The following is a 57,671-nucleotide window of genomic DNA, read 5'->3' on the forward strand; positions in this document are numbered from 1 at the left end:
CCGCACGTGCCACAGCCCCATTTTTCAGGACGCCGGCGAGAAAAGCCGCAGGTCGCGAAAACCCGCCCGTGCCGTACCCCCGATTTTCAGAACACCTGGCGAGAAGGGTACCAAAATGAGATTCCCTAAGAACGACTTGCAAACCTAATTCGTTCTTAGGGAATCCGTGGTCTCTCTAAGAACACGAACGTGCTCTTACTGACACGGTTACTATTCTAAGAACGTATTATTTCATTAATTCGCTCTTAGGAGGATTCCGTGCTTGAAGCCATCCACCCCGGAAGACAAGGGAGCCTGCGGCGCAACCTCTCCGGAGAGCTTGCCTGCCTATCCTTTCTTCCCTCGAGCCTGCAGAGTTGCCGTCCCTATCTCTGAGCAACAGGACGCAGCGCGCAATCTCCGACTGCCGCGCACTTCTCGGCGAGATGCAAGGCATGGCGCGCTTTATCCCAAACGTGGGCATGTATCTCACCATGTACGTGCGAAAAGAGGCGCTCCTCTCTTCTCAGATTGAAGGAACCCAATGCACCTTTGACGACGTTCTTGACCCGGAGAACGAGAAGAACGCGAGCCGAGACCTCGAAGACGTAATCAACTATGTCTCGGCGACGGAGCGCGCCGTTGAGCTCATGGGTTCCATGCCACTCTGCACCCGACTTCTGCGGACAGTGCACAAGACCCTGCTTGAGAGTGTTCGCGAATCTGAAAAGCACCCCGGTGAGCTCCGTACCTCGCAGAACTGGATTGGCCCAAACGGATGCACCCTCAAAGAGGCCGCCTACGTGCCCCCCAACGTTGATGACATGAGGGATGCCCTTTCCGACCTCGAGGTTTTTCTCAACGAGGAGCACGCCCTCGATCCCATCGTCAAGGCGGGGCTCGCCCATTATCAATTTGAGACCATCCACCCGTTCCTTGACGGCAACGGCAGAATCGGAAGGCTCCTCATCACGCTTTCCCTCATGAACGACGGCATTCTCGAGCTACCCGTGCTCTATCCCTCCTACGAGCTCAAGCTGCGCCGCGCGGAATACTACGATCGCCTGACCAGCGTGCGCGAGACGGGCGATTACGAGGGATGGATTGCGTTCTTCTGCGATTGCCTACTCGAGAGCGCCCTTGACGCGCGTGACTCCATGCGAGCGCTGGCAGAGCTTCGCTCCTCAACGGAGCGCCTCGTGCTCTCATCGATGGGTCGCGGTTCGGCAAACGCGCTGCGCCTCCTGGAGCTTCTGGAAGGCAGCCCCATCCTGGACGCGTCGTATATCGCAGAGCGTCTAGGGCTCAGCACCTCGGGGGCCAACTCCCTCATTCGGGCGATGACTAAGCTGGGAATACTCGTGCAGCGCGACAGCTCAAAGAAACGGTATCGAATCTTTACCTACGAGCCATATCTCAGAATCCTCAGATCGGGCAGCGACCCCCTTTAGGAGCGCGCCGCAGCGCCGGCGAGAAGTGCGTCACGCGCGGCGCCTCCGCGCCCGGAAGAAGCTCCGCAGCTGCTCGGCGGCCTCGTCCGCGAGCACGCCGGGCGTCACCTCAAACGCGTGGTTGAGCCGCGGGTCGTGGCTCACGTCAAAGAGCGTGCCGAGCGCGCCGCCCTTGGGGTCGGCCGCCCCGTACACGCAGCGGTCGATGCGCCCGTTCACCATGAGGCCCGCGCACATGAGGCACGGCTCCAGCGTCACGTACACCGTGCACCCTGTGAGCCGCCAGCGGCCCAGCGCCCTCGACGCGGCGACCATGGCCGTGAACTCGGCGTGCGCCGACGGGTCGAGGTCGTTCTCGCGGCGGTTGTGCGCGCTGGCCACCACCTCGCCGTCGCACACCACCACGGCGCCGATGGGAACCTCGCCCTCGGCGGCGGCCAGCTCGGCCTCCTCGAGCGCCAGGCGCATGTACTTCTCGTCGTTCTTCTCGCTGGCGTCCATTGCGCCTCCTCGCGCTCGCGTCCCACATGGGGTAGGATACTAGTGCTGCGCACTCGGAGGAGTGGCAGAGTGGTTGATTGCAGCGGTCTTGAAAACCGTCGAGCGGGTAACCCCCGTTCCGAGGGTTCGAATCCCTCCTCCTCCGCCATGCGCGCCCTGCCGCCGCGCCCCGGCGCTACTGCCGCCGCACGCGCCTTCGCCCGAGCGCCACGCGCGCCCAGCAAACAATCCCCAGCACAGCGGCCGTATCCGCCAAGGCCAGCGCCGCAACCAGATACTTTGACGCCTCCAGCTTCATGGGCCGCTCCGGGCACGCCACCCGCGCGTTAAGCCACGTGTAGAGCACGTTTTTCGAGGCCCGGCGCAGATTGGAGAGGTAGCTCGTGGCGCGCGCCGCCTCGTCCGTCCCCCGTGCGCGAGAGAGCTCGTCCTGCGTATAGCCAAACGAGAAGGACCCGTTGCGGAAGACGCCGTCCATGAAGAGGTCCCCGCCGGAACGCAAGGCCTGGTCGGCGCTCATGTACTGCTGGTGGTCGGCGTAGTCCGTGATGACGGAGCCCTCGAAGCCCCACTCGCCGCGCAGCACGTCCGTGAGCAGCGCGTAGCTCCCGCCCGCCCACACCGCGCCAATGCGGTTGTACGAGGTCATGAGGCCCGTGGCCCCGCCCTCCACGGCGAGCTGGAACGGCCGGAGGTAGAGCTCGCGCAGGGTCTGCTCGGTGAGCCAGGTGTAGAGCGAGTCCCGGTAGGAGTCCTGGTTGTTCACGGCAAAGTGCTTGAGGTAGCAGTACGTGCCCGTCTCGTGCGCGCCAGACACCACCTCGGCCGCCATGGTCCCGCACACCAGCGGGTCCTCGGAGAAGTACTCGTAGTTGCGCCCGCCCAGCGGCGTACGGTGGACGTTGGCGCACGGCGCGTAGAGCCCGTCCACGCCCAGAACGGCCGCCTCGCGCCCGAGCTGCGCCCCGTACTCGCGCGCGAGCCCGGCGTTCCACGTCTGGGCCAGCGCGGAGGGCGCCGGATAGCCCACGCCGTACGTGAGCTGGTTGAACGACCCAACCTGCGCCGGGCCGTCCACCTCCTTGGTGAGCGGCTTTCCCACGCCGTCGATGCGCGCCGTTGCCAGGTAGCCGTGAAGGACCAGGCGCTCCATGTCCTCGAGGGAGAGGTAGTCGAGCACGATCTCCCAACGCGGGTCGTCGTAGTCCTCGCCCAGCTCCGCGCCCAGCTTCGTGAGCGAGCCGCCCGATGAGAGCCGCCAGTGGCGTCCCGCGCCGGCGCTCCCGGGCTGCTCAAAGGAGTCGAGAAGATCGTCCTCGTAGCGGCGGGCATCGGCCTCGACCTGCTGCTCGTCATAGAGGTTGAGTGCGGAGACATTGGCCGTCATCTCGCGGTCCGCGCTGCACGTTCGCGGGAAGGTGCCCGCAAAGTCCGCGCGCGTGAGGTAGCGGATGTCCGCCCCGGAGTCCGAGCCGTCCACGGAGACGCCGTCGACGGCCGTCTCGCCGGTAAAGCGGTTCTCCACGGTGGCGCCCGTCTGGAGGTCCTTCTCGCAGCGCACGTCCGCGGGCAGGCGCACCTCCGCGCGAGCCCCGTCGCAGGCTGCCAACGTGTGCGCGTCACGCTTGAGCTCCACCACGTAGCCGCCGCGCTCCAGCTCGTAGCCGGTGAAACCGTTTTTGTTGGCGTCGTAGCAGTCATAGGACGCAACGTCGTCCAGCGTGAAGGAGAGCGTCACGTCCTGGCTCTCCCCGGGCTCGAGCAGCCCGGTCTTGGCAAACGCCACAAGCACCGTGGAGGCCTTCTCGATGCCACCAGGCGTGTACGGCGGCGAGCAATAGAGCTGCACCACGTCACGCCCCGCCACCTCGCCGGTATTGGTCACGCGCACGGTGAGCGAGACCTCGGAGTCGCGCGCCGCCGCGGCGCCGTCCGCATGACTGCGGTCCACGACCTCCCACGAGAAGTCCGTGTAGCTGAGGCCGTAGCCAAACGGGTACTGCACCACGGCCTCGTAGCCGCTGCCGTGCTCGTTCTTCTCGCCGTCCCAAAAGCCCTCGGCATCCGCGGTCTCGTACCAGCGATACCCCACGTAGATGCCCTCGGCGTAGTCCACAAAGCGCACCGCGTCGTAGGTCTCGGAAACGCCCACGTTGACGTTGATCGTGCCGTCCGCCGGGTAGAGGCCCGCGCCGTTGGTGTAGATGCCCTCGCCCATGGCGCCCGAGTTTGCCCAGCTTGCAGCCGTTGTGAAGTCGTAGGCAAAGGTGTCCGCCGTGCGGCCGGAGGGGTTCACGTCTCCCCAGAGCACGTCCGCCACGGCGCGCGCCCCCACCTCACCGGTGGTGCCCACGAGCAGCGCGGCGTCAATGCCGGGGATTGTCTCCAGCTCGCCGAGCTCCATCGTGTTGGTGGAGTTGACCACCACGACCACGCGGTCGTACGTGGCGCCCACGTAGCGCAGCAGCGCCTCCTCCTCGCGGCTGAGCTCCAGGTAGCCGCGGGTCACGTCCACGTCCACCTTGCCGCCGCGCTCGCACACCTTGTACTGGGCCGCCGGCGCGTCTATTGACTCGCCCATCACGCGCCCAATGACCACGATCGCCGCGCCCGAGAACTTCTCCGCGTTGGCGAGAAGTTCATCGGAATAGCAGCTCTTGTCGGTGATCTTTGGCTCGTAGAGGCGGCAGTACTCCGACGCCTTGCTGTTGAGCGCGCCCGCGCCCTTGTACGCGCGCTCGCCGTAGAAGCTGCGGTACATGTCCGTGAGCTCGTGGTTGTACGTCACGCCCCGCTCGGCGAGCGCGTCGAGAAGTCCCATCACGGAGCCCGTGACCTGGCCGGACCCGGAGCCCGAGCCCACCCACTGCGTGGACGCCCAGCCAAAGACGTTGACCTTCGTGAGCGCGGAGGGCATCGGCAGGGCGTCGTCCTCGTTGCGCAGCAGGACAATGCCCTCGGCCTCCACGCGCTCCGCCAGGGCGCGGCCGGCGGCCATGGTGGCCTCGCGCTCCTCGTCCGTCACGTTGACCCTGTCGAGGCCGAGGTAGGAGTTCACCGTGTCGCCAAAGAACGCCATCGCAACCGTGGCGGCGGCAAGCGCGCCCACCACGCCAACGGCGGCAACGCCCGCCGCAACGCGCGCGATCTTTCTGGCAACGGACACCCGGTCTCCTCTCGACCACTCAATGATAGCGACCCCACCGGACACAGTCCGGTCTGTCAAAGGGGGACGTGTTTTTTCTCTCAGAGCTTTCGGGACGGCCCCTTGCCCCCCGCGGGCCCGTCCCGAAAGCTCTGAGAGAAAAAACACGTCCCCCTTTGACAGACCGCCTCACCAGTCCCGCATCGGCTACAATGGCAACCGGAAAATCCGTCCAAGAGAAAGGTCCGCATGAAACCTCGACCTCACCGTCGATGACCCTGCGGCGCGCTCCCGTGCGCGTCGCCGACGCAAACGCACGTAAGGAGCGCACATGATCTACCTGTCCCAGCTCTTGGGCAACCCCGTTCTTGACGCCGACGGCGAGAAGGTCGGCACGGTCTCCGACCTCGGCATCGCCACCGGCGAGGTCTTTCCCCGCATCACGAGTCTGGCCTTCATGGGGCCCGGCCGCACGCCGATCATGATCTCTTGGCGCAAGTTCGTGGACACCTACGACGAGAATGAGGTCCACCTCAAGGTCATAGCCACCGACCTGCGCTTCTCGTACCTGCAGCCGGACGAGGTCCTTCTCGCCCGCGACATCTTGAACAAGCAGATCGTGGACACCCACGGCATGCGCGTCGTGCGCGTGAACGACCTCAAGCTCTCGGACACCAGCTCAACCCAGCTGCGCCTGCTGGGCGCCGAGGTGGGCGCGCGCGGACTTCTCCGCAGCCTCCACCCCGCCCTCGAGCGCGTGGCGCTGCGCGTGTGCCGCACCTTTGGCCACCCGCTGCCCGAGAAGATTATCGCGTGGAGCTACATGGACCTCGTGGAGCGCGACCTCTCAAACGTCAAGCTCTCCGTGTCCCACAAGACGCTCGACGACATGCACCCTGCCGACATCGCGGACATCATCGAGCGGCTGGACCCGCGCCTGCGCGGCCAGGTCTTTGCGCAGCTGGACGACGAGCAGCGCGCCGGCGCGATGGCCGAGTTTGACGACGACGCCATGGCCGCCGAGCTCATGGGCAACCTCACCGAGACGGACGCCTCGCGCATGCTCTCCGAGATGGACCCGGACGACGCCGCCGAGCTGGTGAGCGAGCTCGACTACGACAAGGCCGAGAAGCTCCTGCGCCTGATGGGCGTCCAGGAGCAGCGCGCCATCCGCCAGCTCCTGGGCTACCGAGAGAACACCGCGGGCCGCATCATGACCTCGGAGGTGGCGAGCATCACCGAGACCGCCACCGTGGCCGACGCCGTCGAGCTGCTGCGCGGCCTGGACGAGGACTTTGAGTCCGTGCGCTACGTCTACCTCACGGACGAGGACGGCAAGCTCTCCGGCGTGGTGACGCTCAACGCCCTCATCGTGGCGCCCGCCGAGACGCGCCTCTCCGAGCTTGCCACCGAGGACCTGGTCACGGCCAGCCCCGAGGACGACCAGGAGGACGTGGCCGAGGACATTGCGAAGTACAACCTGCTGGCCATGCCCGTCGTCAACGACGAGGGGCGCCTGCTGGGCATCGTCACCGTTGACGACGCGCTCGACGTCCTGGAGGAGGAGCACGCCGAGGACCTGCGCGTGGCCGGCGGCACCGAGGGCGACGACTCCGGACACGCGAGCGCGCTCATCTGGCTCGTGCGTCGCAACGCGTGGGTGGCGCTCTGGGCCCTGGGCGTGATTGCGGTCGCGCTGGCCGTGGGCGGCAGGCTGGGCCTGCAGGAGACGCTCGCCGTGTCCATCCCGCTCGCCGCGGCACTCGTTCTGGCGGATGACTCCGTAAGCTACGTCACCAACTTCTTCCTGGAGAACGACCCGGACGACGAGGACTCGCCCTCGATGATCGGCTTCACGTTCCGCGGCATCGGCATCGGCGCGGTGCTCGGGGCGCTCGTCGCGCTCATCGTGCTCGCGCTCGAGAGCATCATGGCGTCCCCGGCCGTGCCCACCGTGGACCCCTCGCTTGAGGGGCTGGGCGCGGCGCTCACCACGGGTGGCGTCGCGGCGGCGGTCTCCACGTTCCTCTCGTTTGCTTTTACGCCCATCTACCTGGCCGTCCTTCGCCACCGAGACGCACATAACAAGGAGACCTCGGGCTTCACCCTCTCCGCCGTGGCCATGCTCGTAGCCGTGGTAGTGTTCACCCTCGTCGTTCTGGTGGCGTGATGATGAAAAGTGACGGTCACTTTTCATCGCTCAAGCTGAGGCTCATCCTCGCGGCCATGGGCCCGGGCATGGTGGCGGCGCTCGCCGGCGCGGACGCGGGCGGCGTGGCAACCTACTCCAACGCCGGCGCGCTCTTTGGGTTCATGCAGCTCTGGACCGTGCCGGTGATGTGCTTCCTGCTCATCGTTGCGCAGGAGACCGCGGCACGCATGGGCTGCGTCACGGGCAAGGGCCTGGCGTCGCTCATCCGCGAGAAGTTTGGCGTGCGCCTCTCCGCCGTGGCCATGCTCGCGCTCCTCGTCTCAAACACCACGGTCACGCTGTCCGAGTTCGCGGGCATCGCCTCGGCGCTCGCGCTCTTTGACGTGCCCGTCTATGTGAGCGTGCCGGTGGCGGCGCTCGCCATTTGGCTGCTCACGATGAGCGGCTCGTATCGCCGCATAGAGAAGGTGCTCCTGGCCATTGCGTGCGTGTTTGTGACCTATATTGTGGCCGGCGTTATGGTGGGCCCCAACTGGAGAGACGCGCTCCTGCACACCGTGATCCCGCACGTCGAGGCCACGCCACAGTACCTCTCGCTGCTCGTGGCAAGCGTGGGCACGGCCATCGCACCCTGGATGCTCTTCCTGGCGCAGTCCAACGTGGTCGAGAAGAACGCGCATGCAGAGGACCTCCCCTACCAGCGCATCGACACCGTGACCGGTGCCGTTGCTGCAAGCGTCATCTCGTGGTTCATCATCCTCACCACCGGCGCCGTGCTGCACCCCGCCGGCATTTCCGTGAGCGGAGCCGAGGATGCCGCGGCCGCGCTCGCGCCGCTCGTGGGAGATTACGCCGAGGTGCTCTTTGGCGCGGGCCTCACGGGCGCGTCCTTCTTGGCGGCGTGCGTGCTGCCCGGCATCACCTCGAGCGCCATCTGCGAGGCGTTTGGCTGGGAGCGCGGCGCGGACCGCAGCTGGGGCGAGGCGCCCGCCTACCGCGGCATCATCACGGGCGTTATCGCGATCTCCGCCGTGGTGGTCATGATGCCCAACGTCAACCTCTTTGGCATCATGATGATCGCGCAGGTCATCAACGGCGTGTTGCTGCCCGTGCTTCTCGTCTTCATGGTGCTCATCGCGAGCGACAAGCACGTGATGGGGCGCTTTGCCAACGGTCGCGTGTGGAACGCGCTCACGTGGTTCACCATCGTGGCCGTGACCGTGCTCACGGTGATCATGTTTGTGATGCAGGCGATGGGACTGTAGGCACCTGGCCGGCTTTTGGTGCGCCGCCGTTGTATTTTCACCTCTCGTGTAGCGCCCGATCTCTCCGGCGAGGAATCTGCCGCTTCGTGTAGCGTGATTTCAGGGGGTGGCAAAGTAGCGAACTGGGCTTTCTCTATTTGATACTCGGGCGAACGGCCAAATCACCCCATTTTGACGCTACACGAAGCGGCAGATTCCTCGCTGGCGGCGCCGGGCGCTACACGAAGGGCCTTTTTCAACTTCAATCACCGGCGCCGCGCCCATTTGCCCTGTCCAACCTTCGCTATCATCAAATGAGGCGGCGAGGGGCGTGCGATGGACAGAGAGCAGATCACAGCGTGGGCTGACGACAAGCGGACAAAGCTCGTCCGCACCCTGCCCACGATTCTGTTCTTCATCGCCCTCTTCTGGGTGGTCAGCCTCGCCTTTGGCGACACCTACCTCCTGGTGGTCTCCCCCTACACCACCCTCTTTGAGGTGCGCTTTGGCAAGTACAACCCACCCGGCCAGTACGCGCGCTTCTTCCTCGTGAGCGCCCTTGCGCTGGTGGCGGCGCGGCTCGCCGTGGCAAACCCCGTGCTCTGCGCGCTCGTCAACCTGTGCATGCCCTTCATCCTGGTGTACATGCGCTCCTCGCAGCTCAACCCGCGCCGATACTTCCCCTACACCATGCTCTTTGCCTTCCTCGAGCTGCGACCGGAGAATCTTATCGAGACGTTTGCCACCCAGGCGGCGGTCCTCGCCGTGAGCTGCGCCCTGCTCTCGGCCGTGCTGCTTGTTGCGGGCCTGGTCGCGCACCCCGCGCGAGCGGCTCGAGAGTCCCTCCACGCCAACGTCCGCCGCCTCGCGGACGACCTCGATCGCATTGCCAGCGGCGGCGTGGGCCCCATCCTCAGCCAGGAGTTGCTCGACGTTCGTCGTGAGCTGGCCGAGCTTGCCTACACCGCCCGCGAGGACTCCTCCGCACCCGCGCGCACCACGAACCTGCTCGACATGCTTGCCACGCTCGCGCAGCGCACGGCCTACCTCACGGGAAACCTGGACTGGTCTGCCCACGGCTCGGAGTTGCACGCCACCTGTCTGCGCGAGCTCGCCTCCCTCACGCGCGAGCTCGACGTCGCCCTCAAGGACGGGGGCGATCAAAATGCCTGCCAGCGCCTTCTCCCCCGCGCCCGCGCGCTTCTCTCCAATGCCCACATCCCGGAGGACCGCTTCCGCATCTTCTACCAGAGCTACCTCAACATGGTCGTTCTCATCCTGCGCACCGCGGCCGATCCGTACCAGCGCGTCTGGCATCTCACGCCCTCGGGCCGCGCCCGCGTGGCGCTCTTTCGCAAGCGGCCGAGCCTGGACTCCTTTGAGATGCGCTTCTCGCTGCGCTGCGGCGCCGTGCTGGCCGTGAGCTGCCTCTCCAACCTGCTCCTGCCCCTGGACCACCTCTACTGGTACGTGCTCCACGCGTTCCTGCTGCTGCAACCCTTCCCGGACGAGAGCTCGCGCCGCATGCGCACCCGCATGATCGGCACCGCCATCGGCTGCGTCTTTGTGCACGCGCTCGCGCTGCTCAACCTAGGGCCCGCCGCCGTCACCGTGCTGGGCATGGTGCTCATCGCGCCTCTCTACGCCTCCACCCCGGGCAGCGTGACCTCGGCGTTCTTTGCCACCGCCTACGCCGTGAGCATGGCCTCCGTCTCCATTGACGACGCCTATGCCACCTCAATGCGCCTCGGCAGCCTGGTCCTGGCCATCCTCACCGTGGCGCTGGTCAACCGACTGGTGTGCCCCACCTCGGACCGCCGGCTCTTTGTGGCCAACATGCGTCAGATGGTCGACATGGTCGCGCGCTCGTGGGAGCTCGTGCGCACCACGCTGGACGAGCGCGTAGACACAGTGGTCTCATCCGAGGCGCTGCTTCACTTTCAGATGGTGCACTCGCGAGCCGCGGGATTTGTGGAGGAGCTCGGCGCAGACAGCGAGAAGAACCCGGAGATCGCGGAGCTCGCCCAGTATCGGGAGGCAGCCGAGCGCATGCTCTTCTGCCTGTGGGCGCTCATGTGCGAGCTGGAGCAGCTGGAGCTGCTGGTGCGCCTGCGCGAGGTGAGGGACGACGAGCGTCGCACTTTTGAGCGAATCGTCGACCTCGCCGAGGCGAGCTGCAAGCCGGAGCGCTTTGGGACCAACGTGGACGCCGCCGAGGAGCTGCTCTTCAAGCTGGCCGAGCCCGACCTGCGCTACGTGCTGCAGCAGTACGTGGACCGCGCGGGCGAGCTGCGCCTGGCCATCGACGACGCTCAGGGCGCCCTCGTTGAGCGGCCGTCCTACGTGGACGAGGTGCGGGGCTAGGGGCGGCACCCTCGGGGCATCGGCCGCCCGCGCTCAGACGTTGCCGAGAAACACGTGGCAAAGATGCCTCCGCGAGACGTCTGCCAGGGCGCGCAGCGTCTCGACCGGCGTGGGAGCGGAGTCCGCCATTCGCCAGCGCGGGAAGAAGCGGGTCACGTGATGCACGATCTCCCCGGCTCCGCGCCCGCCGTTGAGCCCGGCCAGCCACGCGGCGATGGCGCCCACATCGTCCTCAGAGTCGTTCATGCCCGGCACCACCAGCGTGGTCACCTCAAGGTGGCAGCCGGGCTCCTCCGCCAGCCGCTCGATCGCCGCGCGCACCGCGCCCAGCGCCGCGGTCCCATCAGGCATGCCGCACGCCTGGTAAAACGCCGGCGAGAAGCCCTTGAGGTCAATGTTGGCGGCATCGATCAGCGGCGCCAGCTCGTCAATGACGCCCAGCTCAGCGCACCCGTTTGAAACCAAGACGCTCACGAGGCCCCGCTCGCGGGCCGCGCGCGCCGCATCCCGCACGTACTCCCAGCCCACGAGTGGCTCGTTGTACGTAAACGCCACGCCCGCCACGCGCGGGTCGCGCGCCGCCGCGTCCGCCGTGAGCGCGGCAAGCTCCTCGGGCGAGACCTCGCGCCAGCCCACGCCGCACTCCCCCACCTGCGAGATCTCATAGTTCTGGCAGAACGGGCACGAGAGGTTGCAGCCGTAGCTGCCCACAGACACCACCAGCGACCCCGGCATAAAGCGCGCGAGGGGCTTCTTCTCCACGGGGTCCAGCGCAAGCGAGGTCACGCGACCGTAATTCTCGGCCACCACCGCGCTCCCCACGTTGCGCCGCGCGCGGCACGCGCCAAGCGCCCCCAACGCCAGCCTGCAGCGGCGCGGGCAGACCTCGCACGTAGCCGCGCACCCAGCGCTCATAGGTGGCGCACCACCTCAAAGCGCTCCAGGCGCACGTTCTTCTCGCCCAGCGAGATGCCGCCTTTGCGCGCCGCAATCTCCAGCTGCTCGTCAACGGTGTCCACGCCGTCAAGCGACGGCAGCAGCAGGCCGCGACGGCCGTCCGGCGTGCTCACGATAACGCCATAACGCGCCGGGTCGAGCTCCGAGCGGCTTACCACCGGCTCCGACTCCCCCAGAACGTCCACGTCGTAGACCAGCTCGGAAAGCTCCTCCTCGCGCACGGGAGAGAAGCGCGGGTCATGGCAGCCGGCAGAGACCGCGTTCTCCACGATCTCCTCCGCGAGGCTCGCGCGCACGGGCGCGATGGTGCCAATGCAGCCGCGCAGGCGGCCGTCCTTCTTGATGGAGACGAACGCCCCCGCACGACGCCCGGCAAGCTCCGCCGGCAAATCGTCCGGAACGGGCAGATGGGTGCGCGTTCTCACGTAATGCTCAAGCGAGGCCCGAGCCAGCCGCACGTACGAATCTTCCGCGGCGCGCACCTGCGCGAGCGAGCTCTCGTGCCACTCAAGGTAGGCCTCCTCAAAGCGGCGCGACGGTTCCGACCCCGCCACTCCCGTGGGCGTGAAGGCCGCCACGCCGTATCCCACGCCAAACGGGCCCTCGTGCGAGAGCAGCTCCGCGCGCACTGGCGTTCCGTCGAGCGCGCCCGCCATGATCTGGAACGAGCGCAGCCCGCACTCCGCCGCGCGCTCGCAGAGGCCGGGGCCCATCGTGAGCAGCGAGAGAAAGTCCCCGCTTGCCAGCGCCTCGCACACGGCCTCGTCAAAGACGGGCCCGTCGGGCGAGAAGCCATACGGGCCGTCCGCCGCCAGCTTGTGCGAGAGGTCGCCGGACGCAACGTAGACCACGCGCCGACCCAGCCGTTCCGCCGTCTGCTGAACCAGGCGCCCCAACCGATAGTGCTCAATCGGCGAGAAGCCCGCGAGCCCCATGCGGACCACCTGGTACCCGCTGGCGCGCGCCTGGATGAAGTGGAGCGGAACGAGCACGCCCCAGTCGAGCGCGCGGTCCCTCTCGCCGCGCGTTCCTGCCGGGATGCCCGCAGTCTCCGCAGCGCGCGTCAGCTCGCGAACAAACTCCTGGTCATAGGCCACATCAGAGCCGTCCGCAGCGTCACCGAAGTCCCCAAAGTCCCCATGCGCGCCCGCCCCCGGCGAGATGTGCAGGTAGTCCAGGTAGGACGTGATATGCGGGCTCGAGATGACGATGGTCTGCGGCGCGAGCTCGGCCACGCGACGCGCGACCTCCTCATACGCCGCCAGCGTGGCGGCTATGCCCGCCTCCCGGCCATGGCCCACCCCCGGCACGGCAAGCGGCGGGTGCGGAACGGCAAACGCGGCAAGAACGGGCATGGCAGCCTCCTAACCGCAGCTACGAGCTGCTGTAACCGTACCAGGCCACGCCCTCGTCACGCCAGCCGAGCTTCACAAGCGCGTCGCGCTCCTCAGAGCTTGCCGTGTAGTTGTGGGTGCCCGTGGTGGCATAGGGGTTGAACTGCCGATAGATGGGCATCTCGCCACCGGAGTACCAACCAACGCCCTCCCGATGCCAGCCGAGGCTCCCCAGCGTGTTGTACTCATCGAGGCTCATCGTGTAGTGGTGGTCCCCGCCCGCAACGTAGGGGTTATAGAGGCGGTACACCGGCTCGCCGTACTCGGAGTCGGGGCCGACCCAGCCCACGCCCTCGTCGGTCCAGCCAATCTTGGCCAGACTTAGGCGCTCGGAGGGGTCGGACGTGTAGAAGTGCTCGCCGCTCCACTGGTTGTAGAGGCGATACATCGTCACCGTATCTGCGGAGGTGCGCATCGTGATGCGGTAGTCCTCAAACTGCACAAACTCCGTCGGCACAACCTTGACGTAATACGTTCCCTTGGTGAGGTGCTTGGTCTCCAGCAGGGTGGTGCCGTCCGCGCTGTCGTGATCAAAGGTCGCCACAACGTCACCCGCCTGCGCCGACGGCGAGTCATAGAGCGTTACGCGCCACTTTCCCGTGCCGGGATCCCAGGCGCCCGGTTCTCCCCCCACAATGATGGTTGAGGTGTTCATGAGCATCTGGACGTTCTCGTCGGCCTCGAGGGTGATCTTGTACCAGTCCACGTCCGAGGCGGAGAGGGTGCTCCCCGAGAGGTCGTTGCCCAGCAGCATCACGTCCGCCGTTGCGGCGGTGTTGTTCCGCTCGGTCTCCCCATAGGGATTCTCGCTGTAGTGCGCCTGGAAGGTGTAGGCAAAGCTCTCGGCCTGCTCGCCGTAGGTCACCCTGATGCGCAGGTAGTACGTGCCCGCCTCATAGCCCAGATACGGAACGTCGTAGTACGCGGACACGTCCTGCGCGCCGGGACTGTAGATGAGCTCTCCGGAGGCGTCGTAGAGGCCGATCTCCCAGCTCGCGCCCTCCCTCGGGGCACTTGAGAACGAGAAGAGCACGCTTCCGGTCTTGGGCACGGAGAAGGTGTACCAGACGTCCCCGCTGGCATCCGGAGCGTAAGCGCTGTGGGACGCGCTGATGGTTATGTCGATCTTCTCGGCCGTTGCCATGGTGGAGTGGTCCTCCGGCGCGGCAAGCGCGGGCGCGGGTGCAACGCAGAGAAGGCAGGTCAGGACGACACAAACAAGCGAGAGGAACAGGGCTCTTCTTCTCATCACGCACCTCCGGGGACACATGGGCTACCCACCCGGGCCTGTCGTGCCTTTCAGTTTGGCACGTTGCGTGATGACCGCGCGGCTGATTGCGCGGCAACGCATTGTACGGAGGTTTTTTCTGGGTAAATGGCGGCTCTAGGGCAACCGACCTCGCGCGTCGCCCATTTTTGACGCCAAATCACACGCCAAAATGGCCGTCGCGCGAGGTCGAAAAAGCGAGAGGACCCTTACAGGTACGCGTCGGGGGTCTCGGTCTTGAGCTCGCGGCCCATGAGCAGCGCCGTGGCGTCCTGGGGCTTGATCTTGCCGGAGACGACGAGGCCCACCATCTCGCAGATGGGCATCTCAACGCCGAGCTTCTCGGAGAGCTCGAGCACCGCGGGCAGGGCGTTTAGGCCCTCGACCACGGCGCCGACCCTGGCCACCGCCTCGTCAACGGGCACGCCCTCGCCGAGCATCTTGCCGCAGCGCAGGTTGCGGCTGTGCAGGCTGCCGGCCGTGACCACCAGGTCGCCGGTGCAGGCAAGGCCGAAGAAGGTCTCCGGGTCGCAGCCGAGGGCGGTGCCCAGGCGGCGCATCTCGGCCAGGCCGCGCGTGACGAGCGCCGCGGAGGAGTTGTCGCCAAAGCCTAGGCCGCGCGCGATGCCGCACGCGAGGGCGATCACGTTCTTAAGGGCGCCGCAGAGCTCAACGCCGCGCACGTCGGAGCTGGTGTAGACGCGCAGGACCTCGTTGGAGAAGAGGCGCTGGACAAGCAGGGCCGCCTCCTCGTTCTCGCTCGCCGCCACGATGGCGGTGGGCATGTCAAAGGCGACCTCCTCGGCATGGCTGGGGCCGGAGAGCGCCACCACGGCGGGGCGGACGTCCGGGCGCGCCTTGGCGAGCTCGTCGGCAATGACCTCGGTCATCGTGTCCATCGAGTTCTCCTCGAGGCCCTTCGTGGCGCAGACGAGAACCGCGTCCGGCCGCACGTAGGGCGCAACCTGGGCGGCCATCGGGCGCACAAAGCGCGACGAGGTCACAAACACGATGACGTCCTTCTCGGCCGCCGCGTCCTTGACCTCGGTGGTGAGAGCAATCTCCGTGGGCAGGTCCGGGTCTCCGGGCAGGGGGATGGTGCGCGTGGAGCTCAGGCGCTCGACGGTCTGCGCGGACTCCGACCACACCGTCACGTGATGACCCTGGAGCGAGAAGAGCCGCGCGAGCGCAAGGCCCCATGCACCGCTGCCAAAGACGCCCACCTCGGCACGCCGGTCCGCGCCGTTGCTGCAAGAGTTGATCACGCCGTCCTCCCCGTTCTTCTCGTAAGCTGCCTGTAAGTTTATGCCATCCTCCGCAAAAAGGGGACGTGCCGAAGCCGTCTTCGACACGTCCCCATCACTTGACGACCGCGCGGGCGGCCGGAGGCGCTACTCGTTGGCGTACCAGCCGACCCCCTCGGCGACCCAGCCAAGGGCAACGAGCGAGTCGTTCTCGGCCTTGCTCGTGGTGTAGTGGTGCGTGCAGGCCCGCACAAATGGGTTGTACAGGCGATACACGGGCGTGGAGCCGCCGGAGCGCCAGCCCTCGCCCTCCTGCTTCCACCCAATGCGCCCGAGCTCAACGTACTCCTCGTAGTTCGTCGTGTAGTGGTGGTCGCTCGTATAGGGGTTGAACAGGCGGTAGACCGGCTTGCCGTCGGCGGGCGCCACCCAACCGGTTCCCTCGTCGGTCCAGCCGATGCTCACGAGCGCCTTCTGCTCAACGTTGCTCGAGGTGTAGAAGTGCTCGCCGGTCCACTGGTTGTAGAGGCGATACATCCGCTCGCCGTTGACGGGCTCGGGACTCTGACCCTGGTTCTGCCCCTGGTTCTGGCCCGAGGAGGCGCCGGTGCGCAGCTCGAGCGAGTACGACGCGCCGCTCGTCCCCACGTTGGGGTCAACCTTCACGTAGTAGGTGCCGGCGCCCAGGGTCAGCTGCTTGCTCTCAAAGCCGGTCTCGCTGGCGTGGTGGCGCTCGGCAAGAAGGGCGCGGGAGCTGCGGAAGTCACGCTCGCTGAAGAGTTGGACGTTCCAGCCGCCACGGCTGCGCTGGGAGTTGGAGAAGGCCAGGCGGACGTCGGTGGAGCCGGAGAGCGTGAACTTGAACCAGTCCTCGTCGTCATCGTCGTCGTCCCAGTCATCATCATCGTCAAAGTCGTCGCGATCGTCGTCATCGTCGTCCACGTGGGTGGTCGTGGCCTTGATCGCGGAGTTCAGGCGCAGCTCGTCGGCAAGGCGCGGCCCGTCGTTTGTCTCGGTCTCCCATGAGCCGCTTGCGGTATGCGAGACCAGCAGGCCGTACGTGGCGCCGCGGCGGTCGTCGTCATCGTCGCCCTCGATCTCGAGGTAGTACGTTCCCGCGGCAAGGCCGATCTCCGCCGTCTCGAAGCTGCCGTTTCTCGCGCGCGCCTCGTACTCGAGGATGTCATCGTCGTCGCGGCGCGAGGCGTCGTAGAGGCTGACCTCCCACTCGCCCCACGAGGCAACTGAGCTCGTGAGCTTGATCTTCACCGGGCCGGCCTGCGTCAGGTCAAAGCGATACCACGCGTCATCGCTCGCCTCATGCGCGCTCGCCGTGTAGGTTTGGTTGACCGCGATGGTCCTCGCTCTGCGGTAATCGTCATCGTCGGCCGCGGCGGTCGCGGGCGCCAGGCAGAGCGCCCCCATCACAAACGCAGCGAGAAGCGCTGCGATGCGCGGGAGGCGCCTGTGGTCGGACTCGTGCCGTCTCATGGTCCTGCCTTTCTCTCGTTGGCTGAAACTAACCTTGAGAGAAAGGTTACCCAGAGGGTGTCAGTTCTATCAATGAGGAAACCAGAACCTACTGTCATGGTTCTGTAAGCTTTACAGGTATACCCCCGCCCCTCTTTTTTTGTGCGAGCGCCCCGGCAAGCACGCCTGCCGGGGCGCACGTGCCGTGCTTATGCGCGGTCGAACACCGGGCTGCTCAGGTTGCCAAAGTCTATGGGCCTTACGCTTGCGAGGTCAACTTGGCCCGTGTCCGCCGTCGGGCATGCCTGGAAGCTGTATTCCACGCCCTGATAGACGCACTTGCAGAGGTAGTGCGTGTACTGCCACTCAAGCGAGCCGCGCGGGTAGTCGCCGTAGCAATTGTGGATGCTCGAGAAGCCTCCCACGCACTCCGCAATCTGACACAAGACTGCCGGCGAGGTTGCAGAATCCCAGCGCTTGGTCACAAAGAACGGGTTGTTGGGCTCAGACGCCAGAAAGACAAGATTCTCGCCGTCAACGTGCAGGTAGGAAAACTCCTGGAGCAGGCCGGCGCAGATCTTGCGCATCTTCTCGGGCGGGGTCATGTCCGCGGTGGTATAGCGCGCGATCTGCTCGTCAATCCACGCGTCCACGGTGGCGTCATAGCTCTTGAAGTCTGCCGTGAAGGTTGCCGCCACCGCCCCCTGGTAGTACGGGTCGTTCGGGTCGGTCTCCCTTATCTCGATCGTGTGCGCCCCCGTGGCCTCCGTGTCAAAGCGATACTGCACCACGTAGCCCCCGGGAACCTTGAGGAAGTTGGCGTTCTGTGCGAGACCGCTGTCCTTTACGTCGAGAAACTCGCCCGGCTGCAGGACCATGACCCAGGTCTCGGTTGCCTGGGCGTCAGCGAGCCGGAAGCTACCGGTCGGATTGTCCGTCTTGATGTAGAGCGTGCGACTCGAGCCGTCATACCACGTTGAGCCGAGGCCATCTATGTAGTACGCCTCGTAACGGTACGCAACGTTCTTCTCCCACAGGGCATAGAGGTTCATGGCCTCCGTCACGGGCGCGGAGAAGTCATACGGGACCTTCTTTTCAAAGTCGCTGTACCAGCCCTTGAAGGTGTAGCCCGCACGCGTTGGGCCTGCCGGCCTGGTCACGCGCTCGCCCATGAGGATGCTCTGGGAGGGGACCTCACTGCCGCCCTCGCTGTTAAAGGAAACCGTCTTATAGCTGTGCACGAGCGTTGCGTTGGGGTCCCCAAGCCCCTCGGCGTACCATGCCACGCCTTCGCCGCGCCACCCAAGACGAACCAGCGCGTCGTTCTCCTCCTTGCTCGTGGTGTAGTTGTGCGTGCCCGTGGTGACGTACGGGTTAAACTGCCGATAGAGCGGCACCCCGCCGCCCGAGTACCAGCCCACGCCCTCGTAGCGCCAGCCGATCTTCTTGAGCGCGTCGCGCTCGCTCGCGTCCATCGTGTAGTGGTGGTCGTCGGTGTAGGGGTTGAAGAGGCGGTAGACCGGCTTGCCCTCGGAGGGAGCCTCCCATCCGGTGCCCTCAAAGGACCAGCCGATCCACCACAGGTTGCTGCACTCCTCGGAGTTGGAGGTATAGAGGTGCTCGCCGGTGTAGGGGTTGTACAGGCGGTACATGGGCAGCGTTGCCGCGCGCGCCGACATCGGCACCAACAAAACCGCAAACGCCACGGCGAGAAGCGCGACTGCTGCCAACCTGCCAGGTCTCTGACGCATGGCTGACCACACCCTCCCTTTCTACGAAAAGGGGACGCGCCGGCAGGTCCCAGCGCGTCCCCGCAATGACTATGCGCGTGACGCTACTTCGCGCTCACGGCGTACCAGCCGGTGCCCTCGGCCTTCCAGCCGATGGAGACGAGCTTGTCGTTCTCCTCCCTGCTGACGGTGTAGTTGTGGGTGGCCGTCTGGACGTAGGGGTTGAACTGGCGGAGCACCGGGACCGACCCGCCCGAGTACCAGCCCACGCCCTCGTAGCGCCAGCCGATCTTCTTGAGCGTGTCGCGCTCGCTCGCGCTCGTCGTGTAGTGGTGGTCGTCGGTGTAGGGGTTGAAGAGGCGGTAGACCGGGTCGCCCGAGGTCGGCGCCACCCAGCCAACGCCCTCGTAGGTCCAGCCGATGGATTTCAGCGTGTCGCGCTCGCCCGCGTTGGCGGTGTAGAAGTGCTCGCCGGTGTAGGGGTTGTACAGGCGATACATCGTCTGGGTCTGGGGCGGCTCGGAAACGGTGAGGGCGTACTCATGGCCCGACATACTCGTATTCGGAGACACTTCAATGGTGTAGGTGCCTGCGTTGAGGCGAATCGAGGAGCTCGAATGGCTGGTCTGGTCGGCATCCCAGCTAAAGTCCGCAATCTTGTTGTTGTTAATGTCCCGCAGGTAAACATGCCAGCGACCGCTTGAGTACTGAGCGTTGGTAAGACTCAGAACAACGGTCGAACTCTTGGAAAGGACAAGACGGTAGAAGTCATCGTCATCATAATCGATGGACGAGCCATTGATGGTCTTGCCCAGCGTGATGGTGTCGGTCGTTGAGAGACTGTCGTTGAGCTCAGTCTCCCAGTTGGAGGCAGCGGTAAAGCCAGTCGTAAAGGTATATTCCTGGCCCTGGGTACTTGAGCGCGGAGACACCTCAACGGTATAGGTGCCCTTGGGCAGGCCGATGCGCATACCCGAGTGGCTCGTGGCGTCAGACTCCCACGTAAAGTTGGCTATTGTCTCGTTGGACTGATTCCTCAGGTAGACGTTCCAGCCGCCCCTCGAGTTCTGCGCGTTGGTAAGCTTGAGCTGAACTACTCCGTCGGACGGCGTGGTAAAGCGATAGAAGTCATCGTCGTCATAGTCGATGGTTGAGCCCTTGACCGCCTTGTTCACTGAAATTGCGTCGGCAGTCTCTAGTCCGTCGTTGAACTCAGTCTCCCAGTCCGAAGCAGCTGAAAACCCAATCGTAAGGTTGTAGCGCTGACCGCTTGTGCTTGAGCGCGGGGATACTTCAATCGCGTACGTGCCCTTAGGAAGACCGATGCGCGTCCCGGTATGACTCGTGGCATTGGACTCCCAGCTAAAGTTGGCGATGGTATTGTTGTCCAGATCGCGCAGGTAGACGTTCCAGCCACCTCTTGAGTTCTGAGCATTGCTGAGGCTGAGCTGAACAACTCCGTTTGATGGAGTGGTAAAGCGATAGAAGTCGTCGTCATCGTACTCGAGCGTTGTGCTGGAGACCGTCTGGTTGACGTTCACGTACGTTGCCGTCTCAAGGCTTTCGTTACCCGGATCGGCCCATGCGGGCGTTGCGCATACCAGGCTGAGCGCCGCCGCGGCGGCCAGCGAGAAGAACAGGGCAACTCCCCTCTTGGCCATTCTCCGTCTTATCATTTGTTAATCCTTTCATCGCGGCCAACATAACTCGTTAGCAGTGATGATATTGGCTGATAGCAACCTTAAATGTAAAAACTTCCGAACGGCGGAATGTTTCGGTGGGCGCGGGGCGGCTTTCCCTGCGCGGTGCGGCCCCCAATGAGGGTATGTACACTGTTGCGGGTTTGATGTTCTTCTCGCCGCGCGCTGAACTGGGGTTTTATCGACGTTGAGAGTGCATCAAACCTGAAACAGTGTACATACCTTCCAGCCGTCGCCCGCCCAACCCGGGCGCCGCCGCAGTCACACGATGCGGCCGAGCACCGGCACGCGCCTGAGCAGCCAGGTGAGGGCGGAGCCAACGGCAAGGCTCACCGGACACCACAGCGCAGAAACCACCAGCATGGGCAGCACGGGGTCGAGAAGATCGCGCAATGGGGGCCAGAGGCAGCACTTGAGGATGGGGTCAAAGAGGTACACGCCAAACGTGAGCGGACCCAGCGTCGTGACCACGCGGCAGAGCCCCGGCAGGCGCTCGCTCAGCGCGGGCCGCCCGTCGAGGGTCCTTCTCGCCAGCAGAAACACCGCGACTGCGCTCACCCAGTCAAAGAGTGAGACGAAGTCCTCCGTATAACCCGTGGTCACACCCTGGTGGTACGTAAGCGCGCTCGACGCCGCGATGCCAAGGAGCGCTGCCAGCCCCAACTTTGCCAGAAGACTGCCCGTTATCTGCCGCACGTCAACCACCCGTCCCAGGTAGTAGCCTACGAGCGGGTAGAACAGCTGCCGCTCGACGGCGATCGGCAACGTAAGGTTGATCGTGATGCCGCTGCCCGTGAGCGCGCTGACGGCGTAGCTCACCATGGGCACAACGGCTGTCATGATGGCGTGCAGCACCAGTAGGTAGACAAACTCGGCCCGGCCCATCCGGGCGGCCACGGCGCGCAGGAACGGAAGAAGCAAAATCATGCCCGCGTAGGCGTAGAGGAACCAATACGAGCCCTCGGTGTCTCCGGAGAGGATGCCGCGCACGATTCCGGCCGTTCCGCCAAACCTGATGACGTAGCAGATGCCGCCAAAGACCACGATGGCGCCGAGAATTCTGGGGAGACGATGGCCGACCGTGTGACTGATGGGTTCTTCTCGCCCCAGGAGCAGCGCGCCGGAGACCATGAGAAACAGCGGCACGTTGACGCGCGTGAGCATGGTCACGAAGAGATATGCCCAGGCTGTGGGGCCGGAGCTGGTCTGGTACAGCGCATAGCCGGGCGTGTGGTTGAAGACAACGAGAAGCACCGCGAGCACGCGCAGCGCGTCAATCCAGGCGCTTCTGGGTCTGCGCCTAAAGTGCTTTCCGCCCGCTCGTCCCACTGCTGCTCCCGGTGCTTCCTGCGCGTGCCTTGCTGAAACGAGTATAGCGTGGAGGAGGTGGCCCCCGTTGTCCGCGATTATTTGCGGACAACGGGGGCGGCGGGGGTGCTCAAGGCACGAGGGAGGCCGTTGTCCGCACTTTTTTGCGGACAACGGGACCAAACGCGCAGCTTGTAACAGGCACAAAATGGGCGCCCGCCCCTCAGCAAAGACGGGACGGGCGCCGGGAAGGGCGCGGAGGGCCGCGGCGTCCCTACTGCCCCTGGGCGGCGTAGCGGGCCTCCGTGGCCTCCTTGGCGGGGCGCCACCAGGCCTCGTTGTCGCGGTACCACTCGATGGTGGCGGCCAGGCCCTCCGCGAAGTCGGTGTGGCGGGGCTCCCAGCCCAGCTCGCGCCTGAGCTTGGAGCTGTCGATCGCGTAGCGGCGGTCGTGGCCGGGGCGGTCGCGCACCCAGTCGAAGTCGTCCTCGGGCCGCCCCATCGCGCGCAGGATCTCGCGCAGGACGGTGATGTTGTCGCGCTCGCCGTCGGCGCCGACGAGGTAGGTCTCGCCGTAGCGGCCCCTGGTGAGGATCTCCCACACCGCGGAGCTGTGGTCCTCGGTGTGGATCCAGTCGCGGACGTTGCGCCCGTCTCCGTAGAGCTTGGGGCGGGTGCCGCAGATGATGTTGGTGACCTGCCTGGGGATGAACTTCTCGACGTGCTGGTAGGGGCCGTAGTTGTTGGAGCAGTTGGAGATGGTGGCGCGGACGCCGTAGGTGCGGTGCCAGGCGCGCACGAGCATGTCCGAGCTCGCCTTGGTCGAGCTGTAGGGGCTGCTCGGGCGGTAGGGGGTCTCCTCGGTGAAGCGCGCCGGGTCGTCGAGGGCCAGGTCGCCGTAGACCTCGTCGGTGGAGACGTGGTGGTAGCGCACGCCGTGCCTGCGGCAGGCCTCCAGCAGGCGGTAGGTGCCCACGACGTTGGTCCGCACGAAGGGCCCCGGGTCGGCGATGGAGTTGTCGTTGTGGGACTCGGCGGCGAAGTGGACGATCGCGTCGTGGCCCGGCACCAGGCGCTCGAGCAGCGCCTCGTCGCAGACGTCGCCCACCACGAGCTCCACGCGGTCGGCGGGCAGCCCCGCGATGTTCTCCGGGTTGCCCGCGTAGGTGAGCTTGTCGAGCACGGTCACGTGGACCCCGGGGTGCTCCCGCACGACGAAGTGCACGAAGTTGGATCCGATGAAGCCGCACCCGCCGGTGACGATGATGTTGGTGGGCTCGAAGGTGTCGGACATGCTATGCCTCCCTATATACCGGTATACAAGCAGAAATCAAACAACAGAGGGGCCATAGACGAGCGCGAGCACGTCAACCACCCGACCATCGTAGCGATATACGATAAGAAACGTTGAAATGGGAATCTGACGAAGTTCTTCTCCATATTGATCGGTCAGACAGCGCCTCACCCGGGCCGAGCCCATCTCGGGAAACGACTGGAGATTGTTCAGAGCGTCCCAGATTCTCCCAAGAACCCTCTCGGAGTAGATGTCGGCCAGGCCCGCAGAGAATTCCTCAGAGATGCGCAGCTCGACGTTAGGCACGCTTCCTCCTCAGCTCCTCCGCGCGCGCAAACGCCCCCTCAACCGAGGTCGTATAACGCCCCGCCCCAATATCCGCCATGCCGCGACCAACCGCCTCCATGAGACGAGCCTCAAACGCGGCGTCCTCGCGCTCTGCGGCGATTCGCCTCTCAAAGGCCTCTTCGCTGCAGAACACATAGGCGCCAGCCCCCTGCTCGGTAATCCGAACAACCGAGTCGCGCGCAGCCTCCTTTACCTGCGAGGGATTACGCTGAAGCGTTGTCATCGAGTAAATTGGCTCCATCTCCACCACATCCCTGTTCATCGTACAGCAGATAATACTCTGCTATTTTATCAGATAGTCATCTGCTATTCGATTGAGTTAATCCTGCAGGCCCGCCACGTACTCGCGCAGCTCGTCCTCCCAGTCGCGGGGCGAGAAGCCCGTCGCGCGGACCTTGGAGAGGTCGAGGTCGGAGTGTGCCGGCCGCGGCGCCACGGGGCCCTCGGCGCCGGCGTAGTACTCGGCGGTGGTCACCGGGCGAACCGCGTCGCCGTTGCCGGCGGTCAGGTCGAAGACCTCGCGGGCGACCTCGGCCCAGGAGGCCACGCGGCCGGAGCCGGTGAGGTTGTAGGTGCCGTACGGCGCGCGGGCGTCGAGAAGCGCGAAGATCCCCTCGGCCATCTGGTCGGTGAAGGTGAGCCGTCCCAGCTGGTCGTCCACAACCGTCACGCGCTCGAGCGCGTCCGCGGGGTCGGCGCAGCGGCGCGCAAGGCCGGCCATCGTGCGCACGAAGTTCCTCCCGTCGCCGATGACCCAGCTCGAGCGGACCACGTAGTGCGCGGGACAACCGGCCGCGGCCAGGTCGCCGGCGGCCTTGGACTGGCCGTAGACGGAGAGCGGGGAGAGCGCCTCGCCCTCGCCGTGGTTCTCGGCGCTACCGTCAAAGACGTAGTCCGAGCTCACGTGCACGAGCGTGATGCCGCGCTCCGCGCAGGTGCGGGCGAGAAGCGCGGGACCCGTGGCATTGGCGCGCCAGCAGGCGGCGCGGCCCTCGGGGGTCTCCGCGCGGTCGACGGCGGTGTACGCACCGCAGTTGATCACGGTGCCGTAGAGGGACCAGTCGTAGCGGTCGTACTGGGCGGGGTCCGAGAAGTCGAACTCGTCGATGTCGCAGAAGTCGAAGCTGCCGAGGAGCCCGCGCTCCCCCGCCAGGGCGCGCACGGCGCGGCCGAGCTGGCCGTCGCAGCCCGTGACGAGCGTGCGGCGCGGCGCCATGGGGACGGCGTCGGCGAGCAGGGGGTGGTTCTTGTCGGCCTCAGAGAGCGTGCACTCGGAGAGCGGGATGGGCCACTCGATGGCGAGCTCGGGGTCGGCCAGGTTCACGAAGGTGTAGGTCTTCTTGAGCTCCGCGGACCAGTGCGCGTCCACGAGGTAGGTGTAGGCGGTGCCGTCCTCGAGCGCCTGGAAGGAGTTGCCCACGCCGCGGGGCACGTAGATCGCTCGGGAGGGGTCTAGCGCGCAGGTGAAGACACGGCCAAAAGTTTCGCCGGGACGCAGGTCCACCCACGCGCCGAAGACCGAGCCGGCGGCCACCGAGATGAACTTGTTCCAGGGCTCTGCGTGGATGCCGCGCGTGACGCCGCGCTCGGCGTTGAAGGAGACGTTGTTCTGCACCGGGCGGAACTCCGCCGGCAGCCCCGCGGCCACCATCTTGGCACGCTGCCAGTTCTCCTTGAACCAGCCACGCGCGTCTCCGTGCACGGGGAGGTCAAAGACGAGAAGTCCGGGAATCCCGGTCTCCTCCGCGCGCAGGTCCTTCTCGAACTCCATTGGCTACTCCTCTGGGTACTTGCGGTCAGGTGCTATCTTGCCCTCCGCCACGGTGCGCAGGTGGGCGCCGTAGTTGGACTTGCCGTAGCGCTCCGCGCACTCCAGCAGGCGCTCGCGGGAGACCCAGCCGTTCTCGAAGGCGATCTCCTCGGGGACGGAGACGGGCAGGTCCTGGGCCGTCTCGACGGTGCGGACAAACTGGGACGCCTCGAAGAGGCTCTCCATGGTGCCGGTGTCCAGCCACGCGTAGCCGCGGCCGAGCGTGACCACGTCAAGCGCCGCGTCCTCGAGATACATGCGGTTGAGGTCCGTGATCTCGTACTCGCCGCGGGCCGAGGGGCGCACGGCGGCGGCGCGCTCGCAGACGTCGCCGGGATAGAAGTACAGGCCGGTCACGGCGTAGTTGCTCTTGGGGTGCTCGGGCTTCTCCTCGATGGAGACGGCGTTGTAGCTCTCGTCAAACTCAACGACGCCGAAGCGCTCCGGGTCGTCCACGCGGTAGCCAAAGACGGTGGCGCGGCCCGCCTCGGCGTTGCGCACCGAGCGGCGCAGGTGGCGAGAAAGACCGTTGCCATAGAAGATGTTGTCCCCCAGCACGAGCGCGCAGGGCTCGCCGGCGCAGAACTCCCGGCCGATGACGAAGGCCTGGGCCAGCCCGTCGGGGCTGGGCTGCTCCGCGTAGGAGAGGCTGATGCCGAAGTCCGAGCCGTCGCCGAGCAGGCGCTCGAAGTTGGGCAGGTCCGTGGGCGTGGAGATGATCAGGATGTCGCGAATGCCCGCCAGCATGAGGGTGGAGAGCGGGTAGTAGACCATCGGCTTGTCGTAGACGGGCAGCAGCTGCTTGCTCGTCACGGTGGTGAGCGGGTAAAGACGGGTGCCGGAGCCCCCGGCGAGGATGATGCCCTTCATGTGGGGTCCTTTCGCGCGACAGAACTGGATAGATTGTAGCCGAGCAGCTGCGCGCAGCCCCCAGCCACCGCGGCGACGAGCGGCGGTAGCGAGAAAATCCCGAACGTTCGGGGTCATTCGCGAACGTTCGCGAATATTCGTGGTTCGTTACGCAAGGTAGTAACGGAGCTTCCTGCCTTCCCTCACTCCACGAACAATCTCCTCCAGGCTGTAATCGCCATCGCGAAAGGACATGGGCACCTCCGGCACCAAACTGCCATTACTGAACCTAAACTCTACCAGTCATGGAAAAAAGCGGAGTTGTCAAAGAAGGCATGTTCTACGATGTCGCCCAGCATTAGCAATCCCATTCGAATGGCGAGGGCGTTCGGACAATATACGGAGTAATCCAGCGCTGAATTCAGTATGCTTTTATTCACCCGCCCAACGATAGGAGCCCGCATGGCACAGCGGCGCAACGGCGAGTTTCCCGCCACGCCCGAGGAAGCCCGCGCCCAGCTGGTCCAAATGCTCACGCTGGCGCTCATCCGGCTCACGAGCCGTCGGGAGGGCAAGGGCAAGACGGAGCGCTGGCACTCTCAACGTGGCTACGACCCATCCGCGCTCGACAGCCTTTCCAAAATGGGACTCATCGAGCTGACCGGCAAAAATGACTCGATCACGCTTACCGAGCGCGGACTTGTTGTCGCCGAGGGCGCCGCGCTCATCATCGCCGAGGCGTTTGACCACATGTACGAGGACACCAGGCCCCGCGCGGCGTCGCCCGCCTCCCTTGACGACGCTCCGCTCTTTGACCCGCTCCCCTACCGGACCGAAGACGACCGTCGCGCCTTTCTCCTGCGCATCGAGCTGGACCTTGACGGGCTCTTCCCCTGCTGGCGAGAAGTGCTCGTGCCTGCAACCTGCAGCTTCCTTGACCTGCACCTTGTCATCCAGCGCATCTTCAACTGGTACGACGCGCACCTGTTCAACTTTGAGATGGTCGCACACAGCACGCACCTCCACATGGAGGAGCACGCCTTCCAGGCGCCGGAGGACGTCTTCATCCCGAGGGGCTACGCGCTCGCCGAGGCTCGCGAGGTGCTTCTGGGCGACGTCTTTCCCCGCTCGCGCACGGCGCGTTACAGCTACGACTACGGCGACGGCTGGGAGCACAAGATCAAGCTCGTGAAGACCATGCGCAACGCGGACGTCACGGCGCCGCAGCTCATGGACGGCGAGGGCGACGCCCCACCCGAGGACGTGGGCGGCCCGGACGGCTTTGAGCATTTTCTCGTTACCATCTCAGACCCCTTCAACGAGGAGTGCCTTGATGCGCTCAAGTGGGGAGAAGCCCAAGGCTACGCACCGTTTGACCTCGCGAAGAAGCAGCAGGAGCTGGCAGACAGCTTTGAAGACGACCGCCGCGAGTGGCTTGAGATGCTGGCACAGGCGGGCGTGGCGGCCAGCCAGCCCGGCGGCTCGCTCCGGTTTGTGTGAAAGGACAATCGAGCCTGCCTAACCTTTACGCCAGCAGATCGGCAAGCATAAGCTCATCGTTTTCACGCCGGGCCTTTGACGCATACCTTTTGATGCACTCCGCAAGTTCGGCGCCATTGGACCAGTATTCCTTAAGAAACTTGGTCTCCTTGATTTTGGAGAGACCGAGCTCCTGCTTGCAGAACTCACTTGGCTTCAGAGAGCGGTTCCTCCGGCTCTGCCTCTGCCATAAATCGAATGCCCCCTGCTTATGAACAGCGAGCATCTCGATTTCCGGGCGGGTAAAGAAGCTCTGCACCACGGCATCAGCCCCCGCTCTTTTTGGCAGCTCAAACCGCGCAGAGCGACTGTCCACAATTCTCGCGACCAGAAGCCCCTCTGCACCATTAACTGAATAGTCCATCCCAAGATACTGGCTGGCTATATCCGCAGCCTTTCTTGTGCGCGTATACGGACGATCGGAATACACGGCGTCAAACACCACCCTGTCTTTATCGACCACAAGCAGTCCGTCTTCGTAGAGGCGCTGGATGATGACTCCCTCAGCAGCCCCCTCGCAACTAAATAGAACATACCTATGTGTGAGGTTGTATCTGGCATCACTCACCTTGCACATACCTCCTCACATAGTCTCTCATCGCCTGAACGTCAGGGTAGCTTGGCATTGAGCCCGGAATGACATTGTGGAGAATGACCTCGCTCTTTTTGTTTTCAACGCGGTCGACCACGCTCGAATACTTGATGACTCTCGTCCTGTATTCGCTGGTCCTCGTTAGCACGTACACGTTGTCTTTGCGCCTCAGCAAATCCAAAAGCTCCGGATAATGTGTCGAGAAAATCATCTGCGCCCCATGAGGGTTAGTCACGGGAGACGCAAAAAGGTTCAGAATGACGCCTACGAGCGATCTGTTGAGGCTATTCTCAATCTCGTCAACAATGAAGTATCCGCCCTCGCGCAGAACGTCGATGGCATGCCCCACCATTTCGGCGCCAGCGATTGTTCCGCTCGATAGTATCCGAGTAGCAACACCCATGCTGACGAGCCGCTCTTCTTCACCCTTAAACTTGAGGCGGAAGATCTGAGCGCCCGCATCCCATGTCAGGCTTTCAACGCTTGCGTCAAAAGCCTGAATAACGGGAGTCGGCATAGAGATCTCCGGGAGACGCCTCGTGGAACGCTCCACTCTTGCCGCGGTCTTTCCGGTTATTTTTGAAACAATGCTGGTCTGATCATCGAGAAAAGCCTTAGACTCTCCAGATATTACCGTAGGGTCGCCCTCGTCTCCGTTTCTCTTGAGGACAATCGAGGCCTTGGACTCAAACTCGGAGGATGACGTGAGCATCCTCTTGCTCGGCCTTTTTACTTCTAGGCGCCACAGCGTCTCATCCGTAAACGAAAAGGCATCACGCGTTATTCTTCCGCCAGGAATAGACTCACCTACGGGCTCGTAAGAATGCGCCAGCTCAGAACGGAGCTGATAGAAGGCCCCCCGCTCCCAAAACACAACCGTTATCACAAGCGAAGGACCAAGCTTGCCAATCCATCCCGAATCAAAATAAAGCTGACGCATGACAAAGGAACCTGTCATATATCCCAGGACAAACCGCAATAGGTTGAGCGTCGTCGTTTTGCCCGACGCGTTAACGCCGGTGATGCCCACAACGTTCTCCGTGTAAATTGAGCCAGAAGTCCCAACCTTTGTCACATCGGCGGTCGCCTCTCCATCACCTCGAATAACACGGTCGGTAGCAACAAAATCAATGTTGATGCCAGCGTCTTCATATAGGGGAACGTTCTTAATCTGAACTCTGAGCAGACGCATTGCATTCCTCTCCCGAGCACACTGTTAAACAGAAATCATGTTTAAGTCTTCCAGCTAAGGGAATCATAGACGATAGGCGGCAATCCCGACGATCCAACTTCTGCGAAAGGACAAGAAATGAACGGGAGCGACGGCAACAGCAATGACGAGATGGTAGAGGTACCGTCGTGGAGCTTTGCCTCAGCAGCAAAATGGACCATCAAGGTCCTTAGTGCCGCTGGCTTCGGAGCATGGTTGACCGATAAGCTCCCCGCCGAAACACTTCTCAAGCTCATTGCTGGGATTCTGGTTTTGTTGGGCAGCGGAATATACTGCCTTCACGTTTCTGGCGCAAGAACAAAGGGCAGGATGAGACGGAGGCTTGCCCCACCAGAACCCCTTTCACGGATTAAAGGCCTGGTGAATACACTCATACCGATTTTCGCGTTCCCCGCCATCTCGACTGGCCTGCTCTCACTCTTGTATCCAGTTATAAACATTATTTCCAGAGCCGCCAAGGCACTTTATAGCATGTCGCTTAACGTACCCGAGTTCGCCGAAACGAACCAGGAGATGTTTGCAGTCATTTCATCGGCGGTTATTCTCGTCACTCTCGTTCTGGGAATCGCCGTATTCACAGTAGGGTTTAGACTTCTAAACAGGACGGATGTTAATTATCTAAGTCCTGTACTCAAAGATATCTTTAGAAAGCGCGAGCTTACTAAGCTCCCCGCATATATGCTTGTTTTCGCGGGGCTCATGGTAATAACGCTTGCGATCTCTCCGTCTCTTTTGCATGCCTTGCTGGGCATTATTCGCACGAGCGACGCCGCCGCCCTTGTTCCTGAGGGTATTATTGCGTCGATGATATTCTTTGGTGGAGGATGGCTGCTGCTTCATTTTGCCGGCTTCGCCGGCCTCAATTCCGCGCGGCATGCCGCGCACTTCAAATCTTAGGACCGCTCCACCTCTCAACATTCTCTGGAATCAATAACAGATTCCGAGTGAGGAGGTAATGTACAGATTCTCCCTGGAGCTAGGGGCAGTGTCGCGAAAAGTTGTGCAGGCCCCTCGGAATCCCACTGAGCAGAACTTAATGCTAAATACTACTTTGCAAGGTTTGTGGTTTAATTAGAGTAGATATATTCATATGGTATTATTGAATGGCACATCCGGCCAGCGTTTCCTTTGAGGCGAGCCCTTACCTCGGCCTCAAGAACTGCTCACGTCTTCTGGCTTCCCGCCTGAATTACGTCAATCCAATTCAACAAACTTTCCTTGCGCACGAGAATCCTCGCAGTAACAGCGCCTTCGTCAGCCTTGTCCTCCAACAGGATGGCTCCATTTGGGAAGATGTAGGTCTGCCCATGGGCAATCCCATTTCGAATATTCTTGAGCAGGCATTGCATCCTGTTATCATTGCTGGCGCGAGTAATGGACCCGTCCTCGTTAAGCTTTATCTTTGTTGGGCGGTGCAGGAGAGCTCGTGGATGATCAGCACAGATTTCCTCATCGAGCTTCATAATCTTTAGAGTCTCTTTGATTGAATTACTCCCCAGTATTATGAACTGCTGAATGCCCGACTGCTGGAGAAGCAGACGCTCCAGTTTGGTTGACTGAGGGTTTCCCTTCCAGCCATAACCTTCAAGCGTCTTGGCCCTGTCTTCCACTTTCTGATCAAAAGGTCTATCGAGAACGTAAAACTGTACGAGTCTGGCAAATTCTTCAGGACTGTAGCGCTCTGTGAGGGAACAACGGTAATCCACCAGCTTGAAAGTCTTTGCGTTGCATGCGTGTCTATAGTTTTCATTGTATTTGGCGATAGCGTGCCAAACGTTGGTGTCAGAGCACCCCCGAAAAGGGGTGTGGCCACCGCCTAGAATCTTCAGTTACCACGCTGACAGAGACTTGGGAGATGACCACATGGACACTTTACAGCAGGGCGCGGCGCCGATGGCGCTGGCCGACATGCCGATGACCGCCTACGGCACGATCGACTTCAGGCGGCTGGTGATGGGGGAGTGCCTGCAGCAGGTCGTCGCCTGCGAGGAGCGCCGCGACCGGCTCGACGCCGCCGTCGCCGGGCTCGCCGCCGAGCCCGAGTGGGCGCCCCTCGTCTCCCGCATCTCCGCCGTCCGGGGGATCGGCACGGTGACCGCCTTCTCGATCGCCGCGGAGGTCGGCGACTTCTCGCGGTTCCCTTCGACGCCCGCCTTCATGTCCTACCTGAGGCTCGTGCCCTCGGAGGACTCGTCGGGCGGGAGGGTCTCGCGCGGCCCGATCACCCGCACGGGCAACGGGCACGCCCGCACGCTGATGGTGGAGGCCGCCTGGCACCACGCGAGGAGGCGCAGCCCGCTGTCCCCGACCGAGATAGCGAAGAGGTCGGGCATCGGGCCGGAGGCGGCGCGCGTCGCCGCGGAGGCCGAGAGGCTCAGGAGGCGCGGCATCCAGGCGAGCAAGGCCAACGTCGCCGTCGCTCGCGAGCTCGCGGGCTTCGTCTGGGCCCTCGCGGTCTGCGAGGGCTGACCCATACCGATGGCCCGGGCGCCCAAGAGGGCGGCGATGGGGAGAACCGCGGAGCGCCTATGCGCAGCCTGCGGGCCACGCGCGATACTAGAAGGCGGGTTCCCCGTGCCGGAGAGATCGGAATGCGCTAGCCAACGCGCGGATGTCAGACTGGAGATCGCCGAAGCCGTGCCGGCTCAACGCCCCGACGGGCGCCCTGGATCGGACATAGAGAAACTCCCCCACCCGCAAAGAAGCGGGCAGGGCATCTCTGCCTCTTGACAGGTTAGATTATATATCAGGCGCTACAATCGGGCAGGTTTGGGGGGGTGGCCCGACACCAACATTCGGCACACAACCCCGAGAGAGAGTGGCCGAAGACCATTATGGCACCTATCTCGGAATTGATGCCAACATCTTCCGCCGCAAAACCGTTCCCTCGGCCACGCGAGCGAAGACTCAGTACCCTATACGTCTTCGTAAACTGAGCAATGTCGCTATCTTCAAGATGGTCCGCCGAGTCAATCCCTTGAATTCTCACAGCAAGCGCAACGCCTCCCCGTGGTAGACCTCCCCCTAGCATGGTGATTGTTCAGGTCGCCAGCCCCGAGGGGAAGGTGATTGCCGTGGCCAAGAGGACCAACAGCCTCGCTCACGCGAAGTGGCTCTGCGAGTACCACATCGTGTTCTCGGCAAAAGTACAGGCGAAAGGCCATCTACAACGAGTACCGCAGGGACCTGGCGCAGATCGGCGCTGGTATAGCGTCAATTAATCATTGGCGTGCTTTATCTATCCTACTTGTAGGGGGAGCTTGACATGCGACACCTCTCTGAAGCTGCGATGACAATCATTGAGCAGAGGCAGTCTGATTGGCAGCTATGCCTGTTCGCGCAGATTCTCTCCGAACAGGTAGACCTATGCAGGCTATGGTCGAGCCCCGTCGAGGCAAACCCCACAATCAGGTCAATTGGGGCTGGTCTCCAACATCAGTCACTCCGCGAGGTCATCTTTGCGAGGGCGAGGATAGTGCCCTCAATTATGCTGAGATGGGAGAAAGAAAACCAACAAGGCCATTCACCTACTAAGAAAGATGGACAAGCGCCCGTGGGACTCGCTTGTCATCAAGCATGCTGACAGGGCCGCATATTTGATGACAAAGGCTTACCGAGAACTTGCTCCCGAGTATCTGAAGCTGCTCATCATCGATGTCCCGTTGTCATGTATGCCGGCGCTTCGCGAAGCCAGGCATCTGGCAAGGGAGATTCTCTCGGGACTGGATGACTGTTGCTCGACGTTCATTGCCGATATCAGGACGGCCGCGTCTCGACAATCTTCGGGAGAGGATCAGAGATTATTCCCAGTGCTAGATCTTGATTTAGATGCCAGCAGGCTTGCGAAGCTTATGGAAAAGAACAACAAGCTCTACTCACGTACAAAAGTCCGAGTAAAGAACGTTGAGGAGCCCGCCCATGAGTACGAGTGCCCGGATGAGTTGATTGGCTCTATTGACGCCATGGAGGGGTATGAGTTCGAGCGGCTCTGCGCGAGGCTCCTCGAGGCCAACAGATACAAGAAGGTTGAAGTGACGAGTGGCAGCGGAGACCAAGGGGTTGACATTCTGTGCGAGAAAGATCGTGTCACTTATGCAATCCAGTGCAAGAGGTACGACTCTCTGGTCGGTAACAAGGCGGTGCAGGAAGTGACGGCTGGGAGGCAGTTCTACCACTGCAATGTCGGGGTGGTGATGACCAACAGTGACTTTACCGCCAGCGCCAAGGAACTCGCTGAGGCAACGGGTGTAGCCCTTTGGGGTAGGGATGTTGTTCTGAGAATGCTGAGCGCTATGAACAAAGGCTCGAGCTCATTTATTCAGGCGGGGGAATGACGCTGATTGGTATTAGCGTCGAAGCCTCATCATATCGGGCGTGTTCTCGGTACGTTCGATTCCATGGGAAGCATGTCGAACATCTGCCGCGGGGGAAGGCCCCAATTACGCGTGTGCACCTGCGCATATCGCACTTAAGTCTCTCGATGGCGCTATTGGTCGGAATCAGTCGGCGCTCGTAGTCGCCTCTCAATCGCAACAAACAAAAAAGAAACGCCCCTGGTCTTTGGGGAGGAAGTTCCTAATGGACTTCCCGAGAAGAGCCAGGGGCGCCACTCAACTAATCTTCCATGCTGAAGAAAGGCGAGTGAGGCCGTTTATGCATAGCAATACCAGCCAATACCCTCTGGCGTCCATCCGATTTCACTCAGTGCGATACTCTCAACTTCGTCCATAGTGTAGTGATGGTATCCGTTGTATCGGTTGTAGAGCCGATATATGGGCAGTCCGTCTTCACGTGAGGCAGAATACCAACCGATGCCCTCTTGCTTCCACCCTAGTCCGGCAAGCTCGTCATATTCGGATTTGCTCGTGGTGTAGTGGTGGTCATCAGTATATGGGTTATAAAGGCGCCAAACAGGGTCACCGCTTATGACGGGCGCTGCCCATGCCTTGCCTTCGAGCTTCCATCCAATTGTGCCGAGCCTTTCATATTCTGAGTAATCTGATGTATAGAGATGCTCCCCCGTATAGGGGTTGTAAAGGCGCCACATAGTAATAGAGCTATCAGGTGTGCATGACACCCTCAACTTGTAACTTCCTGATGCCTGAGTATGCTCATCCGGAACGATTGCCACGTAATACATCCCTGTGTCGCTAGCCCTGACCTGGAACTTCTGTGTCTGGCCATCAGTCCCCAGCCGCCATTTACCGAGGGGCTGAGCGTCGGAGACTGAGGCGGCGGACTCGTCAAACACCTCCAGCTGCCAACTCATATTCGAATCAGCATCTCCTGTAAACTCAACGGTAAGCATGCCGGCAACGTTGGTTGTGTAGCGGAAGTAGTCTGGTCCCGAGCTAGTGCCAGTTGGATGAACCGTTCCGGACATCGTAAACAAAGTATATTCAATCAAATCTGCCGCGATAGGTGAGTCGTTCGACTCGGATTCGTTTTCGCTCATTAGGCCGTAGTCGTAAAGAACAACGACAGTAGCCGTAGCGTCATCGGGCAACGGATGAGCGGCATCGAGATTGCTGAGATTGAGGGCGTATGTTCCCGCGTTCAACCCGTCATTAAGTTCTACGCCCTGCGCGTCGCTCAACCGGGCGGTCCCAGAAGCATAATAGGGAGGCATGTCAGGGGGATAGCCCAAGGCTACTTCAGTACGTTCAACATCAACCTTCCACCCCGCATTTGCATCTTCGGAGCTAGACCCCGGAATAACCTTGATGGTTACGCGTCCATCAGAGCCAAGCAGGAAAGAATAGGACCCCGCCTTCAATTCATAGGCCTGATTAACCTCAAGAACCTCGTTCTGCGCCCATGCAGGAGACGCAATCACGAAAGACAATATAAATGCAGAAAGCGAGAGCATCAGAAGGGATAGTCCTTGTCTTAGCCGTTTCGTCATCGTCAGTCCTTTCTCGTGATAGTTGACGAACAATACTGGAGCAACAATCTAGTTATGCGGTTCCCTAGGGGGATAGAGCGTTCCTTCCACTTATACTTAGGCCCCAAATATCAGGGATTGAAAATAGGCAATCGATAGAATCGGTTCGGTGAGCGCTCGGAGACAACGTCAGGGCGAATCAGCATTCGCCGACATCGGTCTTGCGGTTCTGTTCACTCAATAGATGAGAAATAGTTGCGTTGGCGCTCATGAGTACTGCACCTAGTTAGTACCTCCGTTCTACATAAACGATACTGGTCCCAGAATCCGATAGCCTTTCAGCTGGGAGGGCGCCATCCGGGCGCCCTCGCCCGTTGGAAGGAGACCAGCTATATGAAGTCAAGACCTGAAGGCTAGCTTTTCTCGTTTCCAGATTCATCGGAACCAGCGCCTTGAGAACCGGATACCGAATGCTTTGACGGGTCCCTTCCCGGCCTCGCCGGGTCATAGGGGGCCTGGTCGCGCATCACCGCGAAGACGATGTGGCAGAGCTTCCTGGCGACCGCCGTCACCGCCACGCGGTGGCACTTGCCCTCGGCCCGCTTTCTCTCGTAGAAGGCCCTGAGCGTCGGGTCGTACTGACGCGCCCTGTTGGCGGCGAGCCAGAGCGCCCGCCTGAGGTACGGCGAGCCGTGCTTCGTGATGGGCCCTCCGCCGCTGTCGAACTTGCCCGACTGGCTGACCGACGAGTTGAGCCCGGCGTAGCTCACGAGCGCCGCCGCGTTGCGGAAGCGCCCTATGTCGCCTATCTCGGCGACGATCTTGGCCCCTGTCGTGTACGAGACGCCGGGGATGGTGAGGACGAGCGGCTCAACCCTCTCGAGCAGCTCGCGGACCTTTCGCTCCACCTCGGCGCACTCGCCGTCGAGGAAGTCCATCTGGCGCACGAGCGACCTCACCTGGAACGACGCCGCCGCCTCGCCGAGCCTGATGCCGACCGAGGCCTTGGCGAGCGCCTTGAGCTCGGCGGCCTTGCCGCCCATCCGCCTGCTGCCGCGCGCGGCCTCGGAGATGTCGCGCTGCAGCAAGTCGACCCTCCTGCGGGCCAGCTCCGACGGCAGGGGGCTCTTGGAGAGCACCGCGCGGCTGCCCGCACCGAACACGTCCGACCATGCCGACGCGTACTCCGGGAAGTAGGAGTCAAGCAGGCACGTGCACTGGGTCTTCACCTCGGCGAGCTCGGCCTTGAACGTCTGGTGGTAGCGGGTGAGCGTCCTGAGCGACTGCACCTCGTCGGTGGCGAGCCTCATCGGGTCGTACTGGCCGATGCGCAGCGCCTCGGCGATGAGCCCCGCGTCGACGCGGTCGTTCTTCACGCCCGAGAGGCCCTTGATCCTGCGAACGGCCTTGACCTGCGCGGGGTCGATGACTGCTGATACCGCTAATGAAAAACCAACCATCCGCGCAAACGTTTCGCGCCGGGCACCGTCAAGATTCTTGCGCACTTTCCGACAGCCCCATAGGCCCGCCCTCCGGTACGGCTACCCCTCCAGCAGAGTCACGTCCAGGTAGCGACGAGAGCCCCACTCGCTCTCCGCGACGTACTTGAGCCTGGCGGTCACGAGCATGAGGGCGCTCTTCCCGTCGGGGAAGGTGCCGACCACACGGGTGCGCCTGCGTATCTCCCTGTTCAGGCGCTCGATCGCGTTATTGGTGCGTATGCGCCGCCAGTGCTCGCGCGGGAACCTCGTGTAGGTCAGGGTCTCCGCATAGCCGTTCCTCACGACCTTGGCGGCCTCCCCGAGCCTCATGCCGTCGAGGCCGGCGGCCACCTCCAGCGCCTTGGCCTCGGCGGCCTCGCGCGACTCCATGGCGTGGATCGCCTTGAGCATGGCCGCGACCTTGGCTCGCCTGGACTTGGGCACCCTGGCGAGAACGTTACGGTAGAAGTGCACGGTGCAGCGCTGGTAGGCGGCGCCGGGAAAGACCTCGGCGATGGACCCCACCATGCCGGCGGCCTTGTCCCCCGTGAACATGCGCGCGCCGCGCAGCCCCCGCGACCTCAGCCAAGAGGGGAACTCGCGCCAGCACTCGGCCGACTCCGTGAACCCCTCCGCGGCGCCGATGACCTCGCGGCAGCCGTCGTCGTCGGCGCCTATGGCGACCATCACGGCGACGTTCTCGTAGCTGCCGCCCCAGCCGCGCTTCAGGTAGATGCCGTCGACGCAGGCGTAGGGGTGGGCGCGTTCGAGCGGCCTGTTGCGCCACTCCTCGACGGCCTCGAAGGCCTTCTCGTTCAGGTTCGAGACGGTGGCGGCCGAGACGCTCGAGCCCCAGAGGATCTCGGAGACGTCCTCTATCCTGCGGGTCGAGACCCCGGCGAGGCACGTCTCGATCATCGCCTCCTCGACCGAGGTCTCCCGGCGCCGGCAGCGCTCGATGATGACCGTTGTGAACCGCATGCCCTTGAGCTTGGGCATCCTGATCGTCACCTCGCCGGGCGTCGTCGCGAGCTTCCGCTCGTAGTGCCCGGCGCGGTAGGCCTCGCGGTCAGCGGTGCGCTCGTAGCGCTCGGCGCCCACAAGGTCGCCGGCCTCCTCCTCGAGGAGCCCGTTCAGCGTGTCCTCGACGGTCCTCCTGACGAGCTCGCGAAGGTCGGCCCTCAACGACTCCTCGTTCAAAGATGCAATGGGTTCGGGCATGGCTCCTCCTCCAGCATGTTTCTTGTCTAGGCAACTCGAATCATACCGGGGCGGGCCGCGCCCTCCTTCCTTACCTGGACGCTATTCCGCTGTCAAAGTGCGCAAGAAATTGTACGTTACCGATTCCGGCCGGAGACCCCCTACACCACTTTTCGCGACACTACCGACCCCTGGGGTGTAAAGGCGCTCTTGCATCCTGCCACATCCGTCGTGGCCCCTCCGTTACCGCACAAACAAAAGGCGGCGGCCGCGCACGCCACGCGACCGCCGCCCATCCGTAACCAATTGAGATTCCCTACGAGAGGAGCCCTCGCACCTCCCGCACGAGCTTGGCAAGAAGCCCCTCAGCCTCCTCCGACGTCTCGCCCTTAGCGAACACGTAGGCCTTCACCTTGGGCTCGGTTCCACTCGGACGCACCAGCACGCGCGACCCGCCAGCAAGACGCCACTCGAGCACGTTGGAGGGCGGAAGGACCTGGGCGGGAGAGCCCGGAAGAGGATTCACCACGGGCATGGGCGCGCCAGGGGCGTAGTCGATGACGCGCTCCACCGCGAGCCCGCCCAGCTCCGCGAGCGGCTCGGAGCGCAGCGCGTCCATAACGGCCGCCATGCGCTCCGCGCCATCCTCCCCTTCGTAGGCAACGGACACCTGCTCGTTGCCCCAGTGCCCGTACCGATCGTAGAGCGCCCGCATCGCCTCCCAGAGGTCGAGCCCGCGTGCCTTCCAGTACGCCGCCAGCTCACATGCGAGCACGCAGGACACCACGGCGTCCTTGTCTCGCACGTAGGTGCCCGCCAGGTAGCCGTAGCTCTCCTCAAGGCCAAAAAGAAAGTCGCTCTCGCGACCCTGGCGTTCCAGTATGCCGATCTGCTCGCCGCAGAACTTGAATCCCGTGAGCGTGCGCCTGAGCTCGAGCCCGTGCACCCGCGCCAGGTCGTCCGCCATCGGCGCCGAGACGATCGTGGTCACCACCACCTTGTGCGACATGTCCTCGCCCGCGGCCCCAGCGCGCGTGGCCAAGAAGTCGAGCAGGAGCAGCCCGAGCTCGTTGCCCGTGAGCAGCTTCCATTCGCCGTCGTGCGGGACCGCGACGCCCACGCGGTCTGCGTCCGGGTCCGTGGCGAGAAGTACATCCGCCCCAACGCGCTGGCCGAGCGCAACCCCCAACTCGAGCGCCGCCGGCTCCTCAGGGTTGGGCTTGGGGCACGTGGGGAAGTCGCCGTTGGGTTCGGCCTGCTCGGGAACCACGTGAAGGTCCGTCACGCCGATTCCCGCGAGCGTGCGCGACACGAGCTCGAGCCCCGTGCCGTTGAGCGGGGTGTAGGCAACGCGCAGGCCCGAGCAGTCGGCGCCCGTGGACTGCGCCAGGACAGCGTCGCAGTAGCGGTCGAGCACGTCGTCCGGAATCAGGCCGATAAGCCCCGACTCCACACCCTCCTCGTAAGCAACCGCTTGCACGCTGTCGGGGCCGACAGCGTTAATCTCGTCCTGGATCTCAGCGGCAGCAGCAACGGTAATCTGACAGCCGTCAGCGCCGTAGACCTTGTAGCCGTTGTACTCCTTGGGGTTGTGCGATGCGGTGATGACAACTCCCGCTGAGCATCCCAGCTCACGCACCGCAAACGAGAGCGCCGGCGTTGGCTCGACACGCGGGAAGAGCAGCGCTCGAATGCCGTTTCCGGCAAGCACCTCCGCCGCGCGCCGCGCGAACTCATCGCTGCAATGGCGGGAGTCGCGGCAAATCGCGACGGAGGGGACGGCGAAGCGCTCGCGAAGGTGGTTCGCGAACCCCTGAGTCACGCGGGCGACAGCCCCCTCATTTATGCGCCCAGCTTCCTCGCCCAGCTTCCCTCTGACTCCGCCGGTACCGAACTTTATACTCATTTGTTTCGCATCTCCAATAACAGGACCAGATTGGTCCTTGGCTAAATCCGTCGCCTCAGCAGGTCAAGCATTTCGGCAGCACGTTCCCGACATACCAGAAGGTGCATACAGCAAAATGCCAACGTCACAAGGGCCGCACACACTGAAGAGAGAAGCAATCCGCTCAAAATAAATGCAGCCGTTACTAGAAACTCGGAAAGCCCAACTAAACTCTTCGGAGCACCGGTTCGCTTCGAAACAAACCAATCGAGGTAATAGCTTCTAATTACAATGGCACTCACCATCGAGATGAAGACACCGTAGACTGAGTCGAACACCGATATTGCAATTGCAGTACCAATGGCGCTGAAAGTGGTTGTCAGCAGGTTGACTGTCAACATCCGAGCCTCTAGGCGTTTGACTTTGAGATAGGTAAAGCACGATATGTTTACCTTGCTATCGTATACGCAAATTGGAATTAGATACATAAAGAATTGAAGACTATCTTGATAGTCGGGAAGCCATAGAGACAGCATCGCGACTATCGGAAAGTACAGCAGGTACATACACGGAAAGAAGATTCCCATAAAGTCTCTTGAAAAGATGAAGAATCCATCAATCTCTCTCTCCCCGGATTGGCGCAGCGCCGGGAACAGCACCATACTTGCCTGATTGACGAAAGCAAGAAAAAATGTGGTGAGAGACAGCGAAAGCGAGACCTTGCCAAACACCTCGATTCCCCATGCAGCGTCTATGGCAAAGCGCGACAAACCAACAATAAGCGTGCTGGCGAGATTGGCTATTGTCAACTTGATTCCAACTCGGATGCTAGAAATCGCCGCGCGAGCAGTTTCTCTAACGTTCGCCAATCCCGAACGCAAGACACCCTTGAACTCGCACAGACAGTACGCTAAACCAATTGCATTTGACAGAAGGTTAAGCAGCACATATGGCACAAAGTTCCGAACTCCCCCAAGGAACAACGCGCCGAGAAACGCAAGGTAGGCAATCCTCTCTACGATGGTAAACATTGAGGATTTCTTCGTTTCGTTTACTGCCTGCAGAACTCCCGTGATATATAGACAGGCGTTCTGGATTATCAAGAATATTGCCACGCAGAATATGACTAGCCTTCGGCCAAATTCCAGATTTGCCATAAATGCGAAGAGACCGAGGCCAAACGCAATAATCGACTCGTATAGCAGTCCAAACGCAAACTGGGACGAGATAAGACTTCTGTTGATTGTCGCCCAGGTTTTACCGCCGTTTATTAGGTAGACACCATCATTAAGTCCTAAGCTGAACAGCTTTACGTATGACGCGTAAAAAACGAATAGCTGCCAATATCCGAACTGTGTCACCCCGAGAAACTTGGGCACTATCAGCGTTTGAACAACGCTCAGCAGCATCGCAACGCTTTGAGCCATAAAAGCAACTGCTGCGTTGCCTACTACTTCTTTCCAATTCATAGAGCTTGACCGCTTGAATTATCCGCGCGTTCCCCGCCCAATAAATGTGGGTCGGCCCTCCGTGATGCCATGCCCCCCTTTTGTAGGGCCGCAAAGAGAATCGAGATTCCAACCCAGAAGTACGGTCGAAGCATATTTTGATTTGCCTGCAGAAGCAGAAACTGTATTGCAACACCAGCAGCCAGCCCTTTTGTGAGCAGCGAGCACGCATCGCGCTTGCTTACGAATGGCCGGAAAAGGCAAGTTGTAAGCACAAAAAACAACCATGCAAGCGCCCCAAACACCCCCGTCGCCACCGCCACTTCGAGCGTCGTATTTATCCCCAACCCATTGGTCGAGTAGGGAATATCCAGGTATGTCGCAAGTGCCGGGTCAACTCCACCCAGACTCACGCCCAGCAGCGGGGATTGAACAAATAGGGCAAGCAGGCTGCCCATTCGGCTTAGCCTGTCGCCGCTAGAGTGCGCACTAGTTCCAAACAGTCCCGAACCAGCAAAAAATGTATTAATTAAATCATATTTTTGTCCAATGAGACCAACGATGCAGACTATGACTATCACAATAGCCACGAGGGGAACCGCGCGCCTAACACTTATGTTAGACCCAAATGAGCGGCCGCATAACGCAGACTTTAAGGCCATGATCACGCGGAGTACCACCCAAAGCGCCATGGCGCCCCACCCTAGCTTTGATGTTGAAAGAAGAATCGACAAAGTAAGCACCAGGAGACATCCATACCCCATCCGTCTGGAAAGAACGATAAAACTGCCCTTTTCCGCCAGGTATGCAAGCGTGACCCACGCTGCAATCAGATATGTCGAGTAGTAGGAGGGCTCGAAGGAAAAGCCGTTGATTCTCCCGAACCCTGTCTGACCAAACTGCGTAACAAACAAGTACACGCCAACATGTGAGAGCGCGAACTGAAGTAAGCCAAATAGAGCCACAATCGAGGAGCCAACAAGATACCACCGCGCCAGAAAGGAAACAGATACATCCCCGCGCTCGGTCAGGCCATAAGCGGCAACTAGAAAGATAACGTTGATGAGCAGCCAGCCTTCATATCCAATTGCATTTGTGAGACTCTCCGATCTGAAAACGAACACTGTGTTGAGGCAGACAAACACCAAGAGAGCAATGAAGCTCTTGTCTCTTAATATCCCTCTGTAGTGTCCCTTACCGCCTAATGCTATGCACGCCAGACACATCTCTGCAATTTGGCAATAGCGGATAGTTGCCCCCGCCACCTCGAGAGTAAGAAAGATATCAAAACTGCAAGTTAATATAGCAGATGCCACCAGAAAACGCGTCACCGATGCACGTATGTTTCTCGACTTATTTAGTGCTTGGCTGTGCATTACTTGTCCTAACATTCCTTAGTAATATAGGCATACAGTTCAGTGGCCGTCCTGTCCCAACTAAAGTTGTCCAGCACCGTCTTGGCCGGCGCAACTTTTTCGGCTAGCACGTTTGACAGACAAACCTGTGGGTTATCGGGGTCAATGTAATGAACGGAGCTGCCATACACCTCGTGCATCGTGTCCGTATCCGACACTATAGCTTGGGCCCCACACGCGAGCGCCTCCATAGGAGGAATGCCGAATCCCTCATAGTATGTCGGAAACAGAAATGCCTTGCAGTTCATTAGAAGCGTCTTAGCGTCTTGATCGGACACGTATCCTAAAAAGAAGAGATTGTCCGGTTGCTTCACGCCCATATCATCAAAGTAGCGCTCAAGGTTACGCCCGCCCGCAATCGCAAACTTCTCCTCGGGGTTATATTGGGCTACCTGAGCAATCCATTTGAAATTCTTATTATATGTCACTGATGACATTGAGAAGAAGTAGCTGCCGGGAGCAATCTGGGAATAGCGCTCGAATGTATCCTTTGCCGGAAGTATCCTCTGGATATGCTGCCAACCGCAACCAGACACCCGTATTTTTTGGGGGCTAACGTGATACGTGCTGATAATCTCTCGTTTGGAGAACTCAGTATCAGTCAATATTTTCTCGGTTCGGTTAAATTGCACCCAGAAGTTCGCAATATGCCAAAACCTCGACAGCTTATCCCTAAGCGTTACAAAGAACTGAGGGTTTACCTTATAGTTAACGCCATGCGCAACGATTAGCCCGTGGGGGTACAGAATAGGCACCACGCTGAGCATGTTGACGCAGGGAAGCTTATGGCGGCGTAACCAAAGCGGCAACGTCAGCTGCTCCCAGGGAATGCCTCCCCTGCCTCTCAGCTGAACCACTTCGATGTTATTGAGCTGAGGGATATCCTTGGCATCTTGCGGTACGACAAGAATCAGCTCACCCGGGCTGCATAGGGTATCGAGCTGACAGAGCACCTCTCGCGCGTATCGCTGCATACCCGTTATGCTCTCGGACAGAAACTTGCCATTGATTGCATATCTCATGATTAGCCCGCCTCTCTGAGCTTATGCAAAACCCTTTTGATAGCGGCCTTGAAGCCCTCGGGGAGCAGTTGCTTTATCCTATCGGCTAGGGTTATTTGCAAGCGTAGATTAATATCGCGTTCAGGATGCTCAGAATCGTACCGCATCGCCCTCATGGCATCGCGACCTGATGGGCGCAGCGTTGGCTGTTCGAGGTTGATTTGGCTATACGAAGCCGGAAGTCGTTCAAACATGAACCGCTGTTTGGTCTCTTCCCACAGCTGCCGGCCTTTAACCGAGTTGATCGAGCAAAAGCTCAGCCCATCAGAGTTTGGGAGCCCCGAATCAAGGACACCATAGTCACCTATTGTGAAGTCTCCCACGCGCCGCTCACACGAGAACGGACAGGTGTAGCACGACTCACGTAGTATCCGATTATGGTAAAACGAGCTGCCAAAGGGATCGTCAAGGGCCCTGCCACCGACCTCAAAGGCTTCACTGCTCTTTTCGCCCAATCTATTAATGACAAAGAGCAGAGTGTGATTTCGTGGGTGTGCGTCCAACTTCTTCGATCGGAAGCTGACGCCTACAACTTTTCCCCGGTGCTTCTCCTCAATCTCGGTTACGTAATGACGCCAAACGCCGCGACTGGCAACACCGTGACAGACCAAATCGACCGTCCAAAGATTCGGCCGGTCTGCCCCCAGGTATCGCGTCAAAGCGGCAACCTGACAGGGAGTGCCGGTGAATAACACCAGCTTTCCGGAATCCAGAGCACCCTTTATGTTCCTGTATAGCTCTGGGTCAACGTAGCTTTGCACGTACTTCGACCCCTGCATGGGCATGACTTCCTCGCGCGAGCATGCCATCACGTGGGTTGGAAGCATATCGTTGTCCATAGCACAGCCGACCACAATGCCACTGCGACCTATAACTTCGTTTGCTAGCCCCCAGAACACCCCGCCCGACGAGCTTCTTGCAAGCGCGTCTCTATCGTTGAGCTGAACCGTGTAGTACTCGCCCTTTGTATTGAAGGGGGCGGCCGGGGAAAGCGCCGGGCAAACTCCCTCACATCGCCCGCAGGCTACACAACGTGATTCATCGACCTGTGGATACAGGAAGCCATCCTGCCCATAAGTCATCTCTATGCAGTCGGTCGGGCACGCCGCTGCGCAAGCGGCGCAGCCGAAGCACTGCTCCTTCGGCAGAGTTTCGATAGGTGACGTCATGCGTTCCCTTCAGCTAGGGCTTCTCGCAGAAATGCACGTGACCTGCTTCTGGCTTCCATCAGGGAGGCGTTTGCTCCCTTAGGGGCATGCATCTGCTGTGCTACCTCGAAACGCTCTCCGGCGATCACCTTTCGATTGCCCTCGCCGATCAGGTTTAAGAGTGTGTCCTTCCGAGGCTCCCTTCCCGTCTTGTTGAAGACGGCAACGAATGGCCTCTCCAACAGGAAGGAGAAGATGCATCCATGGTATGAGCTGGTCACCACGAGGCTCGCGTGCTCTATCAGGTTAATGAACTCGGCTGGACCGGCCTCATAGCGGTTCGTGAACCCCGCGGCATCCATCGCTGGCGTCATCACGGGATTGATGACCGGAAGGCCCGTCGCTTTTGAAGCATAGAGGGCGGAACTTATAAGATCAGAGTAACTTTGATTCGCGTTTGAAAAACCATAAGCGAGGATATACTCGCCGTCGACCAGCGGCCTACGACCGAGAAACGGTTCCCACACCTCGCCGGAAGCAAGCAATGTTGGATCTAATACCACCTCGGCCTGGATGCTATGTTCGCCCAAGAACGACTGGCCTTCAAGTTCTCGGACAGATACGCTATCAAATCGCTTGACAGCGCTGAGCATCTGGACTGTCTGCTCTTTTGCCTTGCCTATGCCGTCTCCAAAGGACACGCCGTAGGCAACGGTCCGAGTAGACCTATCAAAGTCTAGATAATATGCACCGTTTGCATTATCGGGCTGGTTGAGGTTCCACAGCTGGTCACTTCCCACACACACTACATCATAGTTCTCTACCGCACCAGGAAGCCCATTAAGTTCAATCGGAGTGCTTGGCCAGCACGGAATATAGGATTTGCGGAACGCTGAGATGAGCCCCTCCTTCTTCTTTAGCTCTCCGTAATGCCGAAGCCCGAAGATTGATTTGCGAATGAACCCCGAGCGCTTGGTTACGAACTGTATGGGATGGCGTTTGATATCATGCATATTTGGAACATAGTTGATGAAAGTCGCCTTATGTCCAAAGTCCTCGATGGTATGGTGCAGTGCATATGCCTGCAGCAATCCACCGTAATTCATGGTTCCATGGGTTGTAAGCATCCCGACATTCATAGCATCTACCTAGGCAGTCGCTTTAATCAGAATTTCAGCCGACAAACTGGCTAAAGACCTCTTGCAGGGTCTGGACAATCGGAATCTGAGGGCTCCATCCAAGCCTGTCAGTTACAAAAGCGCAGTCTGCACAGATATACGGCGCGTCGCCCGAGCGGAACAGGCTCTCGTCCTGCTCGACCCTTATCTCTTGATGAGAAAGACGGGTAATCGTGCTCAGAACCTCCCGCAGGGGCAGCGCCTTCCCGCTACCCACGTTGAAGACCTCGCCCGCGCAATCACTCCCCAAAATCATTCGGTAAGCGCGCACAACGTCCCGGACATCCGAAAAGTCGCGAGCCACATCTATGTTGCCAACATGGATGACCCCGGGCCTACCCGATCGTTCGATGTCCGCTACCTGCTTGCACCAGCTGGGGATGACGAACTTGGTGGACTGACCGGGACCTGTGTGGTTGAACGAGCGCGTGCGATAGATGCGCAGGCCATAACGCTCTCCATAGAGCTCGGCGAAGCGCTCCTGCGTCACCTTGGAGATACCGTAGGGATTGGTCGCATCGAGCGGATCGGTTTCCTTGAGCGGCTTGTCCGAGGGCGCATACTCCTCACTGGAGCCAACAAGGAGGATCTTGGGGGACTCCCTCGTCGCGCGAGCAGCTTCGAGGATGTTAATGGCCCCCACTACGTTCACCTGCATGGTGAGCGCGGGCACCTTCCACGACTGGCCAACGCTGCTGATCGCGGCGAGGTTGACAATTGCGTCAGGACACGTCGCGCAGACTATCTCGGAGACGCGGTCGGCGTCGAGTAGGTTGCCGGGATAGTATCCGGACATCCCCTCATGGGCGGCCGCCTCCCCCATGTCCGACCCGATGACCTCGTAGCCGTGACACGCGAGCTCGCGCGTCAGATACCCGCCGACGAATCCGTTAACACCAAATATGAGAGCCCTAGGCATCTCGGAGGGCCCTCTCCCTCTTCGCAATCTCGAGGTCGTGCTCGACCATGATGCGGCAGAGCTCCTCGCAGCTTGTACGCTGCGGGTCCCAGCCGAGCTTCGTGCGGGCCTTGGCAGGGTTGCCCCAGAGGTTCACGACGTCGGTCGGGCGGTAGAAGGCCGGGTTCACGCACACGAGCATTCTGCCCGTGGCCTTGTCGTAGCCCTTCTCGTCAATACCCTGTCCCTCCCAGCGAAGCTCGATTCCCACGTGCTTGAAGGACCACTCCACGAACTCGCGCACCGAGTGCTGGACGCCCGTCGCGATGACGAAGTCGTCCGGCTCGTCCTGCTGAAGGATGAGCCACATGCACTCCACGTAGTCCCTGGCATAGCCCCAGTCGCGGAGGCTGTCGAGGTTGCCGAGCTCGAGGCGGTCCTGCAGTCCCTCGGCAATGCGCGCGGCCGCGAGCGTGATCTTGCGGGTCACGAACGTCTCGCCACGACGGGGGGACTCGTGGTTGAAGAGGATACCGTTGCAGGCGTACATCCCATATGCCTCGCGGTACTCCCTCACCATCCAGAAGCCGTACTGCTTGGCGACGGCGTAGGGGCTGTAGGGGTGGAACGGGGTCTCCTCGTTCTGGGGGACCTCCTCCACCTTGCCGTAGAGCTCGGAGGTCGACGCCTGGTAGATGCGGCAGGTCTTGTCCATGCCCAGTATGTGCGCCGCCTCGAGCACGCGCAGGACGCCGATGGCGTCCACGTCCCCGGTGTACTCCGCGGCGTCAAAGGAGACTCCCACGTGGGACTGGGCAGCGAGGTTGTAGACCTCGTCCGGGCGCACCTCGGACATCACGCGGATGATGGAGGAGGAGTCGGAGAGGTCGCCGTCGTGCAGGGCCACCGACCCGGCGGCGATGAGGTGGTCGATGCGACCCGTGGTGTGCTCGGCGGAGCGCCGGACGATGCCGTGGACCTCGTAGCCCTTCTCAAGAAGAAACTCCGCGAGGTAGCTGCCGTCCTGGCCGGTGATGCCGGTGATGAGCGCCTTCTTCATGGGTTACTGCACCTTTCTTGTTTCCAAGGTTTTATCGACAAACAAGCGGAACTCTTTTGTAAAGTTGTCCTCAGAGAACCGCTTGCTGTACTCGTGAATCTCCTGACGGGAGAGCGCAACGCCTTCGCGCTCGAAACGCTCGATGCACTCACAGAGACCGTCCGCGTCTTGCTGGTAAAAGAAGAGTCCGGTCCGACCGTCAGAAACCGTCTCAAGGGCGCCGCCTTTGCCGTAGGCAAGCACAGGAACCCCGGCTGCCATTGCCTCGACCGGCGTCAGACCGTAATCCTCCATACCGGGGAACAGAAACGCTTTTGCACCTGCATACCAGTTACGCATCTCCTCATCGGAAACGCGCCCAAGAAACTCAACTGTTGGGCCCGCTGCAGCGCGAAGACGCTCCTCATCCTCACCGCCAGACCCAATAATAATGAGCCGCTTGCCCAACTTGTTGCACGCATCAACAGCGATGTCCACGCGCTTGTAGCCGACGAAACGAGAAACCACGAGGTAATAGTCCTCGGGAGCGTCACGCACCTCTTGCTCATTGACCCTTACGCCGGGATAAATCGTGGTGGCCTGACGACGATAGAACTTCTCAACTCGCTTGCCCACGAAGTTGGAGTCAACCACGAACTCGTCAACGCGCTGCGCAGCGAGATAGTCCCACATGCGCACCTTGTGAATCATGCGCGGCATGAACAGGCGCTTGATTGCTCCTGCACCGGCAAGATACTCGTAGTAAAGGTCCCACACATAGCGAGTCGGGGAATAGCAGCAACAGATGTGCACCGCATCAGGACGAGTGAGGACACCCTTACAGCAGCTCGCACAAGAGCTGATTACGAGGTCATACTCAGTGAGATCAAAGGCCTCCCATGCCTTGGGCATGAACGAAAGAAGGAGTTTGTGGTGGCTCTTCGCACCCGGCCACTTCTGGATGTACGTAGTGCGCACGTCACACTCGCGTGTCCACGCCGGTGCCTTGGTCTCATCGTAGACGAGCGTATAGATGGGTGCTTCCGGCCACATCTCGTGAAAGCACTTGAGAACGCGCTCGCCTCCGCCCTGGCCGACAAGCCAGTCGTGAACAAGCGCGACTTTTAACTGCCTGCTAACGGGCATCATCAATCCTTGCAACGTAATTCTTGAGCTTTGCGCTGAGATCCTTTGAGCAGACGAGAACCCCGTCCTCGGTGGCTACCACCACAGCATCGGTTATTCCGGCCACGATAACCGGCACATCGAGCTCATTCACCACATAGGTGCCGGGACACGTGGCCTCATCAAGCACCGTGTTGCCGGAGGCAAGGTCGGTCATCTCCTCGGTGAGGGTATTCCAAGTACCGAGATCCTTCCAAGACCCCGCGTAGGGCACCACCGCAACGGAGGAAGCACTCTCCACGACCTCATAGTCGAAGCTGTTTTTAGGAAGCTCACCGTAGCGAGATCGGAGATCCGCGTAGGAAGAGAACTCTCCATAACCTGCAAGGATGTCGAGGACATGCGATAGACGGAAGGCAAAGACGCCGCAGTTCCAAAGGGCGCCGTGCGCGATGAGCTCCTTGGCCGTCGCGGCGTCAGGTTTCTCAGTGAAGCGCTCAACGGGACGGGGCGAGCCCGTTGGCTCCGCCGGAACGATATAGCCGTACTTCTCGCTCGGATAAGTGGGCTCTACGCCGAGCAGAACGAGCTCGGCGGCTCCCGCCTCGACAGCCTCGGCTGCCCTTGCGAGGCCGAGGTAGTAGGCGTTCTCGACGTAGGAATCGATTGGAAGCACGATCACGGGGTCCGACAGGTCAGCACCCTGCTCCCAAGCAAGATGAGCGCATGCGAGCATGATGGCCGGGGCGGTGTTGCGGCGCTCGGGCTCCACCGCAAGGGCGTAGTCGCCCTGAATCTGATCTGCAAGCATGGAGGCCTGCTCGGCGCAGGTGGCCACCGTCACGTCCGCATTGGGAACGAGGGTGGTCACCTTAGCGTAGGTGCGCTGCACCATGGAGACATGGTTTCCCTCAGCATCGCGCAGCACCTTAAGGAACTGCTTAGAGCGCACACCGCTCGAGAGGGGCCAAAGACGGCTCCCTGAGCCACCTGAGAGAAGGACGATGTGAGTCTTGGGCATGCGTTACTTCCCTGTCTTCTTGAGGACCGCACCGAACGTCGCAAGGACAATGCGCAGGTCCATCCCAATAGAGCGGTTGCGGACGTACTCGAGCTCAAGCCTCTGGCGCTCGCCTGATTCCCAAGTGGCATCATTTCGTGCGGTTACCTGCCAGAGGCCGGTAATTCCGGGCCGAACCGAGAGGGCAAGGTCGCGATCGGCACCAAACTCGTAGGTCTCCTCCTCCGTCACGGGACGTGGTCCCACGACGGACATGTCTCCGATGAGTACGTTCAGGAACTGGGGAAGCTCATCAAGAGAGGTCTTACGTAGCAGACGTCCAATACGCGTAACGCGCGGGTCGTTATCCACCTTCTGTTCACGACGCCACTGCGCAAGCTGTTCCTCAGAGAGGTAGCGCTCCGGGTGCTCATGAGCATCCGCATACATAGAGCGAAGCTTGAATATGCGAATCTGCTTGCCGTTCTTACCCACGCGGGCCTGACGGAACATCGGGCCGCCGGGGGACTCGAGCGAGATGGCAATCCCGAGCGCCGCAACGGGAACGACAAGGACAGCCGTAACCACCCCGGAGAAAACGATGTCAAAGGAGCGCTTGACAAAGCGGTAAGCCAGGCCATCGACGGCTGCCACTTCCTTCTCGGCAGCTACGTTCTTTTCGTCAGGCGCTTGCGCGCTTTCGGACAATTTCGAGTCCAACCTTCACCCTCTTGGTTCTACCGAACATGTGCACTTCCAGCTCGGCTGTTCGCTTATGGCGGTCAACGCGCGCAATCTGGGCCTCGTGACCGCGCAGCGGCCCCTTGGTCACCAGCACGCGGTCGCCCTCGATGACGCCCTCGGACATCTCGACCACGTGGGTTTCGACGTTTGTGAAGGCGTTGAGCCACGCCACCTCGTCGTCTGTCAGGGGAATGAACGAGTCGTCGCTGTTACCGAGTAAGCGGGTAAACGCGGGCACGCTCGCGAGCCTGTGCGCCAGCGCCGCGGGGTCAGACGTTTGAACAAAGATGTATCCGGGGAAGAGAACGCCCCGGCAGAGCTTCCACTCGCCGTGGATCTTCTTCATGGCCTCGTACGCAGGGGTGTAGCAATCCTCGGCCACGCCCGGCAGCACGCGAAGCACGAGCTGGCGCGCGTGCTCCTCCCTGCCGCCCGTGACCTGAATCACGTAAAGAGAGGACTTAGCCATGGCATCACCCTCTTTCGACAAGGCTTCGCCATAGCCGCTCCCGGCAACAACTGCGACTATTCATTCTCCTGGCAGCTGCGACAACGCGCGTGTAGCGACGATTGCCCGCCGGAAGGATATGTATGCCCCCGCCCACTGACAGAGACATTGCTACGTTACCGCATATGGCGTTCGATTTGTTGCATCAACGACGTCTAATGTGGCAAACGTACCGATTCATCATGCCATAGTTGCCGCGGGCGCGCGGGGGTTGGCTTTGCGGGCGTTTTGCGGGCGTAGCTGCGTTAACGAATGATAAGCGGCGTGCGGTGGCGCGGGGCGGGGCGGCTTCGGGGGCGCCGAGAAGAGCTGTCGAGTGCGCGCGGACGGGGCTGATCGCGCTTTGGTTTTGCGCCGAGTGCGCGCGGACGGGCGCGAGGGTGCTTTGGAATTGGCTCTAGTGCGCGAAGGAGCATCTGAGATGCTGGGGTTTCTCGCCGAGTGCACGTAAGCGGCGCCGACGGCGCTTAGGTTTTGCGCCGAGTGCGAGCGGGCGGGGCCGCCAAGCCGGGCCGCATCGCGCACTCGAGGGATTTCCGAAGCGGCGTTGGCCCCAAACGCGCGCACTCGGCGGGATTCTGCAGCGGGGACGGGGAGGCACGACGCACTCGGCGGGATTCTGCAGCGGGAACGGGATGCCGCCGGACACTCGACGGGATTCTGCAGCGGAACCCGAGCGCAACAACCCACTCGGCGCGTTTCCGCAGCGGCGCCACCGCCGCACACTCGGCGCGTTTCCGCAGCGGCGCCACCGCCGCCCGCGCGCACTCGGCGCAATTCCACGGCACCTTCACTCGCTTCCGCTCGCGCCAGCATTATCACGCGCATTATCAATCGCCAAAGCACCGCAGCTCGTCCGACCAAAAGCGCCCCGGCGTGAAAGCTAGCGGTAAGCTATATGGAAGGTTCGTGTCGAAGTATTTTAGATTCTCGCAGGTAGACCACATGAAGTCGCGTACCGCAACCCTATGGACGTGCTGCTCTCACATACCACGGCACTTGCCGTCATCCGCGCGCAGGAGACCCGCCGGACCCTCGAGGGGCAACGGCGCTGCGACGCCTGTGTGCCCGGCGCCGCCCCCAGCGCATCTGACCTTGAGGCCCTTCTTGCCAGTGCGCCGTTTCTCTCCAGACTTGACGCGCCGATCGAGGTCCTCGTTGCCGCCACAAAGGGGCGGAGCCGCATACCGGGCATAGCGTCGCACGTCATGAGCCACCCGCTGCTACACAACGCCGCCTTTGAGGTGGCTCCGGGAATACGCAGCGTTGGTCCCGAACTTCTCGCCGTCCTCATGGCCCCCAAGCTCACGGAGCTTGAGCTCATCGTCCTTCTGTCCGAGCTGCTTGGGACCTACGCCATCGCGCCGCAGCTAGAGGACGGCATGATTACGCGCCGCTCCCCTATCACAACGCCGGAGCGGATCGCGGAGTTTCTCGACGCGCTGGGAACGTATCGCGGGGTGGCGCAGGTCAGGCGCGCGCTCGGGAAGGCATGCGTGCGGTCGGCCTCTCCGCGCGAGACCAAGCTCTCGCTGCGACTGGGGCTCAAGCCGCAGCAAGGCGGTCAGAACTTTGATGTACTCTCGATGAACGAGCCGCTCGAGGTGGTCCGCATTGGCAACAAGATGCGAAAGGGAGTCCGCAAGCCGGACATCCTGCTTCGCGCGCCAGGCGGCGCAACGAGAGGCAGGAGGCCCCTGCTTGGCGCGGCGGTTGAGTATGACGGCAGGGACCACGGCACCGAGGAGGGTCACGCGCGCGACGTCGGGCGCCACAACGAGGTGACGGCCATCGGGCTTGTTGAGTACGTCGTGACCAAGAAGCAGTACGGGGACCTGGAGTACATGGACGGGCTTGCCGACCTGATTCGTCGCGATCTTGGCCTGCCGCGCCAGAGGCTCACCCGAGCGGAGGCGGCGCGGCGAAAGCGGCTGCGCCAAGAACTGTATGAGGAGCTTGAGCACATTGACGGCGAGCATTGGGACGGCTTGGAGCGCCAGCGCGCACGCTTGGCCGGCGAGAAGAACGAGGGCCCTGGGTTCAACGACGACTGGGATGTTGTGCCTGTTGAGGCGTATGGGCTTGACTAGGCGGTTGTCGTGGTTGGAGCGGGGCTGGGGCGCTGCGGAATTGCGCCGAGTGCGCGCGGTTGGGCAGTTGGGCGCTTTGAAATTGGCTCGAATGCGCGGAAGGGGGTGACGGGGTGCTGAGAAAAGCCGTCGAGCGCGCGGGCGAGGCTGGCAGCGCTTTGGTTTTGCGCCGAGTGCGCATAGTTGGACGGAGAAGCGCTTTGGTTTTGCGCCGAGTGCGAGCGGGCGGGGGACGCTGATTCGGGCCGCATCGCGCACTCGAGGGATTTCCGAAGCGGCGTTGGCCCCAAACGCGCGCACTCGGCGGGATTCTGCAGCGGGGACGGGGAGGCGCGACGCACTCGGCGGGATTCTGCAGCGCCGCCGGGGTTCCGCCGCGCACTCGGCGCGTTTCCGCAGCGGCACCACCGCCGCCCGCGCGCACTCGGCAGGATTCTGAAGCAGCGAGGGAGAAGACCCCGCCCCACGGCCGAACCCGGGCGCGCTCCGCTACGATAGTGGCAACCGCGACGGAGGACTCACATGCCACAGAACCACAGCCAAAACGACGAGACGCGCGCGATGCCCGGCGGCTACGCCAACGATGCCCCCACGCCCGCGCCGACCCCGGCCCCAACCAGGCGCTCCCCCTCCATGGCGGACATCCCCTCCCCCGAGGAGGACACCGAGGCCCGCTGGGAGCCCATGTCGGACGAGGAATGGGCCATGACCTCCGCCTTCCCGGCCGATGAGTCGGACACGGGAGCCGTTGCCGCCGCGGACCAGTGGCTGGAGTCGCAGGCGACCATCGTGCAGCCCCGGCCCGTCGCCACGGCTTCGGCCCCGGGAGACACCGCGCCGGGTCCGCGCGTTGCCGTGCCGTTTATCGACAGCGTCGCGGGGAGTGCGGCGCCGCCCGACGCCCCCGCGCAGGGCGGCGAGCCCGCGAGCGGAGGCTCTTCTCCCCGCGCGCCGCACCGCTGGAAGCCGGCCAAGCACGGCTGCCTCTCTGTGCTGCTGTGGCTGGTCATGCTGGGCGTCCTGGGAATGATGGCGCTGCGCAAGCTTCCCGCGGAGCTCGCTAACGGTCGGCTCGTGCCGGAAGTGGTCTCGTTTATTCCGTGGCTGGTCGTGCCCATTGTCCTGTGCCTGGTGCTGGCGGCACTCTGGCGGCGACGCCTCCTGCTCGTGGTGTGCCTTGCGGCGCTGGCGGCGATGGGCTGGTGGCACCGCGGCTACTTCCTGCCCGGCGAGAGAGTCTCCGAGGGCGCGGCGGCGCTGGTTGAGGCCACGCCCAGCACGCAGGACTCCGTGGCGCGCGTGATGACGCTCAACGCCAAGAACGGCGGCGCCTCGGCCGAGGAGGTCGTGGCGCTGGTACGCGAGAAGAACGTTGAGGTGCTCTGCATGCAGGAGCTCACGGACGAGTTTCTGAGCGAGCTTGCGGCCGCCGGCATCTACGACGTGCTGCCGTACTACGTGATCTCCGACGAGGCATCGGCCGTGAGCAACGGCGGGCGCAACGGCATCTGGACCATGGCGCCCATGAGCAACGTCTCCGGAAACCTGCTGCCCATAGACACGAGCTCCATGCCCGCCGGCACCATCATGGTGGGCGACCTTGCCGTGCGCGTGGTGAGCGTGCACCCCAACTCGCCCGTGCGCGGGGCGCAGGACCTCTGGGACGAGGGGCTTTCCGTGATTGGCTCGCTCTCCGAGTACAACCACACCTACCTGGTGATGGGCGACTTCAACTCCACGTGGGAGCACCCACGCTTCCGCGACCTTCTGGGCTCGAGCTTTGTGGACGCGAGCCAAGCCTCCGGACAGGGGCTGCACATGACGTACCCCTCGGACGGGCTGCCGTCGCTCATCGAGATTGACCACATCGTGTACGCGCGCGACTCCGGGATTGTGGTGAGCGAGCTCGAAACGGTCGAGATCAGCGGGACGGACCACAAGGCCCTGCTCGGTGTGCTTGAGGCGGTGTAGGCGGCGGGGGCGTTGACGGACGCTGACAGAGGTGATGACAGAAGTGACAGGGTAAGTTGTCACCATCAAAAAATGATGGTGACAACTTACCCTGTCACTTCTGTCATCACCTCTGTCAGCTTACCCCGCCGCCCAGGCTACTTGCTGGCCTTGTTGAACTCGTCCTTGAAGGAGCCGAACATCTTGCCCAGGGAGCCGAGCTGCTTGCCGGCGGCGCGGGCCACCCTGTCGCCCGTCGACGGTGCCGGCTTCTTCTTTACCACGGGCGCGTACGTCTTGGGCGCAGCCTTCTTTGACGTGGCCGCAGCCGGCGCGCTCTTCTCGGCAATGCGCTCGACGGGCTTCTCAACGCGAACGTCCGCTGCGGCAACGGCGGGAACCTCGGGCTCCGCCTGCTCCGGCGCCGACGCGTCCGCGATGGCGCGCTTTGCCTTGCCGATCGCACGGCCAAGCGCAAAGGAGCCCTTGTCCACGGCCTCCCCCGCTACGGCGCCGACCTTCTTGCCCATCTCGGCACCCTTGGCCTTAGCGCGCGCGTAGCCCTCGCCCGCAGCGCCGGCAAGCCCGCCATCGAGCTCGACGGCCTTGTCGCCGGGGTCAACGACCATGAAGCCGTTTGCGTAGCCGCACACCATCTCGGGCGTGATCACAAACGAGCCGATGAGTGCCCGCGCCATGCCGCCGTCCGCGGTGAGAAAGCGCGTCACGCGGCCGGTCTTCTCGTCATACTCCGCGTCCGAGACGTAGCCCAGCGGCTTTCCGGACACGGTCTTGGCGTCCATGCCCGTCCACATGATGCAGCTGTCCCAGTCGAGCGCCAGGCGCTTGCGGGCGACAACGTCCAGACCGTCCTCGGCACGCGTCACCAGGAGGGTCTTCTCGTCCTGAATCTTGAATGAGTCCCAGGCCAGAAACGCGTCCTCGCGCTTGATCATGCCGGCGATGTCCGGGCGCTTGACCATGAGGCCAACCACCTTCTTGCCGTCGGGCGAGAAGACCGCGTTGTGCACCTTGCCGAGCCTCCGGTAGACGTCGGTGACGGTGCCGTCCTTGGCGGCCTTGGTCTTCTTGAGGAACAGGACGCGCAGGCCCGTGAGAGCACCTACCCTAAGCACGCCCTTAGGCCTCCGTGGCCTCGTCCTCGGCGTCCACGACCTCAACGTGCACGGCCTCGGCCGCGGTCTCGCCGGCAGGGGCGTCAGTCATCGCGGAGACGCGGTCGGCAACGTTGGTCACGGCGTCCTGGACCTGCGAGGACGCGGACGCGACGGCCTCGGAGAGGGAGTCGCGGAGCTGGTCCATTCGCTCGCGAGCGAGGTCGACCTTGGCGCGCAGCTCGTCGGTCTTGGCGTCGACGACCGGGCGAACGTTGCTGAACTTGTCGTTGACGACGCTGGCGCCGCGCTCGTAGGTGTCAACGGCGGAATCCCACGCGTCGTTCATGGCATCGGCCGCCATGGCGCGGCTCTCGGCGCCGGAGCGCGGAGCGAGCATGATGCCCGCGACCACGCCGGCGGCGGCGCCGACGATGCTGCCAAAGATGAAGCCAACCGTCTTCTTGTTCATGAGTACCTCCTGTCAGTGCGGACAAGTGCGTGGCGCGAGGTGGTGCGCCTTAACGAACGAGGTGCGGACGGGGAACGACGTCCGTCGGCCAGGGGCTCTGCGCGGGGGCGTCGTCGGCGGGCTCGACATCGGACTCGGGCTCCGGCTGCTCCTCGGCAACGTCCTCCGCCTCGGGTGCCGTCTCCGGCTCCTCCTCGATGACCTCCAGCTCGGCCGGGTCGGCAACGCCATCAACGCTGCCGGGCTCGGCAGCCTCGTCCTTCTCGTCACCAAGGCTCGCGACAAGATCGACGAGACCGCCAACGATGGCGTCGATGTCGGGGCGCGGGTCCCCTCCGCCGGAGTATGCCCACTGGAGGATCCAGGCGGCGCTCGAGAGTGCGCCCGCCACAAGAACGTCATCCGGGCACGCGAGGGTGATCTGATAGGTGCGCTCGCCGAGCTCGGTGGTCTGGCCGCTC

Annotated in this window: 46 protein-coding genes and 1 tRNA gene (1 of these 47 running past the window's edge); 11 read left to right on the forward strand and 36 right to left on the reverse strand. The window is 62.2% G+C overall.

What is annotated here, in order from left to right:
- Positions 1-356: 356 nt before the first annotated feature.
- A complete protein-coding gene (locus QUW25_RS07680; protein ID WP_289511625.1) occupies positions 357-1,430 on the forward strand; it encodes a Fic family protein in 1,074 nt (357 codons plus the stop codon).
- Positions 1,431-1,460: 30 nt separating this feature from the next.
- Here QUW25_RS07680 and tadA read toward each other — a convergent pair whose 3' ends face one another.
- Positions 1,461-1,931 carry a tRNA adenosine(34) deaminase TadA gene (gene tadA, locus QUW25_RS07685; protein ID WP_289511626.1) on the reverse strand — a complete coding sequence of 157 codons (471 nt, stop codon included), beginning with the start codon at positions 1,929-1,931 and terminating at the stop codon, positions 1,461-1,463.
- A 55-nt stretch (positions 1,932-1,986) separates the two neighbouring features.
- Between tadA and QUW25_RS07690 the strand changes: the two genes are divergently transcribed.
- Positions 1,987-2,079: transfer RNA gene (locus QUW25_RS07690), tRNA-Ser, on the forward strand.
- Between the two features lie 27 nt (positions 2,080-2,106).
- Here the strand turns inward: QUW25_RS07690 and QUW25_RS07695 are convergent.
- Positions 2,107-5,097: a beta-glucosidase gene (locus tag QUW25_RS07695; RefSeq protein ID WP_289511627.1), complete on the reverse strand. Its 2,991-nt coding sequence runs from the start codon at positions 5,095-5,097 to the stop codon at positions 2,107-2,109.
- Between the two features lie 310 nt (positions 5,098-5,407).
- Here QUW25_RS07695 and QUW25_RS07700 point away from each other — a divergent pair, with 310 nt between their 5' ends.
- The 3 genes from QUW25_RS07700 (at position 5,408) to QUW25_RS07710 (ending at position 10,836) form a co-directional block, all read left to right on the forward strand.
- Positions 5,408-7,246 carry a magnesium transporter gene (locus tag QUW25_RS07700; RefSeq protein WP_289511628.1) on the forward strand — a complete coding sequence of 613 codons (1,839 nt, stop codon included), beginning with the start codon at positions 5,408-5,410 and terminating at the stop codon, positions 7,244-7,246.
- Positions 7,246-8,493, forward strand: a complete 1,248-nt coding sequence (locus tag QUW25_RS07705; RefSeq protein WP_289511629.1) for an Nramp family divalent metal transporter — start codon at positions 7,246-7,248, stop codon at positions 8,491-8,493. Before QUW25_RS07700 ends, QUW25_RS07705 begins: the two co-directional genes overlap by 1 nt.
- A gap of 315 nt (positions 8,494-8,808) precedes the next feature.
- On the forward strand, positions 8,809-10,836 hold the full coding sequence (locus QUW25_RS07710; protein WP_289511630.1) for an FUSC family protein: 2,028 nt from the start codon (positions 8,809-8,811) through the stop codon (positions 10,834-10,836).
- Positions 10,837-10,869: 33 nt separating this feature from the next.
- Here QUW25_RS07710 and amrS read toward each other — a convergent pair whose 3' ends face one another.
- From amrS to rfbA, 13 genes are all read right to left on the reverse strand, one after another.
- Complete coding sequence (amrS, locus tag QUW25_RS07715) at positions 10,870-11,751, reverse strand: AmmeMemoRadiSam system radical SAM enzyme (protein ID WP_289511631.1); 882 nt, start codon at positions 11,749-11,751, stop codon at positions 10,870-10,872.
- Positions 11,748-13,148 (reverse strand): AmmeMemoRadiSam system protein A, encoded by a 1,401-nt coding sequence (gene amrA / locus QUW25_RS07720; RefSeq protein WP_289511632.1) that lies wholly within the window; start codon positions 13,146-13,148, stop codon positions 11,748-11,750. The genes amrS and amrA overlap by 4 nt, the downstream gene beginning before the upstream one ends.
- 19 nt (positions 13,149-13,167) lie before the next feature.
- Positions 13,168-14,436, reverse strand: a complete 1,269-nt coding sequence (locus tag QUW25_RS07725; RefSeq protein ID WP_289511633.1) for a hypothetical protein — start codon at positions 14,434-14,436, stop codon at positions 13,168-13,170.
- A gap of 227 nt (positions 14,437-14,663) precedes the next feature.
- A complete protein-coding gene (locus QUW25_RS07730; protein ID WP_289511634.1) occupies positions 14,664-15,719 on the reverse strand; it encodes an NAD(P)H-dependent glycerol-3-phosphate dehydrogenase in 1,056 nt (351 codons plus the stop codon).
- Positions 15,720-15,845: 126 nt separating this feature from the next.
- Positions 15,846-17,189, reverse strand: a complete 1,344-nt coding sequence (locus tag QUW25_RS07735) for a hypothetical protein (RefSeq protein ID WP_289511635.1) — start codon at positions 17,187-17,189, stop codon at positions 15,846-15,848.
- A gap of 188 nt (positions 17,190-17,377) precedes the next feature.
- Positions 17,378-18,919, reverse strand: a complete 1,542-nt coding sequence (locus tag QUW25_RS07740) for an InlB B-repeat-containing protein (protein ID WP_289511636.1) — start codon at positions 18,917-18,919, stop codon at positions 17,378-17,380.
- Positions 18,920-19,002: 83 nt separating this feature from the next.
- Complete coding sequence (locus QUW25_RS07745) at positions 19,003-20,574, reverse strand: pre-peptidase C-terminal domain-containing protein (RefSeq protein ID WP_289511637.1); 1,572 nt, start codon at positions 20,572-20,574, stop codon at positions 19,003-19,005.
- Between the two features lie 285 nt (positions 20,575-20,859).
- Positions 20,860-21,927, reverse strand: a complete 1,068-nt coding sequence (locus tag QUW25_RS07750) for an acyltransferase (RefSeq protein WP_289511638.1) — start codon at positions 21,925-21,927, stop codon at positions 20,860-20,862.
- A gap of 253 nt (positions 21,928-22,180) precedes the next feature.
- A complete protein-coding gene (gene rfbB / locus QUW25_RS07755) occupies positions 22,181-23,200 on the reverse strand; it encodes a dTDP-glucose 4,6-dehydratase (protein ID WP_289511639.1) in 1,020 nt (339 codons plus the stop codon).
- Positions 23,201-23,236: 36 nt separating this feature from the next.
- Entirely contained in the window at positions 23,237-23,506 is a 270-nt protein-coding gene (locus QUW25_RS07760) for a type II toxin-antitoxin system RelE/ParE family toxin (RefSeq protein WP_289511640.1), read from the reverse strand.
- Complete coding sequence (locus tag QUW25_RS07765; RefSeq protein WP_289511641.1) at positions 23,499-23,771, reverse strand: hypothetical protein; 273 nt, start codon at positions 23,769-23,771, stop codon at positions 23,499-23,501. Before QUW25_RS07765 ends, QUW25_RS07760 begins: the two co-directional genes overlap by 8 nt.
- A gap of 96 nt (positions 23,772-23,867) precedes the next feature.
- Positions 23,868-25,319, reverse strand: a complete 1,452-nt coding sequence (locus QUW25_RS07770; RefSeq protein WP_289511642.1) for a sugar nucleotide-binding protein — start codon at positions 25,317-25,319, stop codon at positions 23,868-23,870.
- A 3-nt stretch (positions 25,320-25,322) separates the two neighbouring features.
- On the reverse strand, positions 25,323-26,228 hold the full coding sequence (rfbA, locus tag QUW25_RS07775) for a glucose-1-phosphate thymidylyltransferase RfbA (RefSeq protein ID WP_289511643.1): 906 nt from the start codon (positions 26,226-26,228) through the stop codon (positions 25,323-25,325).
- A 441-nt stretch (positions 26,229-26,669) separates the two neighbouring features.
- Between rfbA and QUW25_RS07780 the strand changes: the two genes are divergently transcribed.
- A complete protein-coding gene (locus tag QUW25_RS07780; RefSeq protein WP_289511644.1) occupies positions 26,670-27,707 on the forward strand; it encodes a plasmid pRiA4b ORF-3 family protein in 1,038 nt (345 codons plus the stop codon).
- A gap of 25 nt (positions 27,708-27,732) precedes the next feature.
- Here the strand turns inward: QUW25_RS07780 and QUW25_RS07785 are convergent, their stop codons facing one another.
- Entirely contained in the window at positions 27,733-28,314 is a 582-nt protein-coding gene (locus QUW25_RS07785) for a hypothetical protein (protein ID WP_289511645.1), read from the reverse strand.
- Positions 28,307-29,530 carry an AAA family ATPase gene (locus QUW25_RS07790; RefSeq protein WP_289511646.1) on the reverse strand — a complete coding sequence of 408 codons (1,224 nt, stop codon included), beginning with the start codon at positions 29,528-29,530 and terminating at the stop codon, positions 28,307-28,309. The genes QUW25_RS07785 and QUW25_RS07790 overlap by 8 nt, the downstream gene beginning before the upstream one ends.
- A 117-nt stretch (positions 29,531-29,647) precedes the next feature.
- Between QUW25_RS07790 and QUW25_RS07795 the strand changes: the two genes are divergently transcribed.
- Positions 29,648-30,466 (forward strand): hypothetical protein, encoded by an 819-nt coding sequence (locus tag QUW25_RS07795; RefSeq protein ID WP_289511647.1) that lies wholly within the window; start codon positions 29,648-29,650, stop codon positions 30,464-30,466.
- A gap of 266 nt (positions 30,467-30,732) precedes the next feature.
- Here QUW25_RS07795 and QUW25_RS07800 read toward each other — a convergent pair whose 3' ends face one another.
- Positions 30,733-31,275: a hypothetical protein gene (locus QUW25_RS07800; protein ID WP_289511648.1), complete on the reverse strand. Its 543-nt coding sequence runs from the start codon at positions 31,273-31,275 to the stop codon at positions 30,733-30,735.
- A 157-nt stretch (positions 31,276-31,432) separates the two neighbouring features.
- Between QUW25_RS07800 and QUW25_RS07805 the strand changes: the two genes are divergently transcribed.
- Both QUW25_RS07805 and QUW25_RS07815 read left to right on the forward strand, forming a co-directional pair.
- Positions 31,433-32,038, forward strand: a complete 606-nt coding sequence (locus tag QUW25_RS07805) for a transposase (protein WP_289511649.1) — start codon at positions 31,433-31,435, stop codon at positions 32,036-32,038.
- A 1,070-nt stretch (positions 32,039-33,108) separates the two neighbouring features.
- Entirely contained in the window at positions 33,109-33,903 is a 795-nt protein-coding gene (locus QUW25_RS07815) for a restriction endonuclease (protein WP_289511650.1), read from the forward strand.
- Between the two features lie 317 nt (positions 33,904-34,220).
- Here the strand turns inward: QUW25_RS07815 and QUW25_RS07820 are convergent, their stop codons facing one another.
- The 15 genes from QUW25_RS07820 to loaP all read right to left on the reverse strand — a co-directional run bounded on the left by QUW25_RS07820 (position 34,221) and on the right by loaP (position 51,544).
- Positions 34,221-35,438, reverse strand: coding sequence for a hypothetical protein (locus QUW25_RS07820; RefSeq protein ID WP_289511651.1), 1,218 nt, complete (start codon positions 35,436-35,438; stop codon positions 34,221-34,223).
- Between the two features lie 428 nt (positions 35,439-35,866).
- A complete protein-coding gene (locus tag QUW25_RS07825; RefSeq protein WP_289511652.1) occupies positions 35,867-36,958 on the reverse strand; it encodes an IS110 family transposase in 1,092 nt (363 codons plus the stop codon).
- A 36-nt stretch (positions 36,959-36,994) separates the two neighbouring features.
- On the reverse strand, positions 36,995-38,155 hold the full coding sequence (locus tag QUW25_RS07830; RefSeq protein ID WP_289511653.1) for an IS256 family transposase: 1,161 nt from the start codon (positions 38,153-38,155) through the stop codon (positions 36,995-36,997).
- A 295-nt stretch (positions 38,156-38,450) separates the two neighbouring features.
- Positions 38,451-40,040 (reverse strand): phospho-sugar mutase, encoded by a 1,590-nt coding sequence (locus tag QUW25_RS07835; RefSeq protein WP_289511654.1) that lies wholly within the window; start codon positions 40,038-40,040, stop codon positions 38,451-38,453.
- Positions 40,041-40,081: 41 nt separating this feature from the next.
- A complete protein-coding gene (locus QUW25_RS07840; RefSeq protein ID WP_289511655.1) occupies positions 40,082-41,488 on the reverse strand; it encodes a lipopolysaccharide biosynthesis protein in 1,407 nt (468 codons plus the stop codon).
- Positions 41,485-42,843, reverse strand: coding sequence for an O-antigen ligase family protein (locus QUW25_RS07845; RefSeq protein ID WP_289511656.1), 1,359 nt, complete (start codon positions 42,841-42,843; stop codon positions 41,485-41,487). The genes QUW25_RS07840 and QUW25_RS07845 overlap by 4 nt, the downstream gene beginning before the upstream one ends.
- Positions 42,844-42,851: 8 nt before the next feature.
- On the reverse strand, positions 42,852-43,904 hold the full coding sequence (locus QUW25_RS07850; RefSeq protein WP_289511657.1) for a glycosyltransferase family 4 protein: 1,053 nt from the start codon (positions 43,902-43,904) through the stop codon (positions 42,852-42,854).
- Positions 43,905-43,906: 2 nt separating this feature from the next.
- The gene (locus QUW25_RS07855; RefSeq protein WP_289511658.1) at positions 43,907-45,112 is read right to left on the reverse strand and encodes a Coenzyme F420 hydrogenase/dehydrogenase, beta subunit C-terminal domain; all 1,206 of its coding nucleotides are present in this window, start codon (positions 45,110-45,112) and stop codon (positions 43,907-43,909) included.
- Entirely contained in the window at positions 45,109-46,230 is a 1,122-nt protein-coding gene (locus QUW25_RS07860) for a polysaccharide pyruvyl transferase family protein (protein ID WP_289511659.1), read from the reverse strand. The genes QUW25_RS07855 and QUW25_RS07860 overlap by 4 nt, the downstream gene beginning before the upstream one ends.
- A 34-nt stretch (positions 46,231-46,264) precedes the next feature.
- Complete coding sequence (locus QUW25_RS07865) at positions 46,265-47,188, reverse strand: GDP-mannose 4,6-dehydratase (RefSeq protein WP_289511660.1); 924 nt, start codon at positions 47,186-47,188, stop codon at positions 46,265-46,267.
- A complete protein-coding gene (gene gmd, locus QUW25_RS07870) occupies positions 47,181-48,227 on the reverse strand; it encodes a GDP-mannose 4,6-dehydratase (RefSeq protein WP_289511661.1) in 1,047 nt (348 codons plus the stop codon). Before gmd ends, QUW25_RS07865 begins: the two co-directional genes overlap by 8 nt.
- A gap of 3 nt (positions 48,228-48,230) precedes the next feature.
- Positions 48,231-49,352 (reverse strand): glycosyltransferase, encoded by a 1,122-nt coding sequence (locus QUW25_RS07875; RefSeq protein ID WP_289511662.1) that lies wholly within the window; start codon positions 49,350-49,352, stop codon positions 48,231-48,233.
- The gene (locus tag QUW25_RS07880) at positions 49,342-50,352 is read right to left on the reverse strand and encodes a sugar phosphate nucleotidyltransferase (RefSeq protein ID WP_289511663.1); all 1,011 of its coding nucleotides are present in this window, start codon (positions 50,350-50,352) and stop codon (positions 49,342-49,344) included. Before QUW25_RS07880 ends, QUW25_RS07875 begins: the two co-directional genes overlap by 11 nt.
- Positions 50,353-50,355: 3 nt before the next feature.
- The gene (locus QUW25_RS07885; RefSeq protein WP_289511664.1) at positions 50,356-50,985 is read right to left on the reverse strand and encodes a sugar transferase; all 630 of its coding nucleotides are present in this window, start codon (positions 50,983-50,985) and stop codon (positions 50,356-50,358) included.
- Positions 50,986-51,013: 28 nt separating this feature from the next.
- Positions 51,014-51,544 carry an antiterminator LoaP gene (gene loaP, locus QUW25_RS07890; RefSeq protein ID WP_289511665.1) on the reverse strand — a complete coding sequence of 177 codons (531 nt, stop codon included), beginning with the start codon at positions 51,542-51,544 and terminating at the stop codon, positions 51,014-51,016.
- A 1,013-nt stretch (positions 51,545-52,557) separates the two neighbouring features.
- Here loaP and QUW25_RS07895 point away from each other — a divergent pair.
- Positions 52,558-53,673: a hypothetical protein gene (locus QUW25_RS07895; protein ID WP_289511666.1), complete on the forward strand. Its 1,116-nt coding sequence runs from the start codon at positions 52,558-52,560 to the stop codon at positions 53,671-53,673.
- 522 nt (positions 53,674-54,195) lie between these two features.
- The gene (locus QUW25_RS07900; RefSeq protein ID WP_289511667.1) at positions 54,196-55,644 is read left to right on the forward strand and encodes an endonuclease/exonuclease/phosphatase family protein; all 1,449 of its coding nucleotides are present in this window, start codon (positions 54,196-54,198) and stop codon (positions 55,642-55,644) included.
- 137 nt (positions 55,645-55,781) lie between these two features.
- Here QUW25_RS07900 and QUW25_RS07905 read toward each other — a convergent pair whose 3' ends face one another.
- The 3 genes in view from QUW25_RS07905 to QUW25_RS07915 are tightly spaced (at most 49 nt apart) and all read right to left on the reverse strand, a layout consistent with a single transcriptional unit that may run on beyond the window.
- Positions 55,782-56,759 carry a PRC-barrel domain containing protein gene (locus QUW25_RS07905; RefSeq protein WP_289511668.1) on the reverse strand — a complete coding sequence of 326 codons (978 nt, stop codon included), beginning with the start codon at positions 56,757-56,759 and terminating at the stop codon, positions 55,782-55,784.
- 4 nt (positions 56,760-56,763) lie between these two features.
- Positions 56,764-57,210 carry a YtxH domain-containing protein gene (locus QUW25_RS07910; RefSeq protein WP_289511669.1) on the reverse strand — a complete coding sequence of 149 codons (447 nt, stop codon included), beginning with the start codon at positions 57,208-57,210 and terminating at the stop codon, positions 56,764-56,766.
- A 49-nt stretch (positions 57,211-57,259) separates the two neighbouring features.
- On the reverse strand, positions 57,260-57,671 hold the 3' portion of the coding sequence (locus QUW25_RS07915; RefSeq protein WP_289511670.1) for a cyanophycin synthetase family protein. Its footprint extends 275 nt past the window's final position; 412 of the gene's 687 nt are visible here — the last part of the coding sequence; its start codon lies off the right edge, out of view; the stop codon is at positions 57,260-57,262.

The organism is Thermophilibacter provencensis (genome assembly GCF_030372065.1).
GTDB classification, from domain to species: domain Bacteria; phylum Actinomycetota; class Coriobacteriia; order Coriobacteriales; family Atopobiaceae; genus Thermophilibacter; species Thermophilibacter provencensis_A.

What these genes read in the sequence shown, in the direction of transcription:
- QUW25_RS07855 (WP_289511658.1), bottom strand. Translation starts at nt 45,112, where the DNA reads ATGACGTCACCTATCGAAACTCTGCCGAAGGAGCAGTGCTTCGGCTGC.
- amrA (WP_289511632.1), bottom strand. Translation starts at nt 13,148, where the DNA reads ATGCCCGTTCTTGCCGCGTTTGCCGTTCCGCACCCGCCGCTTGCCGTG.
- QUW25_RS07845 (WP_289511656.1), bottom strand. Translation starts at nt 42,843, where the DNA reads ATGCACAGCCAAGCACTAAATAAGTCGAGAAACATACGTGCATCGGTG.
- QUW25_RS07790 (WP_289511646.1), bottom strand. Translation starts at nt 29,530, where the DNA reads ATGCGTCTGCTCAGAGTTCAGATTAAGAACGTTCCCCTATATGAAGAC.
- QUW25_RS07900 (WP_289511667.1), top strand. Translation starts at nt 54,196, where the DNA reads ATGCCACAGAACCACAGCCAAAACGACGAGACGCGCGCGATGCCCGGC.
- QUW25_RS07865 (WP_289511660.1), bottom strand. Translation starts at nt 47,188, where the DNA reads ATGCCTAGGGCTCTCATATTTGGTGTTAACGGATTCGTCGGCGGGTAT.
- QUW25_RS07780 (WP_289511644.1), top strand. Translation starts at nt 26,670, where the DNA reads ATGGCACAGCGGCGCAACGGCGAGTTTCCCGCCACGCCCGAGGAAGCC.
- QUW25_RS07745 (WP_289511637.1), bottom strand. Translation starts at nt 20,574, where the DNA reads ATGATAAGACGGAGAATGGCCAAGAGGGGAGTTGCCCTGTTCTTCTCG.
- gmd (WP_289511661.1), bottom strand. Translation starts at nt 48,227, where the DNA reads ATGAAGAAGGCGCTCATCACCGGCATCACCGGCCAGGACGGCAGCTAC.
- QUW25_RS07735 (WP_289511635.1), bottom strand. Translation starts at nt 17,189, where the DNA reads ATGAGACGGCACGAGTCCGACCACAGGCGCCTCCCGCGCATCGCAGCG.
- QUW25_RS07820 (WP_289511651.1), bottom strand. Translation starts at nt 35,438, where the DNA reads ATGCTCTCGCTTTCTGCATTTATATTGTCTTTCGTGATTGCGTCTCCT.
- loaP (WP_289511665.1), bottom strand. Translation starts at nt 51,544, where the DNA reads ATGGCTAAGTCCTCTCTTTACGTGATTCAGGTCACGGGCGGCAGGGAG.
- QUW25_RS07850 (WP_289511657.1), bottom strand. Translation starts at nt 43,904, where the DNA reads ATGAGATATGCAATCAATGGCAAGTTTCTGTCCGAGAGCATAACGGGT.
- QUW25_RS07770 (WP_289511642.1), bottom strand. Translation starts at nt 25,319, where the DNA reads ATGGAGTTCGAGAAGGACCTGCGCGCGGAGGAGACCGGGATTCCCGGA.
- QUW25_RS07805 (WP_289511649.1), top strand. Translation starts at nt 31,433, where the DNA reads ATGGACACTTTACAGCAGGGCGCGGCGCCGATGGCGCTGGCCGACATG.
- QUW25_RS07835 (WP_289511654.1), bottom strand. Translation starts at nt 40,040, where the DNA reads ATGAGTATAAAGTTCGGTACCGGCGGAGTCAGAGGGAAGCTGGGCGAG.
- QUW25_RS07710 (WP_289511630.1), top strand. Translation starts at nt 8,809, where the DNA reads ATGGACAGAGAGCAGATCACAGCGTGGGCTGACGACAAGCGGACAAAG.
- QUW25_RS07815 (WP_289511650.1), top strand. Translation starts at nt 33,109, where the DNA reads ATGGACAAGCGCCCGTGGGACTCGCTTGTCATCAAGCATGCTGACAGG.
- QUW25_RS07910 (WP_289511669.1), bottom strand. Translation starts at nt 57,210, where the DNA reads ATGAACAAGAAGACGGTTGGCTTCATCTTTGGCAGCATCGTCGGCGCC.
- QUW25_RS07705 (WP_289511629.1), top strand. Translation starts at nt 7,246, where the DNA reads ATGATGAAAAGTGACGGTCACTTTTCATCGCTCAAGCTGAGGCTCATC.
- QUW25_RS07880 (WP_289511663.1), bottom strand. Translation starts at nt 50,352, where the DNA reads ATGCCCAAGACTCACATCGTCCTTCTCTCAGGTGGCTCAGGGAGCCGT.
- rfbB (WP_289511639.1), bottom strand. Translation starts at nt 23,200, where the DNA reads ATGTCCGACACCTTCGAGCCCACCAACATCATCGTCACCGGCGGGTGC.
- QUW25_RS07875 (WP_289511662.1), bottom strand. Translation starts at nt 49,352, where the DNA reads ATGCCCGTTAGCAGGCAGTTAAAAGTCGCGCTTGTTCACGACTGGCTT.
- QUW25_RS07860 (WP_289511659.1), bottom strand. Translation starts at nt 46,230, where the DNA reads ATGAATGTCGGGATGCTTACAACCCATGGAACCATGAATTACGGTGGA.
- QUW25_RS07795 (WP_289511647.1), top strand. Translation starts at nt 29,648, where the DNA reads ATGAACGGGAGCGACGGCAACAGCAATGACGAGATGGTAGAGGTACCG.
- QUW25_RS07765 (WP_289511641.1), bottom strand. Translation starts at nt 23,771, where the DNA reads ATGACAACGCTTCAGCGTAATCCCTCGCAGGTAAAGGAGGCTGCGCGC.
- amrS (WP_289511631.1), bottom strand. Translation starts at nt 11,751, where the DNA reads ATGAGCGCTGGGTGCGCGGCTACGTGCGAGGTCTGCCCGCGCCGCTGC.
- tadA (WP_289511626.1), bottom strand. Translation starts at nt 1,931, where the DNA reads ATGGACGCCAGCGAGAAGAACGACGAGAAGTACATGCGCCTGGCGCTC.
- rfbA (WP_289511643.1), bottom strand. Translation starts at nt 26,228, where the DNA reads ATGAAGGGCATCATCCTCGCCGGGGGCTCCGGCACCCGTCTTTACCCG.
- QUW25_RS07740 (WP_289511636.1), bottom strand. Translation starts at nt 18,919, where the DNA reads ATGCGTCAGAGACCTGGCAGGTTGGCAGCAGTCGCGCTTCTCGCCGTG.
- QUW25_RS07830 (WP_289511653.1), bottom strand. Translation starts at nt 38,155, where the DNA reads ATGCCCGAACCCATTGCATCTTTGAACGAGGAGTCGTTGAGGGCCGAC.
- QUW25_RS07725 (WP_289511633.1), bottom strand. Translation starts at nt 14,436, where the DNA reads ATGAGAAGAAGAGCCCTGTTCCTCTCGCTTGTTTGTGTCGTCCTGACC.
- QUW25_RS07840 (WP_289511655.1), bottom strand. Translation starts at nt 41,488, where the DNA reads ATGAATTGGAAAGAAGTAGTAGGCAACGCAGCAGTTGCTTTTATGGCT.
- QUW25_RS07700 (WP_289511628.1), top strand. Translation starts at nt 5,408, where the DNA reads ATGATCTACCTGTCCCAGCTCTTGGGCAACCCCGTTCTTGACGCCGAC.